This is a genomic window from Roseivirga sp. (assembly GCF_965216855.1).
Taxonomy (GTDB): domain Bacteria; phylum Bacteroidota; class Bacteroidia; order Cytophagales; family Cyclobacteriaceae; genus Roseivirga.
Genome location: NZ_OZ244204.1, coordinates 3,272,033 through 3,329,703, shown reverse-complemented (window position 1 = coordinate 3,329,703; position 57,671 = coordinate 3,272,033). Strand labels below are relative to the sequence as shown.

Annotated in this window: 45 protein-coding genes and 1 pseudogene (2 of these 46 running past the window's edge); 19 read left to right on the top strand and 27 right to left on the bottom strand. The window is 42.4% G+C overall.

Going from position 1 to position 57,671, the window contains the following annotated elements; all coding sequences use genetic code 11:
- The 7 genes from ACOOEY_RS14775 to ACOOEY_RS14745 form a co-directional block, all read left to right on the top strand.
- Positions 1-1,545: the 3' portion of an efflux RND transporter periplasmic adaptor subunit gene (locus ACOOEY_RS14775; protein ID WP_420385495.1), read on the top strand. Its footprint begins 213 nt before the window's first position; only the last 1,545 of its 1,758 coding nucleotides appear in the window; its start codon lies off the left edge, out of view; its stop codon occupies positions 1,543-1,545.
- Positions 1,546-1,564: 19 nt separating this feature from the next.
- Entirely contained in the window at positions 1,565-2,026 is a 462-nt protein-coding gene (locus tag ACOOEY_RS14770; protein ID WP_420385494.1) for a DUF3347 domain-containing protein, read from the top strand.
- An 87-nt stretch (positions 2,027-2,113) separates the two neighbouring features.
- Complete coding sequence (locus ACOOEY_RS14765) at positions 2,114-2,635, top strand: helix-turn-helix domain-containing protein (protein WP_420385493.1); 522 nt, start codon at positions 2,114-2,116, stop codon at positions 2,633-2,635.
- Positions 2,636-2,723: 88 nt separating this feature from the next.
- Complete coding sequence (locus ACOOEY_RS14760; RefSeq protein ID WP_420385492.1) at positions 2,724-3,446, top strand: heavy-metal-associated domain-containing protein; 723 nt, start codon at positions 2,724-2,726, stop codon at positions 3,444-3,446.
- Between the two features lie 18 nt (positions 3,447-3,464).
- A complete protein-coding gene (locus tag ACOOEY_RS14755) occupies positions 3,465-5,480 on the top strand; it encodes a copper-translocating P-type ATPase (RefSeq protein WP_420385491.1) in 2,016 nt (671 codons plus the stop codon).
- 310 nt (positions 5,481-5,790) lie between these two features.
- Entirely contained in the window at positions 5,791-6,561 is a 771-nt protein-coding gene (locus ACOOEY_RS14750; protein WP_420385490.1) for a DUF6503 family protein, read from the top strand.
- 1 nt (position 6,562) lies between these two features.
- Positions 6,563-7,498 (top strand): carbon-nitrogen hydrolase family protein, encoded by a 936-nt coding sequence (locus ACOOEY_RS14745; protein WP_420385489.1) that lies wholly within the window; start codon positions 6,563-6,565, stop codon positions 7,496-7,498.
- Between the two features lie 54 nt (positions 7,499-7,552).
- Here ACOOEY_RS14745 and ACOOEY_RS14740 read toward each other — a convergent pair whose 3' ends face one another.
- From ACOOEY_RS14740 to ACOOEY_RS14720, 5 genes are all read right to left on the bottom strand, one after another.
- A complete protein-coding gene (locus ACOOEY_RS14740) occupies positions 7,553-8,170 on the bottom strand; it encodes a LolA family protein (RefSeq protein ID WP_420385488.1) in 618 nt (205 codons plus the stop codon).
- Positions 8,171-8,303: 133 nt separating this feature from the next.
- Positions 8,304-9,317 carry a hypothetical protein gene (locus ACOOEY_RS14735; RefSeq protein WP_420385487.1) on the bottom strand — a complete coding sequence of 338 codons (1,014 nt, stop codon included), beginning with the start codon at positions 9,315-9,317 and terminating at the stop codon, positions 8,304-8,306.
- Positions 9,318-9,343: 26 nt separating this feature from the next.
- Positions 9,344-10,138, bottom strand: coding sequence for a HEAT repeat domain-containing protein (locus ACOOEY_RS14730; RefSeq protein ID WP_420385486.1), 795 nt, complete (start codon positions 10,136-10,138; stop codon positions 9,344-9,346).
- A 2-nt stretch (positions 10,139-10,140) separates the two neighbouring features.
- Complete coding sequence (locus ACOOEY_RS14725; RefSeq protein WP_420385485.1) at positions 10,141-11,016, bottom strand: DUF4097 family beta strand repeat-containing protein; 876 nt, start codon at positions 11,014-11,016, stop codon at positions 10,141-10,143.
- Between the two features lie 3 nt (positions 11,017-11,019).
- Positions 11,020-11,559 carry an RNA polymerase sigma factor gene (locus ACOOEY_RS14720; protein WP_420385484.1) on the bottom strand — a complete coding sequence of 180 codons (540 nt, stop codon included), beginning with the start codon at positions 11,557-11,559 and terminating at the stop codon, positions 11,020-11,022.
- A gap of 330 nt (positions 11,560-11,889) precedes the next feature.
- Between ACOOEY_RS14720 and ACOOEY_RS14715 the strand changes: the two genes are divergently transcribed.
- From ACOOEY_RS14715 to ACOOEY_RS14705, 3 genes are all read left to right on the top strand, one after another.
- On the top strand, positions 11,890-12,063 hold the full coding sequence (locus ACOOEY_RS14715; protein WP_420385483.1) for a hypothetical protein: 174 nt from the start codon (positions 11,890-11,892) through the stop codon (positions 12,061-12,063).
- Positions 12,064-12,103: 40 nt separating this feature from the next.
- Positions 12,104-13,033 (top strand): MBL fold metallo-hydrolase, encoded by a 930-nt coding sequence (locus tag ACOOEY_RS14710; RefSeq protein WP_420385482.1) that lies wholly within the window; start codon positions 12,104-12,106, stop codon positions 13,031-13,033.
- Positions 13,034-13,107: 74 nt separating this feature from the next.
- A complete protein-coding gene (locus tag ACOOEY_RS14705) occupies positions 13,108-14,178 on the top strand; it encodes a hypothetical protein (protein ID WP_420385481.1) in 1,071 nt (356 codons plus the stop codon).
- 99 nt (positions 14,179-14,277) lie between these two features.
- Here the strand turns inward: ACOOEY_RS14705 and tsf are convergent, their stop codons facing one another.
- The 9 genes from tsf to ACOOEY_RS14660 form a co-directional block, all read right to left on the bottom strand.
- A complete protein-coding gene (gene tsf / locus ACOOEY_RS14700; protein WP_420385480.1) occupies positions 14,278-15,108 on the bottom strand; it encodes a translation elongation factor Ts in 831 nt (276 codons plus the stop codon).
- A 94-nt stretch (positions 15,109-15,202) separates the two neighbouring features.
- Complete coding sequence (gene rpsB / locus ACOOEY_RS14695; protein ID WP_420385479.1) at positions 15,203-15,973, bottom strand: 30S ribosomal protein S2; 771 nt, start codon at positions 15,971-15,973, stop codon at positions 15,203-15,205.
- Between the two features lie 24 nt (positions 15,974-15,997).
- Positions 15,998-16,384, bottom strand: coding sequence for a 30S ribosomal protein S9 (gene rpsI / locus ACOOEY_RS14690; protein WP_420385478.1), 387 nt, complete (start codon positions 16,382-16,384; stop codon positions 15,998-16,000).
- Positions 16,385-16,394: 10 nt separating this feature from the next.
- Positions 16,395-16,838 carry a 50S ribosomal protein L13 gene (gene rplM / locus ACOOEY_RS14685; RefSeq protein ID WP_420385477.1) on the bottom strand — a complete coding sequence of 148 codons (444 nt, stop codon included), beginning with the start codon at positions 16,836-16,838 and terminating at the stop codon, positions 16,395-16,397.
- 134 nt (positions 16,839-16,972) lie between these two features.
- Positions 16,973-17,683, bottom strand: coding sequence for an RluA family pseudouridine synthase (locus tag ACOOEY_RS14680; RefSeq protein WP_420385476.1), 711 nt, complete (start codon positions 17,681-17,683; stop codon positions 16,973-16,975).
- Positions 17,683-18,789 carry a sensor histidine kinase gene (locus ACOOEY_RS14675; protein WP_420385475.1) on the bottom strand — a complete coding sequence of 369 codons (1,107 nt, stop codon included), beginning with the start codon at positions 18,787-18,789 and terminating at the stop codon, positions 17,683-17,685. Before ACOOEY_RS14675 ends, ACOOEY_RS14680 begins: the two co-directional genes overlap by 1 nt.
- Before the next feature lies 1 nt (position 18,790).
- Complete coding sequence (locus tag ACOOEY_RS14670; RefSeq protein ID WP_420385474.1) at positions 18,791-19,477, bottom strand: response regulator transcription factor; 687 nt, start codon at positions 19,475-19,477, stop codon at positions 18,791-18,793.
- A gap of 67 nt (positions 19,478-19,544) precedes the next feature.
- Positions 19,545-20,348, bottom strand: coding sequence for a DUF3108 domain-containing protein (locus tag ACOOEY_RS14665; RefSeq protein WP_420385473.1), 804 nt, complete (start codon positions 20,346-20,348; stop codon positions 19,545-19,547).
- Between the two features lie 44 nt (positions 20,349-20,392).
- Positions 20,393-21,433 (bottom strand): aminopeptidase, encoded by a 1,041-nt coding sequence (locus tag ACOOEY_RS14660; protein ID WP_420385472.1) that lies wholly within the window; start codon positions 21,431-21,433, stop codon positions 20,393-20,395.
- Between the two features lie 92 nt (positions 21,434-21,525).
- On the opposite strand from ACOOEY_RS14660, the gene recA reads away from it, so the two are divergent.
- On the top strand, positions 21,526-22,539 hold the full coding sequence (recA, locus tag ACOOEY_RS14655; protein ID WP_420385471.1) for a recombinase RecA: 1,014 nt from the start codon (positions 21,526-21,528) through the stop codon (positions 22,537-22,539).
- Positions 22,540-22,614: 75 nt separating this feature from the next.
- On the opposite strand, the gene ACOOEY_RS14650 is transcribed toward recA, so the two are convergent.
- Positions 22,615-23,874: an ABC transporter permease gene (locus ACOOEY_RS14650; RefSeq protein WP_420385470.1), complete on the bottom strand. Its 1,260-nt coding sequence runs from the start codon at positions 23,872-23,874 to the stop codon at positions 22,615-22,617.
- Between the two features lie 252 nt (positions 23,875-24,126).
- Here ACOOEY_RS14650 and queA point away from each other — a divergent pair, with 252 nt between their 5' ends.
- On the top strand, positions 24,127-25,173 hold the full coding sequence (gene queA / locus ACOOEY_RS14645; protein ID WP_420385469.1) for a tRNA preQ1(34) S-adenosylmethionine ribosyltransferase-isomerase QueA: 1,047 nt from the start codon (positions 24,127-24,129) through the stop codon (positions 25,171-25,173).
- A gap of 89 nt (positions 25,174-25,262) precedes the next feature.
- On the opposite strand, the gene ACOOEY_RS14640 is transcribed toward queA, so the two are convergent.
- Complete coding sequence (locus ACOOEY_RS14640; RefSeq protein WP_420385468.1) at positions 25,263-26,135, bottom strand: hypothetical protein; 873 nt, start codon at positions 26,133-26,135, stop codon at positions 25,263-25,265.
- Positions 26,136-26,379: 244 nt separating this feature from the next.
- Here ACOOEY_RS14640 and ACOOEY_RS14635 point away from each other — a divergent pair, with 244 nt between their 5' ends.
- From ACOOEY_RS14635 to ACOOEY_RS14610, 6 genes and pseudogenes are all read left to right on the top strand, one after another.
- Positions 26,380-27,042 (top strand): 2-C-methyl-D-erythritol 4-phosphate cytidylyltransferase, encoded by a 663-nt coding sequence (locus tag ACOOEY_RS14635; RefSeq protein WP_420385467.1) that lies wholly within the window; start codon positions 26,380-26,382, stop codon positions 27,040-27,042.
- 54 nt (positions 27,043-27,096) lie between these two features.
- Positions 27,097-27,882, top strand: coding sequence for a 3-keto-disaccharide hydrolase (locus tag ACOOEY_RS14630; RefSeq protein ID WP_420385466.1), 786 nt, complete (start codon positions 27,097-27,099; stop codon positions 27,880-27,882).
- A 34-nt stretch (positions 27,883-27,916) separates the two neighbouring features.
- On the top strand, positions 27,917-29,149 hold the full coding sequence (locus ACOOEY_RS14625) for a nucleoside permease (RefSeq protein WP_420385465.1): 1,233 nt from the start codon (positions 27,917-27,919) through the stop codon (positions 29,147-29,149).
- Between the two features lie 7 nt (positions 29,150-29,156).
- The gene (locus ACOOEY_RS14620; protein ID WP_420385464.1) at positions 29,157-30,299 is read left to right on the top strand and encodes a Gfo/Idh/MocA family protein; all 1,143 of its coding nucleotides are present in this window, start codon (positions 29,157-29,159) and stop codon (positions 30,297-30,299) included.
- A gap of 2 nt (positions 30,300-30,301) precedes the next feature.
- Positions 30,302-31,350, top strand: a pseudogene (locus tag ACOOEY_RS14615) (sugar phosphate isomerase/epimerase family protein).
- Positions 31,351-31,430: 80 nt separating this feature from the next.
- Positions 31,431-32,162: a 3-keto-disaccharide hydrolase gene (locus ACOOEY_RS14610; protein ID WP_420385463.1), complete on the top strand. Its 732-nt coding sequence runs from the start codon at positions 31,431-31,433 to the stop codon at positions 32,160-32,162.
- Between the two features lie 137 nt (positions 32,163-32,299).
- On the opposite strand, the gene ACOOEY_RS14605 is transcribed toward ACOOEY_RS14610, so the two are convergent.
- The 11 genes from ACOOEY_RS14605 to ACOOEY_RS14555 all read right to left on the bottom strand — a co-directional run bounded on the left by ACOOEY_RS14605 (position 32,300) and on the right by ACOOEY_RS14555 (position 57,251).
- The gene (locus ACOOEY_RS14605; protein WP_420385462.1) at positions 32,300-33,916 is read right to left on the bottom strand and encodes a 7TM diverse intracellular signaling domain-containing protein; all 1,617 of its coding nucleotides are present in this window, start codon (positions 33,914-33,916) and stop codon (positions 32,300-32,302) included.
- Between the two features lie 148 nt (positions 33,917-34,064).
- Positions 34,065-34,505, bottom strand: coding sequence for a hypothetical protein (locus ACOOEY_RS14600; protein WP_420385461.1), 441 nt, complete (start codon positions 34,503-34,505; stop codon positions 34,065-34,067).
- A gap of 65 nt (positions 34,506-34,570) precedes the next feature.
- Entirely contained in the window at positions 34,571-46,726 is a 12,156-nt protein-coding gene (locus ACOOEY_RS14595; RefSeq protein WP_420385460.1) for an MBG domain-containing protein, read from the bottom strand.
- 304 nt (positions 46,727-47,030) lie between these two features.
- Complete coding sequence (locus tag ACOOEY_RS14590; RefSeq protein ID WP_420385459.1) at positions 47,031-47,915, bottom strand: hypothetical protein; 885 nt, start codon at positions 47,913-47,915, stop codon at positions 47,031-47,033.
- Between the two features lie 280 nt (positions 47,916-48,195).
- Complete coding sequence (locus ACOOEY_RS14585; RefSeq protein WP_420385458.1) at positions 48,196-48,930, bottom strand: LytR/AlgR family response regulator transcription factor; 735 nt, start codon at positions 48,928-48,930, stop codon at positions 48,196-48,198.
- Positions 48,931-48,999: 69 nt separating this feature from the next.
- A complete protein-coding gene (locus tag ACOOEY_RS14580; RefSeq protein WP_420385457.1) occupies positions 49,000-51,015 on the bottom strand; it encodes a tetratricopeptide repeat protein in 2,016 nt (671 codons plus the stop codon).
- 65 nt (positions 51,016-51,080) lie between these two features.
- Positions 51,081-53,009, bottom strand: a complete 1,929-nt coding sequence (locus ACOOEY_RS14575; RefSeq protein ID WP_420385456.1) for a sensor histidine kinase — start codon at positions 53,007-53,009, stop codon at positions 51,081-51,083.
- A gap of 135 nt (positions 53,010-53,144) precedes the next feature.
- Positions 53,145-53,768, bottom strand: coding sequence for a gluconate 2-dehydrogenase subunit 3 family protein (locus tag ACOOEY_RS14570; RefSeq protein WP_420385455.1), 624 nt, complete (start codon positions 53,766-53,768; stop codon positions 53,145-53,147).
- Between the two features lie 3 nt (positions 53,769-53,771).
- Positions 53,772-55,523 (bottom strand): GMC oxidoreductase, encoded by a 1,752-nt coding sequence (locus ACOOEY_RS14565; RefSeq protein WP_420385454.1) that lies wholly within the window; start codon positions 55,521-55,523, stop codon positions 53,772-53,774.
- Positions 55,524-55,698: 175 nt separating this feature from the next.
- Positions 55,699-55,920 (bottom strand): DUF2795 domain-containing protein, encoded by a 222-nt coding sequence (locus ACOOEY_RS14560; RefSeq protein WP_090257868.1) that lies wholly within the window; start codon positions 55,918-55,920, stop codon positions 55,699-55,701.
- Positions 55,921-56,024: 104 nt separating this feature from the next.
- Positions 56,025-57,251, bottom strand: a complete 1,227-nt coding sequence (locus ACOOEY_RS14555; RefSeq protein ID WP_420385453.1) for a DUF349 domain-containing protein — start codon at positions 57,249-57,251, stop codon at positions 56,025-56,027.
- Positions 57,252-57,356: 105 nt separating this feature from the next.
- On the opposite strand from ACOOEY_RS14555, the gene ettA reads away from it, so the two are divergent.
- Positions 57,357-57,671, top strand: the start of a protein-coding gene (ettA, locus tag ACOOEY_RS14550) for an energy-dependent translational throttle protein EttA (RefSeq protein ID WP_420385452.1). The gene runs 1,365 nt beyond the window's last position; 315 of the gene's 1,680 nt are visible here — the first part of the coding sequence; the start codon lies at positions 57,357-57,359; its stop codon lies beyond the right edge, outside the window.

The following is a 57,671-nucleotide window of genomic DNA, read 5'->3' as shown; positions in this document are numbered from 1 at the left end:
GACCTGATTCCACTAGACAGTGAAGGACAGGATGACAGCCCACGGGTTTTAAAAATGTCAAATGCAGCTATGGCATTAGCCGATATTCAAACGGCTGTAGTGAGTAGCACTGCTGAGAAATCAATGCTAACGCTCAATGGCAGAATTAAAGCAGATGAAAGACTGGTTCAAACACAGACTACCCATTTCCCCGGCAGAATAGAAGAACTATATAAGGACTTCGAAGGCCAGTATGTGAGGAAAGGAGAAAAAGTGGCATCTATCTACTCCCCTGAATTAGTGGCCGCCCAGAATGAATTACTGGAAGCTTTGAAACTGGCAGACACCAACCCTACCCTGGTAGAGGCCGCCAGAAGGAAACTCAAATACTGGAAGGTTACCGATGAGCAAATACAAAGCATCGAAGAGTCGGGTCAGATGATGGAAAACTTCGATCTGCTCTCTAATTATGACGGCTATATCACCAAGAAGATGGTGAATAACGGAGCACATTTAATGCAAGGACAGGCACTGTATGAAGTGGCCGACTTATCTAATATCTGGGCCATTTTCGAAGTATATGAAAAAGACCTGGCTCTGGTCAGTTTGGGCGATATAGTTCAATTCACAGTAAATGGATCTTCAAAGGTTTATGAATCTACCGTGAGCTTTATTTCTCCATCGGTTGAATCAAACAGCCGAATTATTGAAGTAAGAGCCAATGTGAGGAATAGTCAGGCCGCTTTGAAACCTGACATGTTCATTAAAGCAGAAATCAGCAGCACAGGAAATACTGGCTTGAGTGTACCTCGTTCGGCAGTGCTCTGGACAGGCAAAAGATCGGTAGTCTATGTAAAGGCTGGGGATGAGCAAAGTTTTGAGCTGCGCGAGATAGAGCTCGGAGAGTCCTACGAAAACTCTTACGAGGTAATTTCAGGACTAACAGCCGGAGAGGAAGTCGTTACCAATGGTGCGTTTACGCTTGATGCTGAAGCTCAGCTAAAAGGGAAAATCAGCATGATGAGTCCTGAGAGCCAAATGATGGAACATCAACACGGAGGTTTTTCAGAAGTCGAACTTCCGGAGGTAACAGATTATAAATCGGCTGCGACCCCTGCCTTTTCACAACAAATCCGGCAACTGGTTGAAAGTTACCTACCCCTTAAAGACGCTATGGTAGAAGGAAATGCCGCACCAATCAAAACAGAGGCAGCCAGGGTGTTGGAAAGCTTGAAAAAAGTAGATATGACCGAGTTGAAAGGTGATGCCCATATGCACTGGATGGCCTTGCTAAACCCGATGGAAACCAGTCTGGAAAACATGAATAACTCTGATGACCGAGATGTTCAACGCCTTGAGTTCATCAATCTGTCTAAGGCACTTATCAATACACTCGATTCTTATGGTAACCCGGCCGATCAGATGCTCTACGTGCAGTTCTGCCCGATGGCCAACAATGACAAAGGAGCTACCTGGGTATCGATGGAAGAAGAAATTATCAATCCCTATTTCGGAGACATGATGCTCCATTGTGGGAATGTAGAATACACTATTGAAAACAATTAATTACTCAAATACTTTAAACATGAAAAATCTAATCGCATTATTCGTACTTGTCTTATTGACCAGCGCCTGTGGTTCTGGCAATTCTACCACTACCAGCACAGAAACTTCTTCTGGAAACAACATTGAAGCCTATTTGGCGATCAAAGATGCCTTAGTAGAAACTAATGCTGAAAAGGCCAGCGAAGCTGCTAAATCATTTATGAAAGCCAATACCAATGACCAATTGACTGCCTCTCTCGAAACTATTGCTAATACAACAGATGTAAAAGCACAAAGAGCAGCTTTTGAAACGCTTTCAATGAACATGTATGATATTGTAAAAGCCAACAAGGGTGAAACCGTATTGTACAAGCAGTACTGTCCAATGGCCTTCAATAATAAAGGAGCTTACTGGCTGGCAGCTGAACAAGAAGTTAACAACCCGTACTTTGGAGATATGATGTTGCACTGTGGCAGTGTAGAAGAAACCATCAACCAATAATTAAATTAAGGCGTTCTGAAATGTAAATTTTCAGAACGCCAACTTATGCTTCTGCACGTTAAACATATGGTCTGCAATCGCTGTATCATGGCGATTGAAACGCTGCTTAGGAGTCAATTTCCTAAACACCAATTCCTTGTTACCCTTGGCCGCATCGAGGTCCAACCTGACCTGGATTCTATAGACCTGAATGATTTGACGCTTTCCCTGCAAAAACTTGGCTTTGAGCTAGTCGATGATGAAAAGGGAAGAAAGGTTGAACAAATCAAGCAGTTGATCATTACTGAGATCCATCATCAAGGAGACAGGAAAAAGCAAAGCGAGACTTTCTCAGCATTCATTGGTCAGGAGCTTGGCCATGATTACTCCTACCTGAACAACCTTTTTTCAAGTATTGAAGGTAAAACCATAGGCCAATACATAACCCTTCAGAAAATAGAGAAAGCCAAAGAGCTACTCGTTTATGAAGAGTTGAGTCTGGAAGAAATTGCAGATCAGCTGGAGTACAACAGTGCTCAGTATTTGTCGGCTCAATTCAAAAAGGTAACAGGACTCACTCCCTCCAAATTCAGAAGTTTTGGTCATAGGAGGCCCATAGACTCTATCTGAGTCACGAAAAAGTGTAAGTCGCCACTTAAATACTGTAAAGTACGGAGCGGTAAGATCCGGGATATTTGTAGTCTAATTATTTCAGACTATGAAAAAGCAATTAACAATTCAGGGAATGACCTGCGAAGGCTGTAAGGCCAAAGTAAGCCGAAACCTTAGAAAGCTCGAAGGTGTCAAAGAAGTCAGTATTGACCTGAGCAATGGCGAAACTATATTGGAGACAGAGTTGGTCTACAGCGATGATGAGCTACAACAGGCCATAGGTGCTGACTCCAAATACCAGATCAGGAAAGAGGCGATTCTTCAGGAACCTGCTCAAAGCAGCAACCAAGGTTTTTTCAGTACCTATAAACCTCTTCTACTCATTGTTGGCTTTATTGCCCTTGTCAGTTGGCTGGCACAATGGCAGACCTTTGAGGTGAGCTTCAATGGTCAACTATGGATGAGATATTTCATGGCCGGTTTCTTTTTGGTATTCTCCTTTTTCAAACTCCTTAACCTGCAGGGCTTTTCAGACAGCTACCGCATGTACGACATTGTCGCAGCCGGTTGGAAACCCTGGGGAAAGATTTATCCATTTGTTGAATTGGCTCTGGGCATTGCATATCTCATCAATTTTTCCCCAACAATTACCAACCTTACTACTGTTGTAATACTAGGAGTAAGCTCGATTGGAGTAATCAAAAGCAATCTGGATAAGCGGAAAATCAAGTGTGCCTGCTTAGGAGATGTTTTCAACCTACCCATGAGTCAGGTGACTATTATTGAGGACCTTTCTATGGTGCTTATGGCTGCTATTATGCTCTATTGACGATAAATCAACAACAAGATGAAACACAATCAAGAAGACCAGCATTCCCATCATCATGATCACCACGACCATGATCACTCCCATCATAACCACGATGACATGATCAGGGACTTTAAGCAAAGATTCTACATCACATTGGTCACTGGTCTTCCTGTGATTGTACTTTCTCCAATGATTCAAGGACTACTGGGTTATAATTTGCAGTTCGTGGGTGCAGATTATATCTCAGCCTCCTTATCCAGTTTTATTTTCTTCTATGGAGGCTGGCCCTTCTTAAAAGGCCTAGTATCTGAGCTCAGGGAACGACAGCCCGGCATGATGACACTGATTGCCATTGCCATCACCACTGCATGGTTGTATAGCACAGCTGTTGTGTTTGGTTTGAGCGGAAAAGTGTTCTACTGGGAGTTGGTTTCCCTAATAGCCATTATGCTACTTGGCCATTGGCTTGAAATGAAATCTGTTGCCGGAGCTTCACAGGCATTGAAAAAACTGGCCGAATTACTCCCTTCAGAAGCACATAAAATCACAAAGGAAGGTACGGAAGAGGTAAAAGTCAGTTCCCTTCAAAAAGGGGATAGTATTCTGATCAAACCGGGTGAGAAAGTCCCTGCCGATGGTGAGATAACTGAAGGAGAAAGTGAATTAGATGAAAGCACACTTACCGGTGAAAGCAGTCCGATAGCCAAGAGTAAGGGAGATGCAGTCAAAGGAGGTTCGGTTAACCTCGATGGTTCTCTCAAGGTTAAAATCAATGCTTCAGGTGAAGACAGTTACCTCAACAAGGTAGTTCGCCTGGTCAGCGATGCACAAAAAGAAAAGTCAAAAACACAAACATTAGCCAATAAGGCCGCAGGTATACTAGCTTATGTAGCCATCATTGCCGGTTTAGTCACCTTTATCAGCTGGTGGCAGTTCTCTGATCAAGACCTGAATTTTGCTCTGGAAAGAATGGTGACAGTAATGATTATTACCTGTCCTCATGCCTTAGGCCTGGCGGTCCCCCTTGTCTCTTCCATCTCCACTACTATTTCTGCCACCAATGGATTATTAATCCGCAGTAAGTCTGCCTTTGAAGCCTCCAGAAAAATTGACACCGTGATCTTCGACAAAACCGGCACTTTAACGACAGGAGCATTCGGTGTGCAAGAAATCTATATTCACGATAACTCTTTTAGTGAAGAGGAGCTTTTGAGTCTTGCCGCTTCATTGGAACAAGAATCAGAACACCCTATTGCAAAAGGAATACTCCAAGAAGCCAGAAAGAGAGAAGTACAGTTGAGGGATATTCAGAATTTCAATTCCATGAAGGGAAAAGGCATCGAGGCAGATATTGATCAGGACACCTATTCCGTGGTAAGTCCCGGGTATTTGAAAGATAAGCAAATAGAAATTCCAGATACTGCTACTGAAGATGATGGCACAGTAGTCTTTCTTTTAAAAGAGCATAAACTCCTTGGATTCATATCGCTAGCCGACACTGTAAGGGAGCAAAGTTATAATGCCGTTAACTCTCTCCAAAATAGAGGCATTCAGGTCATTATGGCCACTGGAGATAATGAGAAAACTGCAGAAAAAGTGTCAAAAAAACTATCGCTGGATCAATACTACAGTGGTGTATTACCACATGAGAAGTCTGAGATCATCGAGGAGTGGCAATCAAAAGGGAAGTTCGTTGCCATGACGGGAGATGGGGTAAATGACGCCCCTGCCCTGGCTAAGGCCAATGTAGGCATTGCCATTGGGTCGGGAACCGATGTTGCTGCCGAGACTGCCGATATTATCCTTACGGAAAGTAGACCTAGTGATATTGTCAGACTGATAGACTTTGGAAAGGCAACCTACAGAAAAATGATTCAAAACCTGGTCTGGGCTACAGGCTATAATGTGTTTGCTATTCCTTTAGCTGCGGGAATACTTTATAATCAAGGAATTATGATTTCACCAGCTCTCGGAGCAGCACTTATGAGTATATCCACAGTGGTCTGTGCGGTGAATGCACAGGCACTAAAATGGTCTATGAAACCAGCGTAAGCGATGAATCTACCAGAGAATAGAACTTTTTTTAGATGAATTGAAACCAAAACACTTAGTTTGCAGTTTTAACCTTATAACGCTTGCAGGTAACATTTTTTTAATATTACTTTGAAGTGTCTAAGAAATTAAAAGAGACCTGGAGGTTCCAATCCTCTGGTATTGTGTGTGTTTATTGGCCATCCCGAGAGATCGGGATGGTTTTTTTATGCCCTTTTCTATTTGTCGGCCACTGACCATTAACATGGAAAAGACTCCCCTCTTTTTGAACTTATCGCTAATTTGAGACGTACTTCTACAAAACTGAATTATGAGAACTCAACTTGGATTATTTCTAGCAGCCAGCATTTTGATGGCCTGTTCTAATCAGCAAAAAACACAGCAGGAAGAACCTGTTAAATCACAAGCTCAACAAGTCATTGACGAAGCCATTTCTTTTCATGGAATGGAGGGCCTTTCCAATGCTGACTTCTCTCTCAAATTCAGAGATATGGATTACACCTATAGCCTCCACAATGGCATGTATGAGTATACCAGAACCCAAACTGATTCCTTAGGCAGAGAGGTTATTGACAGACTTACTAATGAAGGACTTATCAGGTACATTGAAGGAGATACTGTAAGTGTGGAAGATGAGAAAAGAGCCGCATATGCGCGATCTGTGAACTCAGTGATCTACTTTTTCAGACTACCCTTCGGATTAAATGACCCCGCTGTTGTTAAAAAATACCAGGGCACAACAACCATCAAAGGTAAGGATTACCATGAAGTCAGAATCACCTTTCAACAGTCCGGAGGTGGAGAAGACTTTGACGATGTATTTCTTTATTGGTTTGACACTGACGACTATAGCATGGATTACATGGCCTACCTTTATCATACAGATGGTGGTGGCATGAGATTCAGAGAAGCTATCAACCCAAGGCGCAATGAAGGTATTCTTATTCAAGACTATATCAACTTTAAGCCGGTAGATGAGAAAATGGATATTAATAATATCAGTGAACTCTACGAGGCCGGTGAGTTAGAAGAGCTCTCGAGGATTATTAACGAAAACGTATCCATATCTACAGGCCACTAATATGAATAAAAAAGTGAGAATTGCGGTTGTTCAAGCCGCACCTGCTTACCTGAATGTCGCTGACTCAATGCTAAAAGTTGAGCAATTATTGAGAGAAGCTGCAAGTCAGGGAGCACAGCTGGCCACATTCGGTGAAACTTGGTTCACCGGTTACCCCGCCTGGATAGATTACTGCGATGAATATGCCCGCTGGGACTTTAAACCAACCAAAGAGGTATTTGCTAAAACCTATGAAAACAGCCTTGATGCAAAAGGTCCTGAAGTAGCGCAAATTGGTAAATGGGCAAAAGAACTCGGTATTTCGGTCGTAATGGGTATTAATGAAAAAGTACTGAGTGGCCCTGGTAACGGAACCATTTACAATAGCCTGCTTACCTGGAACCATGAGGGGGAATTAGCTAACCATCATCGCAAACTCATGCCAACTCACACCGAGAGATTAATCTATGGACAAGGAGACGGGCATGGGCTTCAGGCAGTTGAAACCAGTGCCGGACGCGTGGGTGGTTTAATCTGCTGGGAACACTGGATGCCTCTCACTCGCCAAACCATGCACAACTCGGGTGAACATATACATGTAGCTGTCTGGCCTAAGGTTCATGAGATGCTACAAATCGCTACAAGATCCTATGCATTTGAAGGCCGTTGCTTTGCCATTGGTGTAGGACAAATTATGAGGGTAAAGGACATTCCAGGAGAGTTTACTCTCCCCGATGAACTAAAGGGCAAACCTGAGCACCTGCTATTAAACGGTGGAAGCTGTATAGTGGGGCCTGATGGTCATTATGTAATGGAGCCGGTTTGGAATCAGGAAGGCGTTTTTGTTCATGAGATAGATCTTAACCGATGCTATGAAGAACGCATGGCCCTGGATGTTACCGGACATTACCAAAGAAATGATGTCTTTAACCTGGAGGTTAATCAAAGGAGAAAATAAAAGGCCGAAACCTCAGAAAGGTTCCGGCCATCAGTTTAGTTGTTTGGTGTAGTCTTATTGACAGCCACTTCGCTCATCTATCTTCTCATAGTATTCTGCAGGGTTTATGGTAAAACTTGTACCTGCTGTATTAGTAGAGAAGCCCGAAAAGGTATATTTATGGGCTGTTCCGAAATCATCTACCGCGTTGATAGACTTAATCTCATTTCCATCGAATTCAATATCCAATTGCACATATGGCATTTCGGCTGTTGGTTTTAATTTTAATACAGAGCCTTCTACCGTACCTGAATGACCTTGTGCATAAAAGGTCATAATTGTTCCAAAATCAATGATGGCCTCAGTGTTTTCTCCTGAGCAGAAGTACAAAATCTGGGAATGATCTTCCTCCTTAGTACCGACATACTCAGTTTTACCATCGTCAAGCCAGGTTTCGTTGGGCCCATACTTAAGAATATACTTCTCACCATCAACCACTAATACGCCTTCCTGAACATTCTTGAACCCCATATTATCATTGGCTGCTTCATACACTACACTCACCTTATACTTTGGAATGTTACTGTACTTGCTGTAAAGCTCCTGTATTTTCTCTGATGCATTCTGAGCACTTGCCGATAGATTAAGTGCCAACATCAAAACCATTAAATAAGATATCTTAATTGCTCTCATAGCGGGAAAAATTCGTTAAATGAAAAAATCGGATAGGTCAGTTCGATGGAACCTATAGGGAGTTGAGGAATTCAAAAATAAAAAAATCCTGTGAATTGCCATTCACAGGATTAAAAATGTCGTTAATCACAGTTTATTTTTTACGGATATAGATATCTCCATTGGTGGTTTTCATCATTACCTCGGCACCTCCACCATTCAGGTCTGCTTCAACCCAATTCTCATATTTAATATTAAATCTGCCTTTATCACTCTTGCTGGTAACCGGCTTACTCTGCTTAATAGAGAAAGATTCAAAGTCAGTGTAGATTTCACGATTGGTCTTCATCTTAGTGGTAAACTTGGTTCCATCAGGCACGCTAAGGTCCACATTGCCATTGTAGGTTGAAAAAGCCATAGGTGCATCAGGGGTTACCTTCGTGAAAGTGACTTCAATAGATCCATTATAAGTAGAAGCGCTGGCCGATCCGCTGATATTAGTCAGGGTAATAGGTCCATTATAACTCTCAACGTTCAGCTCTCCGGTCACTCCATCAATTTCAATTTTACCGTTGTTATAGGCGTCCGCTTTAATGTCGAAGTTTTTAGGAACCTGTATCTCAAAATCTACACGGTCGTTCCAACCATCATTTTCAACCTTTACTACATTGTTGTATTCAGTAGCCTCAAAGCTCAGCCCTCCGCTACTCACTAACCGCATACCGCCTTCTTTCTTGCTATCAGAAACCTTCTTCTGATACTTGATCACTTTTACCTTAACCGTAGGGCCATCATAACCTGTGATTTTCACCATTCCATTATGAGAGCCAACATCCAAGGTACCTCTTTCACCTGGCTTTGTCAGAGGTATTTCTACTTCCTGAGAAGTTTCCTGATACTCCACTGCGCCTCCTTCACCATCGACCTCAAGGCCCATACTGCTTAATAAATTTCTGGCAGTCCTTTCGCCAAAGGCCTCTACATTAGCCTCAAACTCACGTATGTCGATATCAAAGTCAGGGTCAATGTCCACATCAATTTGTTGATCTGCTTTCACCTTCACCTTCTTCTCTACTTTTACTTTAGGGTCAACTTTCACTCTTGTACCCTGAGACCAACCCGGAACTGTTAATGTCAGTGCCAGAAGTCCAATCCAAAACCTTTTCATATTTTTCATTTCTCTTACCTTTTCTTTTACATGATTTTATCCAAATTCTGACGAAGCGCTGATTTCACATCATCGGGTGTATTTTCAGCATTTAGAATTGGTTCAAATTCTTTAATTGCCTGTGATTCCTGTAAATCGACCATCAATTCGGCCATAGCCACCATTACCAAAGGCGATTTCTGTTGTGTAATACTCTTGATTAAACCCTCGCGGATAGCTGGATCTTTAGCGTACTCAGAGAGAGTTGCCAAAGCCGCCAAACGTACATTGGTATTCTCATCATTATTCAGGGTGAGGAAAAGGGCATCGGTAACCTCTTGATTTTTAGTCACCATACCATTACTCATCTGCACCCCTTTCAACCTCTGGGCAACTGATTCTTCTTCCAGCATAGCCATCATCATCACTTCCTTCATATCTGCCACCTGCGAACTCAGATCTTCTAGCTGACTGTTATATGCAGTGCTGGTGAGCATACGACCCGCAAACAGGCCTACAATCAGCACTGAGAAACCAAAAGCCAGTCTACCTCGGTTGCTGGCAAAGAGCATTTGTATGAATTGCCCTGCATAACCTCCGGATTTTTTTCTCTCTACCTTTCGGTTCTCTTCGGCCAGCATCTGATAAAAATTACTTCTCATGTTGGCTGATGGTTCCGGCTGAGGAGACTCCTGCATCTTACCTTGCAGCGCAGTCATTGCTTCCACCTCAACCATATCAATAAACCCCTCCTGCACGTAGCTGTCAAACTCCTTTTTGCGTTCCCCGGAGAGGGTTCCATCAATATATTCTGTTATTAAAGACATGTACTTATCGTCCATCTCTATCTCTTTTGTTTTCTCAAATAAACATCCCCATTAAGGGTTTCGAAGTCAAAGCTAGCTCCACCTGAGGTACCATACTGATAACTGTTCGAGTTGGCCACCTTAAACTTCGTAGTCTTTCCTTCGGCACTCTTTGTCACCTTTGGAGCCAGTTTCTTACTGAAGTCCAGATCACTGTAAACTTCACCCCATCGGCTCTCAAAGTTGAATATGCCACTCCCGTCACCAGGCAGAAATATCTCTATATCTCCATTTACAGTCTTAAAGCTGGCAAACTCAGTTGGCATCTTTACATAAGAAACCTCCACCTTACCATTCACCGTGTTCACTTTAGTGTCTCCCTGAATATCTTCCAGTGTAATATCTCCATTGACATTTGACGCATATACATTACCAGTTACCCCTTTGGCAAACACCTCTCCTTTATTCACTGTAGAGAGCTTTACGCTAATGCCCTTTGGCACCTTAATCTTATAGTCCATGGTATACCAATAGTCTCTGCGTTCACTCTCTCCATTCCAGTCCCAGCCACATCTTAATGGGTCCTGCTTTTCAGTAATTCTCTGGTTAGGAGACTCTACCGACAGTCTGATGAAATCATCATTTTCAGAAACTCTCAGTTGCAATTCCTCCATACCAAGATCAATATCATCCCCACTTCTGGCATTCACTCTTTTCTCAAGTGTCACCTCTACCGTGTTACCATCATAAGCCTCTACCTCTACGCTGCCGTTAATATTGCAGACGCAGAACCAAAATTCAATATTCTTATTTTTGACCTCCAGGCTCTTTGTAATGGTCTCAGACCTACCTTGTGCCCAAATTGTGGTAGCTACCAGGCATCCCACTATAGTTAACCAATAATTCCTTTTCATTTCTTAGGGTTTTACCACCTCAAATTCTAATTGCTCATAGCAGCTTTTCAGTTCTTTGAGTGCTCTAAAAATCCTCACTTTTACAGCGCTCTCCGTTATCTCTAGCAAATCTGCTATGTCTTTGTATTTCATACCCTGGTACTTACTCAATACCAGAATCTCCTTCTTGTCTTCAGGCAACCTGTCGAGCGCCACTTGTAACAAGCCAAGCTCTTCACTGGCAATCTTCAGTTTCTCTGCATGATCATCATTGCTATGATACCTGTCTGCCACATCGAGGTCTTCTTTGTAACCTCTTCTTTTCTCTTTGCGATAATGATCTGCAAAGAGATTTCTGGCCATATGGTACATCCAGGTAGAAAACTTACCGTCACCTTTATATGTGTGACGGTATTTGATGATCCTCACAAACACATTCTGCACCAGGTCTTCACTCACCTCCTGATCAGAAGTAAGCCGATAAAAGAACCCATACAAAGGCCTGTTGTAACGTTCAAATAACAGCCCCAGCTGATCAAGCTGGCCTGCTTTAACCTTGAGCATTAATGTGTTGTCTGAGATTGAATCCAATGCTTCGTCTTAAGAATTCAGTGTGGGAAACCCTCCCAATCAGAAATGGTTACAGACAATTTAATATTTTCTTGTGTTAATTTTTCAGGCTTCCAAAAGCGCTACTAAAGGCCTTATTATAAGGGCGCCCCACCGCACAATGCCTTGCGCCAAGGCCTGCTCTGGCGGGCCTGGCGCTGCCTCATCACTCACCCCTTTTACAGAAAACAAGACAAACTTTAAGCACTGATTTTGAACCATTGATATTTGATTTACGGTTGAGATACTTTAAATTCATTGCTTAACGCCTAACAAACACCCCCCATGGAACAAACAAAAGAAGAACTACAAAAGCAGATTGATGATCTCAATTCACAGCTAACTGGTGACATGTTTACCGACATGGACATCAAAGACCAAATCCACAACCTCAAAATGAAACTCAACGGAGTAAAGCCTATGGATTCTCATTTTGATTGTGTAGGTTGTGGTAGCTAACATGAAAGCACTATCTTCAACCATAAAATCAGAGCCTCTCATGGCTCTTTTTTTGTTTCTATGCCTTTGTAGTTGTACTGCAGGGAATCAGTCTATAGAAAGCACACCCGAAAGACCTTACCTGATGGTACTTGGTGTTGCGCAAGACGCAGGATATCCTCAGGCGGGTTATCAGGACGAATGGGAAGCTATTAAGCTTGGACAAAGACAAATTCAATACACAGTATCTCTCGGACTGGTTGATCCACAAAATCATAAGCGCTACCTCTTTGAAGCCACTCCCGACTTCAAAGAGCAATTACAAATGATGGATAAAGTCTCAGAATCCCAACAATACCCATTTGATGGCATCTTTCTAACTCATGCGCACATTGGCCATTATACAGGCCTGATACATTTAGGCAGAGAGGTTATGGGAACAAAAGACATCCCTGTCTATACCATGCCTAAAATGAAAAGCTTTCTGGAACAAAGTGGCCCGTGGAGTCAACTGGTTAGCCTGGGAAATATCGACTTGCAGACCATGCAAGACTCCACTCAGGTTCAGCTTTCCCCCTCTATATCTGTCATGCCATTCACGGTACCTCATCGCGATGAATACAGCGAAACAGTAGGTTTTAAAATTCAGATTGCTGAAAAGTCGATTGTCTTTATTCCAGACATTGACAAATGGAATAAGTGGGATGTCGATATCAGGGAAGTTGTGAAAACTAATGACCTGATTCTTATTGATGCCAGCTTCTATCAGGATGGAGAGCTGAAAGGGCGCGACATGAGTCTTATTCCGCATCCGTTTACCAGAGAAAGCATGGAGCTTTTTAAAGACCTTTCAGCTACGGATAAAGACAAAGTATATTTTATCCATGCCAACCATACCAACCCTTTATTGGATATCAATAGCCCGGAGCATGAAGAAGTATTGAAGGCTGGTTTTCATATCGCCAGACAAGAGCAGATATTCAGATTCTAACTCAAAAAACAATACAATATTCGACATAAACGCATCTCTAAAAATAACCACACTTAACCTTCAATAAACCAATTATGAAAAAGAAACTTTACACTCTACTCATGCTTTTCGTAAGCACATTTGCTTTTGCCCAATGGTCTGGAACTAACCCTATTTATTACAACGGAGGAAAAGTTGGAATCGGTACAGACTCTCCTTCATATAAGCTTCATACCGTAGGCGATATATATTCATTATGGGGATATAAGGTTGGAGAAACTAATCAGGTTACTTCAGATGCCATGTTTGATGGATACAAATCGTCCAGTAGTACTGGGGCAGTCTTTGGGATTAAAATCTTGAGATATTTATCTGGATCAACAGTAAACATTGGAGGCATCTACGGGCTAAAAGTCGAGTCAGGGCCGAGCTTTTCGAGTAGTGCCACCAACGTCTATGGCATTTATACCAAAGCGCTGGCCTTTGGAGAAAACAGCACAGCTACTAATGCCTATTCTCTCTATTCTGATTCTCCCACAGGCTCAATTACCAATTCCTTTAATATTTATGCTGCGGGAAGTACAAAAAGTTATTTTGGGGGGAATGTAGGAATAGGTACAACTTCTCCCAACGCAAAGTTGGAAGTTACCGGAGCTACTCGAATTAACTCTACCACACCAGTTTTGCATTTCCTTGAAAATGACATCACAGATAGCAATTTCCAAATAGATGTCAGTGGAGGAAATTTAAATTTCAGAACTAATAATGATTCCTTTACAAATGCTTCAACAAAAATGAGCATTCTTAATAATGGAAATGTCGGGATGGGCACTACAACCCCCGGAGAAAAACTCGAAGTCAATGGCACCATCCGCTCTAAAAAAGTAAAGGTTGAGGCAAGCGGGTGGCCCGATTATGTATTTGCTGACAATTATCAACTTCCTTCTTTGACAGATATAGAAAACTTCATCAAGACCAATGGTCACCTACCAGAAGTCCCTTCAGCTAAGGAAGTAACCGAAAATGGCCTTGACCTTGGAGATATGGAAGCGACTCTTTTAAAGAAAGTAGAAGAAATGACTCTTTATATGATTGAAATGAAAAAGGAGGTAGAAGCTCTGAAGGAAGAAAATAAGACGCTCAAGGCGCGAATTGAAAACAAATAGTAAGAAGGTTTTTCAATCACATCACAAGTTTCTCATCAGGAGAAAAAAAAAGCGACCTCTTTCGAAGTCGCTTTTTTTGTTTTATGTTCTAAGGATAAATTATCCGATAGATACTCTTTTGAATGCAGTAACAGTCATTCCTTTGTTAACTGAGTCAAGGTACTGCTGAACAGATTGCTTAGAGTCTTTCACAAAAGCCTGGCTCAACAAAGTATTCTCCTGGAAGAACTTGTTCAGTTTACCCATTGCAATTTTCTCAATGATGTTCTCTGGCTTACCTTCCTGACGAGCCTGATCCTTACCAATTTCGATTTCTTTCTCGATGGTTGCCTGATCAACACCGTCCTTGTCAACAGCTACAGGGTTCATTGCAGCAATTTGCATTCCTACGTCTTTACCTGCTTCGCTCACATCGTTACCACCAGTTCCGTTCAATGCTACCAACACACCTAATTTACCGTTAGAGTGGATGTAAGAAGCTACTTGCTCACCAGAGATAGTCTCATAGTTAGAAACCTCAAGCTTCTCACCAATCTTACCAACATACTCAGTCACTTTCTCCTGAACTGTCAATTCTCCAAGGCTAATGTTATTCAATGCAGCAAGGTCAGTTGGTTGATTGGCCATAGCAGCATCAGCGATCTCATTACCCAGTGACTGGAAGTCTTCGTTCTTAGCCACGAAGTCAGTTTCACAAGTGAATGAGATGATGATGGCAGAAGATTTGTCATCACTAGTTCTCACAAATACGCTACCTTCTTTAGTTTCTCTGTCAGCTCTCTTCTCAGAAAGTTTCTGACCTTTTTTACGAAGGATTTCAATGGCTTTATCGAAATCGCCATCTGCTTCTACCAATGCCTTTTTACAATCCATCATACCGGCACCGGTCATTTGTCTTAGTTTGTTAACATCTGTTGCTGTAATAGCCATTTTATGAATATTTAGATTCTTAATTCGGTTAAAACAAAAATTGAACATCGAAGCGAATTCAATGTTCAATTTGTATCAAGTTTTTGTCAATTAATTATGCGTCTTGATTTTCTGGTTGAGCATCAACTTCTTTCTTCTCTTGCTCGGCCTTCTCTCTTTCTCTCTCCTCTTTATCTACCTTTCTTTGAGCAAGTCCTTCTTCAATCGCTTTTCCGAAGGCTTTAGTGATGATTTCAACAGATTTGAAAGCATCATCGTTACCTGGGATAGGGAAGTCAACTGAATTAGGATTAGAGTTTGTGTCGCAAAGGGCAAAAACAGGAATACCCAGTTTTTTAGCCTCAGCTACAGCAATGTGCTCTCTTTTAACATCGATGATGAAAAGTGCAGCAGGAAGTCTCGTCAAATCAGAGATACCACCCAAAACCTTTTCTAATTTGGCCTTTTCACGGGTTTTCATCAATCTCTCTTTCTTAGCAAGGGCTTTATAAGACTCGTCTTTCATCAACTTGTCAATACCTTGCAATTTTTTCAATGACTTTCTGATTGTTGCGAAGTTGGTTAACATACCACCCAACCATCTTTCTGTCACGAAAGGCATGTTCAGTCTTTTTGCTTCATCAGAAACCAAAGCTCTCGCTTGTTTCTTAGTAGCAACGAACATTACTTTTCTTCCTGATCTTACGATGTTCTTAACAGCATTTGATGCTTCTTCGAGGCTGTCAAGGGTTTGATTAAGATCGATGATATGGATTCCGTTCTTCTCCATGAAGATATACGGAGCCATTCTTGGATCCCACTTTCTCGTTAAGTGTCCGAAATGAACACCAGCATCAAGTAAGTCTTTGTGAGTTAATTTAGACATTATATAGTTTGTAATTAATTCGGATTAACGTTTAGAGAACTGGAACGATCTTCTCGCTTTTCTCTTACCGTATTTCTTACGCTCAACCATTCTAGGATCACGTGTTAAGAAACCTTCGCTTTTCAAGGCAGGTCTGAATTCTGCATCAGCTTCGCAAAGGGCTCTTGAAATTGCCATTCTGATTGCCTCAGCCTGACCTTTCAATCCACCACCGTCTACATTCACTTTGATGTCGAAGTTAGACTCCTGGTTCACTTTAGCCAATGGTTGCTTTACAACAATCTGCATCACATCAGATCCAAAATAGTCTTCAACCGATCTGCCATTAATAGTGATCTCTCCTTTACCTGACTCCATGTATAGTCTGGCAACTGATGTTTTTCTTCTTCCTATAGTATTGATTACTTCCATTGAAAGCTTCTTATAATTCTACAACTTTTGGTTTTTGGGCTTCATGCGGATGCTCAGCACCTTCATAAACATGCAGGTTGTGGAAGATACTTCTCCCCAATCTGTTCTTAGGTAGCATACCCCTAACAGCTCTTTCTACTAAAAGCGTAGAAGACTTAGCCTTCAATTCTCTAGGAGTAGTTTTCCTTTGTCCTCCAGGATAACCAGTGTATGAAAGGTATACCCTGTCAGTCCACTTCTTACCTGTCAGTCTTACTTTATCGGCATTGATAACAATGACATTGTCACCACAATCAACATGCGGAGTAAAGCTAGGCTTGTTCTTACCTCTGATAATCTTAGCCACTTCGCTGGCTAATCTTCCCAATGTTTTAGACTCGGCATCGACCAACACCCACTGCTTGTCCACTGTCGCTTTATTTGCCGAAACTGTCTTATAACTTAGTGTATCCACTTCAGTATAATTTATTGACTTTAAATACTTTATTCAGACCTTCCCGTAAAAAGGGACACAAAGATAGAAGTTTGATTTTTCAATTCCAACATAGCCCTGCAAATTAATTGGAGGATATTGGAGTGATTCTCTCATTAGTACTTATTGGCTTGCAGCTGTTTATGCAAAACCTTTAAGTCTTTAGGATAGGGCGCCTCCACAGAAACCCGCTCTCCATTCATTAAATTGAAACCTAAAGAGTAAGCGTGTAAGGCAAATCTTTTAATCAGAGGCTGTTCCTCCTCATACTTACCAATATTATAACGCTTCTTGATCTGGGATAAATAAAGTGCTTCTCCCTGATAAAGAGGGTCATTAATGATAGGCGCACCTTTTTTACTCAGGTGTATTCTAATCTGGTGCATCCTACCCGTTTCTGGTCTGCACTCCACCAGAGAATGTTTCTTATATACCTCAATAGTATTGAATACCGTAGTCGCTGGCTTACCGTTGAAGTCAATCACCACACTTCCCTTATTGAGAGATAGAATAGGTAGCTCTACTTTCAGATCTTTGAAATCCTGAAGGCCATTAACAAAGGCATGATATACCTTGTCGACTGTTCTCTTCTCAAATTGTATGGAAGCATGACGATATGCCTCGGCTGTTTTGGCAAACAAAAGACAACCTGAAGTTTCCTTATCTAATCGGTGACAGGCCGAAAGCTCCTCATTATACTGTTTAGCCAGCAGCTGAAGGTTTACATTGCTATTCCTGTCTTCGAGGGAAGCAATAAAGGGCGGCTTATTGGCCACCAAAAAGTCTTCGTTTTCGAATAAAATAAGGGATTTAAAATCGATCTTCATCAAAGTGTCTCTTCCTCCAGAGATTCCAGCCCTAGTCTTTCCTCCTCAAGTTCTTCCTCCATCTCTTCTGCGCTTTGTCCAATAGGTAACTTAAAGCTAAAAGTAGATCCTTTTCCTACAGTACTGATTACACTCACCTTGGTATTATGAGCTTCCAGTATATGTTTCACAATAGCCAGGCCCAGTCCGGTACCGCCCATTTCTTTAGATCTGGATTTTTCAACCCTAAAGAACCTCTCGAATATTCTATTCAGGTGTTCAGGGGGAATACCTACACCCGTATCTTTTACATAGACCTGCACTTTCTCACTTTTCACCTCAAAGCCAATGTGAATACTCCCTTCCATGGTATACTTAATGGAATTAGACACCAGGTTGGTAATCACACGATAGATTCTATCTGCATCGGCATGAACAAAGATTGGATTAGAATAATCAGCATCAAACTTGAGTTTCAGGTTCTTCTTTTCAGCCTTCACTTCCAACTGGTCAATCACTTCTTCAGCTATAGTGACAATATTAAAGTGCTCAAAGTGCATTTTAATCTCACCTGTTTCAATCTGTGAAAGGGTAAGCAGATCCTGAATGAGCGCATCCAGGTTATCCAGGCTTCGGGCCGCCCTCTTAAGAAATTTCTTCCTGATTTTCTTGTCATCCGCGGCACCATCAAGTAGTGTATGTACGAAACCCTGTGCTGCAAAGACCGGTGTTTTTAATTCGTGGCTCACATCGGCCAGAAATTCTCTACGGAATGCTTCCAACTTTTTCAGGTCCTCAATTTCCTTATTCCGGTTGATACCGTATTTAAAGATTTCCTGATTGATCCTTTTGAGTGGGTTATTGGAGTTATGGTTCTCGTAGTCTTCAATAAAGGAAAAGTCCTTCTTGCGCATCTTATTGAGTACATTATATATCTCACTGATTTCGCGCATTACCAGAAACTCAAAAGCCACATAAACCAGCAAATAAGTAGAGGCAAAGGAAAGTAAGGCGGCAACGGTCATTACCGTAGCCGTTGAATCTGGCAATAAAGAAAGGAATGCAACCGTAACGATGGCCACGAGAGCCGCCAAAACAAGCGCAACTACACGTGACCTGAAGTACATCTTAGTTAACCTCGAACTTGTAACCTACCCCTTTAACGGTAGAGATGTAGCCATCTCCGATCTTTTCACGCACTTTTCTGATGTGAACATCAACAGTTCTGGCCAGTACGTAAACATCTGTTCCCCAAATATTCTGAAGTAACTCATCGCGGCTGTACACCTTATTAGGATTCTGCGCCAGGAAGTAGAGCAATTCGAATTCTTTCTTAGGTAAAGTAAACTGATCACCATTGGCTGTAACGGTATAACTCGACCTATCGATGGTCAAATCTCCTGCCACTACCTGAGGTTTCGATTTGTTTTTACTCTCCTTTCTGAAAAGAGCACTGATTCGGCTCATCAGAGCACGCGGCTTAATGGGCTTGGTAATGTAGTCGTCAGCGCCTGCCTCAAAGGCAGCTACTTCCGAATACTCTTCAGCACGGGCCGTCAGGAATATGATGTGACTATCTGCCATTTCAGGGATTTCCCTGATTTGTCGACAAGTCTCCACCCCATCTTGCTGAGGCATCATGATATCCAGAAGAATCAGTTCGGGAGAAAATCTTTTGGCAATTGAAACTGCTTTCATTCCATCTTCTGCCGTTTCAACATCGTAGCCTTCTTTCTTGAGGTTGTATTTCAGAAGCTCCAGGATATCCGGATCATCATCTACTACCAAAACCTTGGGGCTTTGTTTATTTGCCATTGGTCATCGAATTAATTGTTCAAAGATATAGTTTTTGAATCCTTCTTGGCAAGATGTATTTGAGAGTTTACTCGATTATAGATAGCGGATGTCGCAAGTTCTCGACATTTTTGAGCTCTACATTGAGATAACCAACATAAATTTTGGCTTGAAACTTAAGAGGTATCTTATTCAGGTCATCCGACAACCATACCTTCAATGTATTATCTTCCTCAAATAAGCTATCCTTTTTCATCATTGGCACCAGCACCAAGGCTTTCACATCTCCGTATTTGGTTTTGATCACTTCCCTTCCCACGAACTTTACTTTGAAGGGCTTCTCTTTGTCATCAAAAAAAGTGTTGATGGTAATCACTTCACCTACCTCAATCTTATTGAAATCAATTGCCCGGAGGTAGTAATAACCACTAACCATATCCTGCACATTATTAGGAATGGCATGATCTACCTGTCTTTCCAGCTTTAACGTCTCTTTGTGAAGCTTGGCTACCGTAACAGAATCCTTGTCATGATCAAAGTAGAGGATCTCGTTTTTGCGGAAGCGTCCCTCTTTTATATATCGATAAAACTGTTGAGGGATTAACTGAGTGGTATCATAATAAGTACCCCAATTGTCTCGTACAGAAGAAAAGAAGTCAAAAATGCCCACGGTCTTCGCATTGATGTCAATTTTCCAGGTAGGTCTTTGATTGGTAGTATAAATAATATCGCTTACTGAAAAAGTAGCCTCAGCCGCACGAATAAATCCAACAGTGGCCTTAAGTTCAATTTTCTCTCCAGGCTGAAACGGGCGTTCTTTGGAAAGTTCATACTCCTGAGCCTGAATACTGAAGGCTGTAAGTAATAATATGGCAAGTAGTGTCCGTTTCATTTACTGTTTATCGAGCTTATTTGGCAAAGGCCGTACCAAAAACGCTAAAGCGAAGGAAAGCGTTTTTTCAAATAATTCAAATATGCCAACAGATCACCTTCAAAATCCTCTTGCAACTGCCTCTCGAGCTCCTGTTGCTGACCATTATAACGTAGCATGGACATAAAGTATGTATTCTTAGGTTGGCGCTTCTCAAAATAGCCTTTATATAAAGTAGAGGCAAAATCTACCGTGTCATAATTATTGACGATTTGCTTCATTGCCTCCGATTTCAACCGTTCTTTTTCAGAAAGTGGTAAATCAACCATTGCCCTATATACGGAATCAAGGTACTGTGCCGATCCAAGCATAAAGTCTTTAAACTTGATTTCGTCTTTCAACCCATTCTTAAAAGAGATTACTTCTTCGCTACCTATTCCATATTTATCCTCGAGAAAAAGAATAGCTCCTTTGTCTCCGATAAAAGAAGCCAGGTTTTCATTGAAAGTGACAGAATCCTTAACGAACAAGGTGCCATGAGTCAACTCATGGATGATCAGGCTGGCCAGGTCTCCCTCAGATCGATTCAACATATTGGATAATACCGGATCTTTGAACCACCCCAGTGTAGACCAACCACCTGCTGTTCTGATATCCACTTCCAGCTCTTCCTGCTCTTGAATTTGTTTCGCTTCTTCTCTGGCTTTCTCCAAATCGAAAAACCCTTTATAAGGTACGCTACCCACTATAGGGAAACTCCACATCCTGGCTCTGAAGAAATAAGGATCACATGCGGTAACTACATACATAGAGGGCTTCCCCTCCTGGTCATATATGGTTGAATAGTTATCCGATTCATTGATACCCAGTTTTTCAAAAGCGAAAGTCTTAGCCTCTAATATGATCTGTATTTTCTCCTTTTGCTCCTCTGTAGTACCTGGTAATTCAAGAAACTCTTCCAGTGGAATGGCATTATTGACCACTCTCAATTGACCCTTAAGCTGAAGCCAGCCATAGGCTACCAATTCCCTCTGCCAAACCCCTAATAGGATGAGAATCAGCAAGAGACTTAGACCTGTCCATTTGAGGAATTTTCTGACCTTCATAGATTAGCGAAATTACAAAGATTATATGGTTGTGTATTGCAGGCTTTACTGCTATCTTCACAAACTATTCTTAAAGATATATCCCAATTAGCATGAGCGACAATACAGAAAAATTAAAAGCACTGCAGCTCACCATCGACAAGTTGGAAAAAACCTATGGCAAAGGTGCAGTGATGAAGCTGAGTGATGAAAAAGTTGTAGACCTTCCTTCTATATCAACAGGTTCTTTGGGCCTTGATGTGGCCTTAGGTATTGGAGGAATTCCTCGCGGAAGAATCATAGAGATTTATGGACCTGAATCCTCAGGTAAAACCACATTAACCATGCACTGTATTGCGGAAGCTCAACGCAAGGGTGGTTTGGCTGCCTTCATTGATGCAGAACATGCTTTTGACAAGTCTTATGCTGAAAAGCTGGGGATAGACACTGAGAATTTATTAATCTCTCAGCCTGACAATGGTGAGCAAGCACTTGAAATTGCCGAACACCTGATTCGTTCTGGCGCCCTTGATATTATCGTTATTGACTCTGTTGCGGCTCTGGTTCCTAAAGGTGAACTGGAAGGTGAAATGGGTGAAAGTAAAATGGGATTGCAGGCAAGACTCATGTCTCAGGCATTAAGAAAGCTTACAGGAACCATTAACAAAACGGGTTGTGCCTGTATCTTTATTAACCAGCTCAGAGAGAAAATTGGTGTCATGTTCGGGAATCCAGAAACGACAACCGGTGGTAATGCCCTGAAATTCTATGCTTCGGTCCGACTTGACATCAGAAGAATTGGCCAGATTAAAGAAAGTGCTGACAATGTGATGGGTAACCGCACAAGAGTAAAAGTGGTGAAGAACAAAGTGGCCCCTCCTTTCAAAGTGGTTGAATTCGACATCATGTATGGCCAGGGTATTTCCAAATCAGGTGAAATATTAGATATAGGTGTAGAGCTAGGCATTATTAAGAAAGCCGGGTCTTGGTTCTCTTATGGCAATGAAAAATTAGGTCAGGGTAGAGATGCTGTCAAAACCTTAATCGAAGATAATCCTGAATTGGCAGAAGAATTAGAATCAAAAATCAAAGCTCACATTAACGGTGAGGTTGCTGAAGAAGCATAGATATCAAAAACATCCTAATAATAAGAAAGGCTACCGATCGGTAGCCTTTCTTATTCCTTATGGTTGAAAAGCAGTTTATCCTGCTCTCATAGCCTCCACAGGATCTAGTCTTGCTGCTTTAGCTGATGGAATGATACCAGATACAATTCCAATAACCGAAGCAATGACAACTCCCTTCAATATATTTTTAACCGTAAGGACAACCTCGAGGCTACCAAACGGAATAAATGTCAATGCATAAACAAGCAGAATCCCTATAGCTCCTCCCAGCAAACAAAGGAAGACTGATTCAAAAAGGAATTGGAAGAGAATGAAGTAGTTCTTCGCACCCAATGACTTTTGAATACCTATCAGTTTAGTCCTCTCTTGAACAGACACGAACATAATGTTCATAATACCGAAACCACCTACGAGAATTGAAAAGCCTCCAATGATCCAACCTGCAGCGCCTAGTATATCGAATATTCCTCCCAGCGCATCTGCAATGGCCTCTGGTCTGTTCAAAGCAAAGTTTGACTCTTCCTTAGGACGAAGCCCTCTTACTTTACGCAGTAGCCCTTCCATTTCATTCTGTAGCTCCACCATTCCTATATCCTCCTCAAAGCCTTTCACCGCTACAGATGGATTGATACCCCAACGTCTGCCGATGTAGTACATCTTAGTGAACATCTTATAAGGAATGTAAATTCGGTCATCACTGCTTGGTGTACCGATGAAGCTCTCTCCCTCCTTTTCCATCACACCAATCACACGGACATTGAACCCTCTTACCTTGATATCTTTTCCAATGGCCGTTTCAAATGGAAATAAGGTTTTAGCCACTTCATCACCAATGATGGCTACGTTTCTACCTCCTTCAATTTCTTGTTGAGTAAAATACCTTCCCTGCCCAATTTCAACTTCATAGACATCTTTATACTGGTAGGTCATACCCCAGATATCTGTTCCGCTGATACTGCTACTCTTATAGCGTGCTGTAGTCGAAGAACGACCAACAATCGTAATAGCCGCTGCGTTTTTCAGGTTGGCCTGTAGGAACTCATATTCCGAAAAGCTGTTATTCGGTCTTCTGAAATATTTCCACCAGGGGAAATTAGGATCATCGAATTCAAAAGGGAATTTATCTACTGTTACCACATTAGAGCCAAGGAAGTCGAGACTGTCTTTGATATTCTTCTCCAATGAATCCACCATGGTGAACACTGAAATAATCAGCATAATACCAATGGTCACTCCTAGCAGGGAAAGTGTTGTTCTGAGCAGGTTCGTGGTTAATACTTGTACCGCAAAGCGAATACTTTCACCCAATAATTTCAAAAAGATACCAAAGCGCATAAATTGACCTAGCTTTTAGTGGTTACTATTGCAACGTAAAGAATCAGAAAAAGTAAACACGCTCAAACCTATTATGGTTAAAAAACTGAATTCTTCCAGCGAAAGGAAGTTAAAGTGGTTGAGTGGAGGAGCCTCATTCTTTAATTTCTTTGCTTGAATTTCTGATTAAGTCGGCTTACCTTATGAAGCACAACCATTTATTTTTATCTTTGCCAGCTATTTCAAAAGACAGGAGAATTGAGTATCGAGAAAATGAAATTATCGGCATTCAAGTTTGAGTTACCTCAAGACCGAATCGCCAAATATCCGGCAGAAAACAGAGACGAATCCAGATTGCTGGTGTTACACAAAGACACTGGTGAAATCGAACACAAGGTTTTCAAAGACATTGTAGACTATTTCGATGAAGGTGATGTCATGGTGAATAACGACACCAAGGTTTTCCCAGCCAGACTTTACGGACAAAAAGAAAAAACCGGTGCCCAGATAGAAGTATTCCTGCTGAGAGAACTCAACCAGGAAATGCACCTTTGGGATGTTTTGGTAGATCCTGCCAGAAAAATCCGCGTGGGCAACAAATTATACTTTGGCGATGGCGAACTCGTGGCTGAAGTAATCGACAATACTACTTCAAGAGGTAGAACTATCAGATTCTTGTTCGATGGTACTGACGAAGAGTTCTATAAAACCATTGACACCCTGGGCGAAACACCACTCCCAAGGGTGATCCCAAGGGACACAGAACCGGAAGACAGAGATAGATTCCAAACTATTTATGCTAAGCATGTTGGAGCAGTTGCTGCACCGGTAGCAGGTCTACACTTTACCATGCAGGTATTGAAGAGATTGGAAATTAAGGGTATTGACGTAACGCCTATTACCCTGCATATTGGTTTGGGTACTTTCCGTCCGGTTGACGTGGAAGACCTTACTAAGCATAAAATGGACTCCGAGAACTATGTTATCGGTGAGCCAACGGCAGAACTGGTCAACAGAGCACTCGATGCCAAGAAAAGAGTAGTATCAATTGGTACTACGTCCATGAGAGCTTTGGAATCATCAGTATCTGCCGGAGGTAGATTAAAGGCCAATTCAGCCTGGACTGATAAGTTCATCTTCCCTCCTTACGAGTTCAAAATCTGTAATGCATTGGTGACTAACTTCCACTTACCGGAATCTACTCTATTGATGCAAGCAGCAGCTTTCGGAGGTTATGAAAATGTAATGAATGCCTACAAAGTAGCCATTAAAGAGAAATACAGATTCTTCAGCTATGGCGATGCTATGTTGATTATCTAATGACTTCCCAAATTGTAAAAAAGGCGTCACTAGAATTCTAGTGACGCCTTTTTTCTGTAGAAAGCATAGGTAACTTCTAAAACTAGTCGTCAATTCTTGGCAAAGCTATAGTCTATTATTCCTATCAAATAATCGACCTCCTTTGTATCTAAAGAGGATTGCTCCAGATACTTTCTCACGAAGGGATCAAAGTAAAATCTAAATCTCCCCTCAATAATCCCCTCACTTTCTGAGAACACAAACTTCCCAATCCCCTGATGGAATTCTCTTTGTGGATTAACCATTAAAGGTATCGACCAAAAAAAATAGCGTGAACCTTTTTCGATATGATCTAGAAAAAATGCACCAGCCTTTTCAAACGCAGCAGCTCTAAATGCATAATCATTCAAATCATTTTCATAGTCACTTTGCGCATACTCTCTGGAGGAGATATTTATAACTCCATAATCATTTCCTAACTCAAAGGGTGAAATTGAACTCTCAATTTTATAAAACTCTAACAAAACCGGACTTTTCACTTTGTAAATTAAGTCATCAGTCTCCTCATAAATAACGAAATCATCAGATTTCAAATAATGTTTAGAGTATTCCCAATCTATCGGCCGGTGTCCTGTCTTTAGCAACTCATGCGTCTTTTGAAACCTTAAACTCCATTCATCAGTCAAATCTTCCAACCCCAGCGTTTTATCCTCTATAGCAGAGACCAACTCATATTTTATTTCTCCATTATCTAAAGCAGGCAACAATGTTATGGTGATTAAACCTCTTTCTCCTTCAAGCTCAAAGAAAATATTATAAAGCAGAATTTTCTTAGGAAGTCCCAACATGCCATTACTGAAAAGTTCCGACTTTTCAACGCTTGCCTCACTCTCATTAAGTTCACGCAAAGAGATTACCTTTCTATCTTGGCATATAGAGTTTAATGAAAGACAAATCAAGATTATACCATACACAATCTTCATATTGCTAATATCTATTTTACGAACCCAATAAACCATCTCATATTACGTCAACCTAATCACTCTCAATACCAAACAGCTCAGTAAATTTCAAAGCCGTGGATAAGAAGGATCCCTGAACATAGCCTTTCCATTTCCCTTTTGAATAAACAAGTAAGATACTACTTTTCGATACTTTACTTTACTGTCTAAAATGAATGGTCAAACTATTGAGAGGCCGTCTGTCCTATTTTTTTACTTTTGCTACATGCAAAGGTATGCCATTATTGTCGCAGGAGGTAGCGGAACCCGCATGCAAAGCGAAATCCCAAAGCAGTTCCTATTATTAAAAGGTAAGCCCATTCTCATGCACAGCCTTGAGGCATTCCATTTTAATCATACTCAATTAATATTAGTCCTACCTACCAATCAGATTGAATATTGGAAAGAGCTGGTTAGCCAATATCGTTTTGACATACCCCATCAAATCGTTGAAGGAGGCGAAACACGCTTCCACTCCGTCAGGAATGGCCTGGCGGCCATCGAAGCAAATGATGGTCTGGTAGCTATACATGATGGTGTCAGGCCTTTGGTCGACCGGGATATTATTGACAACTCCTATCAGACAGCAGAGCATAATGGATGTGCTATCGTTTCAGTAGCATTAAAAGACTCCATTCGTTCAGTTTCTACTGAAGGCAACAGGCAAGAAGACAGAACTGCCTTCAGACTGATTCAAACACCTCAGACCTTCCGTCTGGATCTGATACTTAAGGCTTTTAAGCAAGCATACGACCCACTGTTTACTGATGATGCTTCTGTCTTTGAAAAGGCAGGTCATAAGGTGCATCTCATAGAAGGAAGTTATAGAAACCTAAAAATCACTACCCCTGAAGACTTACTCACAGCGGAATCATTCCTCAAAGCATAAAGTAGGCTTGCTAAGCAAGAGATTTTAGCTAACTTATTGCTCTTAATTTTAATTATGAGACGCGCTGTATCAACCACACTTTTTGGGGTGGCCTTGCTCTTACTCACCCTGGGCTGCACAGATAAAAAAGAAGAAGAGTGGATTAACCTCTTCAATGGTAAAGACCTGGAGGGCTGGGTTCCTAAAATCACGGGCTATCCTACCGGAGAAAATTATGGCAATACCTTCAGAGTCGAAGATGGTCTATTGACTGTTTCTTATGACAAGTACTATCGCTTTGATAATCGTTTTGGACACTTATTCTACGAAAAGCCATTTTCCAATTACCTACTGAGAATTGAATATCGATTTATTGGAGAACAGGTTGAAGGGGGAGCTCAATGGGCACTTAAAAATAGTGGCGTAATGCTTCATTCTCAGGACCCATATACCATGGGTGAGCAGCAAGACTTTCCTATTTCCCTTGAAGCTCAATTTCTGGGCGGACTAGGTGATGGACCAAGACCTACCGGCAACTTATGTACTCCAGGTACTCACGTTGAAATCAATGGTGAGTTGATCGAAACTCATTGCATTGATGCCGTAGCCCCTACCTACAATGGTGAAGAATGGGTAACAATGGATATCTTAGTAAGAGGTGATCAGGAAATTGCCCATATTATTGACGGAGATACACTAATCAAATATCAGCACCCTGTTGTTGGGGGCGATGTAGTAAACAACATTCTTCCTGAAGCCAAAAAGGATGGGCAGGCACTTAAAAGCGGGTATATAGCCCTTCAAAGTGAGAGTCATCCTATACAATTCCGAAAGGTGATGATAAAAGAACTTAACAACTAATTCAACTTTAGACAATTACATAAACTCAATAACTATGAACCAAACGGGAATCACTATCAGACTGAGCGTTATGATGTTCCTCCAATTCTTTATTTGGGGTGGCTGGTTTGTAACACTGGGCTCTTACCTGGGCAATAACCTGAATACAACCGATGCGCAGTCAAGTATGGCATTTTCGACCCAATCCTGGGGAGCGATTATTGCACCATTCATTATCGGACTCATTGCAGACCGATACTTTAATGCGGAACGAATTCTTGGAGTACTTCACCTCATTGGAGCAGGGTTGATGTACATGATGTTTAAGGCGACTGACTTCTCGAACTTCTATCCTTATGTACTCGCCTACATGATTTTATACATGCCTACGCTGGCATTAGTTAATTCAGTTTCATTCCGACAATTAACTGACCCTTCTAAGCAATTCTCTAAAATCAGAGTGTTTGGCACCATCGGTTGGATCGTTGCCGGTTTTGTAATCAGTTTTGCCGCCTGGGATTCACAGCAAGGTGCTCAGGAAGGAATGCTGAAATATACTTTCCTGATGGTAGGTATCTGTTCATTGATTCTTGGTATTTATAGCTTTACACTTCCTAAAACACCTCCTCAGGTTGACAAAGGAGAGAAAATCAAAGTATCTGATATACTCGGACTCGATGCCTTGAAGCTATTAGCCAATAAGAACTTTGCCGTCTTCTTCTTTTCTTCGGTACTCATCTGTATTCCTTTGGCTTTCTATTACCAAATGACCAACCCATTCCTTTTGGAAATAGGGATGAGTAACGCAACAGGTAAACAGGCAATAGGCCAGATTTCAGAAGTAGCCTTTATGCTACTGCTACCTGTCTTCCTGACTCGTTACGGAATTAAGAAAACCCTACTCTTCGGTATGTTGGCTTGGGCCATTAGATACGTGCTTTTTGCCTATGGAAATGCTGATTCAGGCACATGGATGTTACTGATTGGTATTGCCCTACACGGAATTTGTTATGACTTCTTCTTTGTGTCAGGACAAATTTACACTGACTCTAAAGCTGGTGCTAAATTCCAAAGTGCGGCACAAGGACTAATCACCCTGGCTACTTACGGTGTAGGGATGCTTATTGGCTTCTGGGCTGCAGGCCAGATCTCAGGCATGTATACCAATGCTGACGGAACGCATATGTGGGAAAACATTTGGCTATTGCCAGCAGGGTTCTCGGCACTCGTCTTTATCCTGTTTGCGGTAGCCTTCAAAAACGAAAAAGTAGAATACAAACAAGACTAAGAACCTTATGTCAAAAAGAAAGATTAGAATGGGCATGATGGGTGGAGGAATGAACTCCTTCATCGGGATTGTCCATAGAATAGCATCCTATGTTGGCGAAGAATACAACCTTGTTGGAGGTGTGTTCGATGTCGACTATGAAAACGGTAAAGCCTTTGCCGAAAAGCTGGAGTTGGACACTGATAGAACCTATCCGGACATCGACACATTTGTTGAGAAGGAGCTGGCCTTACCAAAGGAAGAAAGAATTGAAGTGGTAGTGGTTGTAACGCCAAACTTCCTCCATTATCCAATGGCTAAGCAACTGATTCAGGCAGGTTTTAATGTAATCTGTGAAAAGCCGATTACCAACACCGCTGCTGAAGCCATCGAATTAGAAGAGCTTACCAAAAAACATGGGGTGGCCTTCGCTTTGACTCATACCTACACTGGCTACCCGATGGTCCGCCAGATGAAAACAATGATTGCGGAAGGAGCCATTGGTAAAATTCAAAAGGTAGATGCTCAATACTATCAGGGCTGGATTAACCCTGTTATCCATGACAAAGAGAAAAGAGCCGGAGTATGGCGTCTTGATCCTGCCAAAGCAGGACAAAGCTGTTGTATGGGAGACATAGGGGTGCATGCCTTCAATATGATCGAGTACACTACAGGCCTTAAAACAACTAAGGTCCTTGCTGACCTGAACACCTTATATGAAGACAATCCATTAGACATTGACGGTACGGCCATGTGTCAGTTCGACAATGGCTCAAGAGGGCTTGTCAGGGCAAGTCAAATTGCCACCAGTGAGGAAAACGATCTAAGGATTGCCGTATATGGAACCAAGGGTGCACTCAAATGGCAACAAGAGAACCCTAACTACCTCTATTATATGGAAGAGGGGAAACCCGTTCAGGTATTAAAACCAGGACATGCCTACAATGGCGACCTGGCTACTGTAAGTACCAAAATGGCACCAGGTCACCCGGAAGGCATCTTCGACTCGATGGGCAATATCTATTCAGGTGCTGCCAAAGCTATTCGAGGTGAAGAGTATCTGGAAGGAGCCTTCCCTACTGTACATGAAGGTGTTCGTGGAATGAAATTCATTGAAGCTGTTCTGGAATCTTCCAGAAATGGTAATGTGTGGACTGAAATTGAAGATTAAACATGAAAACAATAAAAGGACCAGCCATATTCCTGGCTCAATTTGCTGATGACCAGCCTCCATTCAACAACCTGCCCAACATCGCTAAATGGGCCAGTGAACTTGGATATAAGGCCGTTCAAATCCCTACCTGGGATAGTCGACTGATTGACCTGGACAAGGCTGCAGAAAGTAAAACCTACTGTGACGAATTGAAAGGCACATTGGCTGAGTATGGTCTGGAAGTAAGTGAACTTTCAACCCACCTTCAGGGGCAACTGGTAGCAGTACACCCTGCCTATGAAGAACTATTTAAAGGCTTCGCTCCTAAAGGAATGAATGCCAAGCAGAGAAATGTATGGGCCATTGATCAGGTGAAAAAAGCGGCAGTAGCTTCTAAAAACCTGGGACTAAATGTTCATGCTACATTCTCTGGAGCGTTGGTATGGCCATACTTTTACAACTGGCCTCAACGTCCTGCCGGACTTATTGAAAAAGGCTTTGCTGAATTAGCTGACAGATGGAACCTATACTCAATCACTTTGATGAGCAGGGTGTTGATGTATGCTATGAAGTACATGCCGGTGAAGATCTTCACGATGGAACAACCTTCGAGATGTTCTATGAAGCTACCGGTAAACATAACCGTGTGAAACTTCTCTATGATCCATCACACTTCATTCTTCAGCAACTGGACTATCTGGCTTATATCGATCATTACCATGAATTTTTCGGCATGTTCCACGTCAAAGATGCTGAGTACAACATGAACGGTAAGTCTGGAGTTTATGGCGGATATCAGGACTGGATTGATCGTCCAGGTCGTTTCAGGTCCATTGGAGACGGACAAGTTGATTTCCAGGCCATTTTCTCAAAAATGACTCAATATGGCTATGACGGATGGGCCGTACTGGAATGGGAGTGCTGTATCAAGTCTCCTGAGCAAGGTGCCAGAGAAGGTGCTGAATATATTAGCCAGTTTATCATTGAGGCCACTCAGAAAAACTTCGATGATTTCGCTGATGCTGGTATCAGTGATGAAGAATTCAAAAAACTACTAGGAATAGAATAATTGTTTGGGATTTGACAGCCTTGAATTTTTTCTCAAGGCTGTTGGATTCCTGCACTTGACATTACATAATTGATCTACAGATGAAAAAGCTTACTTTAACTCTTACCCTACTATTTTTCTGTGCCGGACTCATGGCTCAGATAACCGACCCTAAAGCCACAGAGGTTTGGGATCCGGTCCCAAGAAAAGTGACTCCAGGCAAAAATGGAGCTCCCCCATCAGACGCAGTAGTGCTTTTTGATGGCACTAATCTCAATGAATGGAAGTCTAAGGGCGATGGATCAGCTGCTGCCTGGAAAGTTGAAAACGGTTACATGGAAGTAACCCGGGGTAAGGGCGACATCATGACCCACAAAAAATTTGGCGACATCCAATTGCATATTGAATGGAGTGCCCCTACAGAAATTGTAGGTGAAGGTCAGGGAAGAGGTAACTCTGGTGTTTTCCTTCAAGAGAAGTATGAAGTTCAGGTCTTAGATAGCTATGAATCCAGAACTTACTCTAATGGGCAGGCAGCCTCTTTATACAAGCAATCTATCCCTTTGGTGAATGCTACTGTGGCTCCCGGTGAGTGGAATGTTTACGACATTATTTACAGAGCTCCCAGGTTCAACGAAGATGGCATTAAGGTGTCTGATGGCACAGTCACTGTTATTCACAATGGCATTGTGGTCCAGAATAATGTGGCGCTAAGAGGAACTACTGAATATATCGGACTTCCTAAAAACCCAGCTCATGGCGATGGTAGCATTGTGTTACAAGACCATGGAAACCCAGTTCGATTCAGAAACATCTGGGTCAGAGAACTGTAAGGAAAAAGGCTGTTTCAAAAGCTGTCAAAACTTCGTCATTCTGAATTTATTTCAGAATCCATTTGATCTATTAATAATCACAAAGGGACCCTGAAACAAGTTCAGGGTGACGGTGGCCAGGCTTTTGAAACAGCCTTTTATTTCTTATCTCCCAAAGCTTCCCTTAACTGGTCTTTATATGTTCTTGAAACCACCAGTTTCTGCCCCGTATTCAACAATACTGAAGTAGCCTTGACCTGGCGCACATGCCTGAGGTTAACAATAGTACTTCTATGAATTCTTACAAACACCTCGGGCAGCTCATCCTCCAGAGAAGTTAAAGACCTCCGGTCAATTTCAGGGTGTTCCCTTTCTCTCAGGAAGAACTCGCAATAGGCAGCATCGGAATTGATGAAAAGGATATCATTCAGCTTAAGTACGGCTTTACTCTTTAGAGTAATGAACTCCTGACTTTGATCATGGCCATTTAATCCATTCCCCGCTTCACCAAGACTTGCCTTCAATTGGTCATTATCTCTTTTCAACGCTTCTCTCTCATTGAAAATATTCATCATGGCAATCACCATAGCGATGGACAGACCAAGCACCTGAACAAGGTTTCCCACCAGGATGGGATCTACAACAAAATTGTATTCTGCTATCAGTCCATATTCATCAAGTATCTTTCCAATGATACTAACAAAGAAAAGTGCATACGATATGGCGAAAATCAATGATCGATGAGCACCTCTCCTTCTGTATGCAACAGCTGCTGTAACGGAGAACACTAATATCATTCCAACCAAAATATACCGAACAGCAAAAAGCTTAGGGGCAAGTTGGATATAGGTATCGGGGATAATGACCCAAACGACAGTACCCAGGATAAAAAGGCCAAGCACTCCATTCATAATGCGATGAAAGCGGGGTATCAGACTTTTGGTTTCAAAGAAACTCTGTACAAAAACCAAAAGAGACATGACCGCTATTTGGGAACAGAAAGCCAAAAAGTGACGATTGAATACCGGGAAATCAGCCGTGAGGTATTTATAAGAAAAACCCTGCCAGGTAAACAGCCATAGGGCATAACAAAACACACTTACCCCGTACCATACAAACACCCTATTCCTTAATCCAATACCTATGAGAAATGCTGCTAGAGTAAGGATGATGAGAAAAATATAGTAAACAGTAAGGTAGACTTGCTCCTTACCAGACTTGGTAACAAACTTCTCTTCGGCATAGAGGCGCAATGGAAACCTAACTGCTGAATTCCTCTTGTCCGCATTGAGTAAAAATGTCTTTTGCGATCCGTAAGGTATTCGGATAGGGAATACAAAATCATGATTAGAGATTGGTCGCTGGTCAAAAGGAAAACTATCTCCCGTAATGAACAGTGTAGTAGCGGAATTTCCCATCACTTCAGACAAGCTGGTATAGTCCAACTGTGGATAAGATAAGACCAGCCTGAATTCTGACTCTCCTGCATAGTCATTCACTATGGTGAACAATAACCAATAAGCAGCATCAGAATTAGTCATACCCGGATTACCCTGATAAGGCACTTGCTCCAACTTTCCATTCAGGATTCCTGAAAGGGCCTCCTGACTGGATATTGTATCCGGTGTACGAAAGACTTTTACAAAGTCATTCACCTTATAAACCTCATTTGGATCGGTAAAATAAATAGGGTCAGTATCAACCTGAAAAGCCAGTGCTTTCAAGGACAACATAAAAAGCACCAGGAGAACTATGCTGTTTTTCCTTTTTGTCAACGTTGAAGATTCTTAGCTCTACTAATTAAATCAATCTCGAATTAATTCAAATACCTTCGAATGAAAGAATATTTTATCATGGCAATAACAAAAAAAAAGCCTGCAGTTATTATAACCACAGGCTGCAATCAAAATTTAAGAGTATATGTCACTTCTCAACTGTAATGATATAGTTACCTTCCACTCCTGCCCTTAAAGGTCTACTAGAATAGTTGAAGCTAAAAATAAACTTAGAGGTTGAAAGCGAGTTAATGGTAACCAGTTTACCATCATCTAATTGCACCTGGGTGGCATCCGTGTCTACCCATTCCCAAGTTCCGCTGGAACTGAGTAGATCACCTGCATTGGTTGTGGTATAGGTACCCTCTTCAAATGACAGGGCAAAGCCCGAGTAATTGGCACTCACATCTGCTCCATCTAGTTTAATACTGCTGAACTGACCCAATGTCCACTCTCCAGCAAGATTCTCAAAAGTAAGTTCCTGTAAAGAGGGCTCTACAGGCCCATCATCAGGGGAGCAGGATAACATACTGAGTATTGCCATGGCTAAAATGAATGTGTAGGTATATATGCTTCTGATTTTCATCATTTCTTATTTACGATTGTTGAATTACGATCTCTAAAGTCTGAAGTCTAGTGTCTATTATCGACCCTCTATTTTCTGATCAAGATTTTTTTCCTCACCAGCGATCTCTCATTGCTGAACTGAATAATATAAAGGCCACTTTCATAATTGGTGACATCAATTCTGAGTTGAAGCTGGTTATAGCCATCCTTCTCTAGCCTACTCACCCCAGCGGGGTTGATCAGCCTGATGTCTAATGGCATCCCTCTCAGTTCGCTCAGGTCTATAGTAATATAACTGGAGGCAGGATTTGGGAACACTGATATCTGATCTTCCTTGATCTGTCCTTCATCCAAACCGGTTACAATTACTCCTTCACCCGTAAGAGAAACCGTTACATTACCTTCAGTCTCGCTTGTGACATTGTAATTGAAGGTAGCTGTACCGTTATAGGTCTCTGCGGCCTGTGGGGTAAATACTGCGGTTACTGTTTCAGACTCTCCCGCACCTATAATTACCGAACCCGGGGTTATGCTAAAGGCTGTTGAAGTACTGGTCACTCTTATTTCTGTAGCTGCATCACCATTGTTGGTCAAAGTCCAGCTTTGCATACTGCTCAGGCCAAGTCCGGTTTGATCGAAGTTGCCATTGCCGCTTACTTCAATTTGGGCTTCTGTTTCATTGGTGACGGTAATGGTTAAGACTTTCTCAAAGGTTCCACCAAAGCCATCATCCGTTTTAACGCGAATACTGTAACTGTCTTTGGTTTCAAAATCGAAAGCGGCCGCGGCTTGTAACATATCTCCACTGATCATGAAGCTTGCATTATCCGTATCCGTATCACCGGCTCCTGATACCAGACTGTAGGTGAAGCTGTCGTCAGCATCGGCATCTGTTGTACTAATGACACCGATGTCATCTCCCACTGAATTATTCTCCTGAATGCTTGAGGCTGACAGTCCGATGTCTGTCGGAGCAAAATTGGTCGCGTACACTTCTCCGGTAAATGCATCTTTCAGTGCATTACCAGCTTTATCAACTATGCCGCTATTGGCTTTGGTATTCAACCCAATGGTTCCTTCTCCGGATATTCCATTGACTTCTATAGTATAGGTCTTGGCATCGATGACCGTCACAGTGTTCAGGCTAGCCGTTGCTGCTCCTGTGGTTACCACTTCGAAATCGGTCACATCTACACCTGCTACCTCTTCACTGAAGGTTACGGTAAAGTCCCTGCTAGTCGTTCCTGTTGGAATTTGGTCGGCTTCGGCCCTCACAATGCTACTCACTTGAGGTGCAGTTCCATCAAATACAGTACTGATGGTATTCCCGGCTTCACTCTTATTGCCTGCAATATCTGTTGCTGCTCCAGAATTCAGGGTCACAGTAGTGGTACCATCGGTAGAAGGAGTGATAGTAGCACTCCAGACCATTCCGGCAGTTATTGTAGCAAAGTCACTGGCGGTTCCGTTGGTTAACGTGATATCATTGATATCCAGACCATTCACTGCTTCGTCATAAGTAAAAGTGGCTGTAAAGGCAGCATTAGTCAAAGCCCCTGCATCGCTGGTAATGGTCGGGCTTGGTCTTACTCCGTCTATCAACACCCCACTTAGGTCAGCAACCTGATTCAATTCTAGGATTGCGTCTGTATCCAAATCATCCTTAATACTACCTGAAACACTCAGGGCTGATCCCAGGGTCAGGCCGTCTGTATCCAGGTCTCCTTCTGCCACAGTATAACTGAACTTCAATTCTGTTTCGCTGGTGACATCAGCAACAAGACTAGCGGTTTTGCTGTCAGTTCCAAGCGTGAAAGGCAAGCTTATCGTACCACTCGTGCTTACTGCCAGACTAAAGTTGATTGTGAATTCCAATTCATCTCCAATGCCATAGGTATCATCGGCAGGACCTGTGACTGAGCTAATGAAAGCCGCATCAAGAATGGTTAGCGTTCCATCGACCAGGTCGAAGGAGTAATTATCATCAATTCCTCCACTCAAACTAATAGCCGCTGTACCAGCTCCCGTAGTTTCATCGGCCGTGCTCGTAGCTGTAGGAGTTCTGTCTATGTCTTCCTCATTGTCACCATTTACAAACCCTGAATATACAATAGTGAACTCAGGATTAGTCTGTCCCTTAACCTTGGTTTTGTCTTCTGCAGTTGCTGTCAACGTAGCCTTACCGATGGTTAGTGATCCGTTATTAGCTATCAGTGAATAGTTATCAGCAGTTCCACCTGTCAGAGCTATGGCATAAACGCCTACTCCTGTTGTTGCATCTGCAGTTGTTGAAGCCGTTGGCTCAGTGATCTCACTGATGTCATCGCCATTCACAAAACCGGAGTAAGTGATGGTGAATGAAGGATTTTCTTCTCCGTAAGTTTTGCTCTTGTCTTCTGCAGTGGCCGTTAAAGTGGCTTTGCCTATGGTCAGAGAACCGTTATTGGTGATCAGTGAGTAGTTGTCAGCGGTTCCACCTGTCAAAGTTATGTCATAGACTCCTGCATCGCTTGTGGCATCTGATGTAGTAGAAGCTGTTGGTTTGGTGGTGATAGCTGTCTCATTTTCTCCGTTCACGAAGCCTGAGTAACTGACGGTGAAGGAAGGATTCTCTTCTCCATAAGTTTTACTCTTGTCATCGGCCGTGGCTGTCAGAATAGCCTTGCCTATGGTTAATGACCCGTTATTGGTAATCAGTGAATAGTTATCGGCTGTTCCACCACTCAAAATAATATCATAAGTTCCCACACCTGTTGAGGCATCTGCAGTTGTCGAAGCTGTTGGCGCTGTGCTGATGGCTGTTACATTATCTCCATTAACAAAACCAGAGTAACTGACGGTGAAGGAAGGATTCTCTTCTCCGTAAGTTTTGCTCTTGTCTTCAGCAGCAGCAGTTAATGTTGCTTTTCCGATGGTCAATGAACCGTTATTGGTGCTCAGTGAATAGTTATCAGCTTCTCCACCTGTCAGAGCTATGGCATAAACGCCTACTCCTGTCGTTGCATCTGCAGTTGTTGAAGCCGTTGGCACTGTAGTGATGGCTGTTTCATCATCTCCATTGACAAAGCCGGAGTAGCTGATGGTGAAGCCTGGATTTTCATCTCCATAAGTTTTGCTCTTGTCTTCCGCAGTGGCCGTTAATGTGGCTTTGCTTATGGTCAACGATCCGTTATTGGTGATCAGTGAATAGTTATAGGCTGTTCCTCCACTCAAGGCGATATCATATGTTCCAACACCGGTTGTGGCATCTGCTGTAGTAGAAGTCGTTGGTTCGGTGGTGATAGCCGTTTCATCTTCGCCATTCACAAAACCTGTATAGCTAATAGTGAAGACTGGGTTGTCTTCACCATAGGTTTTGCTCTTATCTTCTGCAGTTGCAATGAGTTCAGCTTTATTCACGGTTAGTGTTTGAACAGCATCCGTTGCAGCAGCATAGCTTGCATCTCCAGCCTGTGAGGCTGTAATAGTAGCGGTTCCTGCTCCCACAATGGTCACAGTACTTCCACTCACGGTAGCTACATTAGCATTGGAGCTGGCGTAACTAAGTCCCAGGTTGGATGAAGCTGTGGCTCCCAGGTTAAAGCTGGCATCGCCATAAGTCTTGTCGGTCAGAGCATTGAAAGTAATGGCCTGGCTAATTTTGTTTACCCCGCCCTGAAGACCACTTTCTACCGTGGTACCGGCATTTTTGCCATCATTCGGAGTGACTTCAAAGCTGATGTAATGATCAACATCATCACTAGTGAGCTCATAAGTCTGATCTGCAGCCCCTAAGATTGCTGTTTTGTTGGTTCCGTTGGCATCATCCGATCTGTACCACTTGAAGGCGGTACCATCTTCGGCATCATTGTCTAAATCTGCATAAGTATATGCTCCTGTGAGCGTCTCCCCAACGGTTAGGATTCCTGAGAAATCTACCTGGGATACAGTAGGTATCGCATTTAATGAAATCACTACCCCACTTCTTGTTGAACCCAATGTATTGCCAGCCAAATCGGTCACCACGCCATTATTGTTGCTGTAAGTAATTTCAAGCTTTAATTCAGCAGCACTCAAATCGTTAAATGTTAAAATCAGTTCATCATCACCCGCTGTTCCATCAGAAATGGATTGAACCGTAAAGTTTGTGCTGTTGCCATCCCTAACTGTGAAATCAGTTGGGTGAATACCCATAGTTTTCACGGCTTCATTGAATGTAAGGGTCAACCCGGTATTGCTACTTTTTACTGCATTAACCAAGGTTGGTGCAGTTTCATCGTTGGTTATACTCAATTGGGTGGAAGCCGTATTGTTGTTTCCAGCAGCATCTTTTGCCAAATCTGCGCCTATACTTACCGTAACTGCCCCCTCAGCTACCGGAGTAATCTTTGCAGTATAAATACTGGTACTGCTGGTGTTGAAGTTACTGGCCGTTCCGTTGCTAGCGGTGATGTCACTCAGGTCAAAACCAGTCACTTCTTCAGAGAAAGTGAAAGTAACGGTAAAAGCCCCACTGGTTGGATCGGCATTGCTGGTAATTGTCACCATTGGAGAGGTCTCATCATTGGTAAGACTCAACTGTGTGGCTGCTACATTTCCATTGCCCACTACATCTGAAGCTTTATCTGAAGCCACATCTAAGGTAACTTCTCCATCAGCCGCTGGTGTAATGGTGGCTGTATAGATTTTAGCACTTACTGTATTGAAGTTAGTGGCGACTCCATTACCAACGGTAATGTCATTTCCGCTGAAGCCGGATACATTTTCTGAGAAAGTAAAGGTGGCTGTGAATGCCCCACTTTGTGGATCATTGGCATTACTCGTAATCGTTACATTTGGTACAACTCCATCAATTACCAGATTTTTCTCAGTTAATGCTCCTCCGTCTGATCCTTGTTTAACTGTCAAGTTAGCATCAAGGCCAACGACATCTACAATTGTTCCACCGTTTAGCGTTAAGGCTGAAGAACTGGTTACATCCAGATCCGAACTTTCATCACCAGCCTTAACCTCGTAGACAAATCTAAGAGTAGAAGCACTTCTGTCGACATAATCTATTGTTCTGTCTGTAGTTCCTGTTTCCAGTTCCAGTTGAGGTGTTCCTGTAACAAAAACCTCCTCACTGTATTGCACATAAATATTGATCTCATCTCCCAATTTGAAAGTTGAGTTGTTTACATCTGAAGTCACTTCCAATACCGTTGGTGCCGTTTCATCATTAGTTATGCTGAATTGAGTGGCTGCGGTATTGTTATTCCCGGCCAAATCCTGAGCCTTAGCGGTATTCACATCTACGGTTACTGTTCCATCAGCAGATGGTGTTATCGTAGCAGTGTAAACACTTGCACTGGTGGTGTTGAAGTTGCTGGCAACTCCGTTAGTCACAGAGATGTCATTGACATCAAAGCCTGTAACATCTTCCGAGAAAGTGAATGTTGCGGTAAAGGCTCCGTTATGAGGATCATTAGCATTACTTGTTATGGTAACTGTTGGAGCAGTTTCATCATTGGTCACACTGAGTTGTGTGGCCACAGTATTTCCATTTCCTCCTGCATCCTGAGCTTTGTTGGCAGCCACATCGACCGTCACCTCTCCATCTGCGTTTGGAGTGATGGTAGCGGTGTATACTTTCGCACTGGTTGTGTTGAAGTTGCCGGCTGTTCCATTTTTGACTGAAATATCGTCTATTGCAAAACCACTTACATCTTCCGAAAAGGTGAAAGTTGCGGTAAAGGCTCCACTGGTTCGATTGGAAGAACTGGTGATATTCAGACTTGGAATGGTGGTATCTACGCGAACATCGCTGTCTCCTGTATGAGTGCCAGTGAGTTCTGCATTATTTCTAGCCCCATCTGTTATAAGTCCTCCGTTCAACTGGATGCTACTCAAACTTACACCGTTACCATCAAAATCACCGGATACCGTAGTATACCTGAAAGTTAATGATGTAGTCCCGGAACCACTCAAATAGGCTGCCTCTCTGGTTTGTCCTCCCATAGAAATATTAATAGCAGGAGTACCACCTGTTGTTTCAACCAAAACCACCTCATTATACTCCACAACAATGTCCATATTTTGGTCGAGGCCATAGGTTTTGCCGACAATAGAACCGGTGATTCGACCAGGGGCAGTTTCATCGTTGGTAATGCTCAGTTGTGAGGCAGGCAGGTTGTCGTTTCCTGCAGCATCCTGAGCTATGCCCGCGTTAACATCTACCGTTACCGTACCATCTGCCGATGGAGTAACGATGGCGGTATATTGGGGTGCATTGGTATTATCGAAATGGTTAACCACGGCATTCGATACAGTGATATCACCAGAAGTGAACCCACTCACAACTTCTGAGAAGGTGAAAGTAGTTGTAAAAGCTCCGCTCTGTGGGTCACCAGCATCACTTGTGATGGTTACTGTCGGTGAAGTTTCATCATTGTTAATACTCAGTTGGCTCGCCTTGGTGTTATTATTGCCTGCTGCATCACTGACTTTGTCAGCAGCTACGTCTACTGTTACTTCTCCATCTGAAGTAGGAGTAATAGTGGCTGTGTAAACTAAAGAGCTTGCAGTGTTGAAATTACTTGCTTCTCCATTTCCTACAGAAATATCTTCCTGTGCAAACCCTGTTACATCTTCCGAGAAAGTAAAGGTGGCTGTGAATACCCCGCTTTGAGGGTTGTTGGCATTGCTGGTAATCACAACGGAGGGACTTATATTGTCGAGAGTATAACTTTCCATTGTATTTCCAGAAGTAGCTACTTCATATGTCGACCCGGAAGTTATATAAGTAGTAAATGCCCAGTCGAAGTTTGGTGCTTCAAAAGCTCCATACATCCGGCCATTCGCATAAGGGTTGGTGTTTGATCCTTCTGGCACAAAATCACCAGCATTAGGATGATCAAAATGGAAGGTATAAGACTGACCGCCTGTTACATCTACCGGGTTATCCAGGTTAATGGTCATGTATTCAGCAGCAATACCTGATAGGGCCGAAAAGTCCTGAGTAGTGAGCACGTTACCACCAACACCGTCTCCCTCACGAATCTTTAAGGTCATATTTCCGGTATACGTACTCGTTTCATTGAGTTTTATTCTGATTGCCACAAGTTCACCATCCTGTGTTGGCTGGAAAGATTGTGCGGCCGGGGTACCCGAATTGATTTGTTCGGCATTTACGGTTTGATCAACATCGGCTATCACATTATCATTAAGAATATTGTTCGAACCTGACAGGCCGTTAGTTCCTTTTACACCCAGTGAGACTGTTCCGTTGGAGGCACCCAGCCCTGTAACCTGTACATCATAATACCTGGAATCTTCTATTCCTACAGTGACAGCCTGCACATTGGCAATGGTGCCATCCCCTGCCGCTGTGCCGTCCAGGACAAAATCAGTGACATCTACATTTCTTACTTCTTCACCAAAATCTATCCTGAAGGTCAGCACATCTTCATTGGTGTCCTCATCACCCGGTGTTAACCTTTCCACTGCATAGGTAATGGCAGCAAGGATAATTTCTACACCGGTATTATCTGTGGCGAGGTTATTACCTCCGAAATCACTAATATCCCCGCTTGAGGGGTCATATGTAATGGTAATTTTTCCAGTTGCAGAGCTTAGGTCTGCCAAGCCAAGCACCAACTGATTGTCTTCGGCCGTACCATCGGTAAGTGAAAGCACACAGAAGCCGTTGCTATCTCCATCTTGTACCGTGAAGTTGCTGGCATCAGCTCCGTTAATCTGCACTTTCTCACTGAGGGTGAGAGTGATTTGTGTATCTGAGTCTTTGGCGGCACTGACTAAGGTTGGTGCGGTATTATCAAGGTCTATAGTTATGCCGGTGGCATCTGTTGCCAGAGCATTGCAGCCATAATCGACCACTTCATTGTTATTGTTGGTGTAAGTTACTATCAGGTCGCCAAGCGCTCCGCTTAAATCAGCTACAGTCAGTGTTATTTCTGCATCACCTAAAGTTCTGTTGGCTATAGCATTTACAGCATACGCGTTTCCATTTCCATCTGTCACAGTAAAGTCTGTGGGGTTTGTGCCCAGAACATCTACATTCTCACTGAAAGTGATAGTGACTTCAGTATTGCTGTCTTTAGTAGCACTACTCATTGTCGGAGCAATTGCATCGACTGATGCACTGATAACTACCCCAGTATCATCTGTTTTCTGCTCAATATCATTTTCATCCGTTATCTCTGCGTTGTTATTGGCATAAGTAATGGTAATATCTCCCACTGCCAATTCAAGGCTGGCCACTGTCAATACAATATCTGTATCTCCTGCTGTGCCATCGGTCTGCGCAGTTACCTCATAGGTATTGCCTCGACAGTCTGTTACAGTAAAATCGGTTGGATTACCACCGTTGGTCTGTACATTTTCACTATAAGTAATGGTAATGGTAGTATTATCCGTTTTCACCGCACTGACCATCGTAGGGTCATTGCGAACACCAGAGAACCAGCCTAAATCACCATCGAGGTTACTCACAATAAAATCGAGCACTCCGTCTCCATTGAGGTCTGCCAAACGACCAAGGCTGTGCTGGCCTGCATCGAAACTCTTCAACACTTCAGGTAAGTAGCTGCTACTTCTGTTGGTATTGAGGAATTCGGGGGCAGTGGCCGTACCTGAGTTCAGAATTACCTGAAATACTCCATCCGTAGTTCCTGAGATTAAATCCAGGTCGCCATCAATATCTATATCGGCAAAACTAGGTTCAGAAAGGGTACTTCCGGCATTATTGGTAACAGGGCTAAAGTCTTCAAAGGGGCTATTTTCGCGGTATTTTCTTAGGAACTGAGGAACTTCATTTGTTCCAACATTCTCCGCATAGCTAATGGTATCATTCCCCATCACGATCATATCGAAATCATCATCTCCATCCAAATCAGCGAAACCTGGTGAGGCAAAGCTACCGTAGTTTGTATGGAACCACTCAGTACCATTGTCAGGGTCTGCGAAGAGCCCTTCTATTTGTTGAAACTCAAATACAGGATTCCCGATATCTCCAATATTGCGGAAGAAAACGACATCATTCATGGCTGCTGCACTAACGCTAAGTTGAGCCGCTTCATCAGCATCCCACCCTGTTTGATTTCCAATAAACAAGTCGAGGTCACCATCATTATCGATGTCTACCAAAACAGGTCGTGCTAATTCATTGCTATTGCCTGCCTTTGTATCTAACGAATCTAAAGTTGGAATCCAGTCAGTGACAAACTCCCAATTGGGAGCTGTGGAAGTACCCATATTTCTCATAGGGAATACTTTCCCTGAGAAAGTACCGACAAGAAAATCCATGTCCCCATCCGCATCGAGATCGCCAGCAGCAAAGCCAGCAAGTCTCTTATCGTTGTTGTCCGGAATATCTACATTCAGGCCCGCCTGGTTAGCACCATTAAAAGGGCCGCCACCGCCCTGAAGTACAAAGGCCCCTGGCCAATCACCATAAGGTGGACGAATATACTCTTCCTTGGTATAGCTTTCTGAGGTATTCGGTGCAGTTGCAGACAGATTATCTATGGTGGTAACAGCCGACTCATATATCTGAAATGCCAAATCAAGGTCTGTGAGGTGTGAAGAGTTGTTCATCCCCGTAAAAATCACATGACCATTGGCGAACCCAGCATTGGTACTGGCCACTAAAGCATGACTTCCAGATCCGGAAAAATTTGAAAAAAGAAAAGAATAAGTATTTCCTTGCGTCAGTTGAGGCAAGCCAGGAATAGCAAAGCTTTGACCACCAGCATCCGTACTATTCGTAATATTTACGGTTTGGGTCAATATGAGCGTTCCGCTCTGAGTTTGGTCTCCATCATAAATAGACAAAGTTGCAGTACCTGAAAAAGTGTGATTACCCGACTTAGGAAAAATAGTGACTTTTGAAAGTAGACCTGAAGTAGCTGCAGTGAAAGTCTGCCCGATACTGGCTTGATTAAGGTAATCACCTGAACCATTATAGTCGGTTTCCAGGCTCTCACTTGCGGAGAAACTCGCGATATCATTACTTCCGGCTTCACCATCTACTCCTTTAATACCTAAACCTAACGTACCAACAGCATTATCCATACCGGATACAGTAACATCATAAACACCAGAGCTTACAAAATCGACAGAGGTGACTGAACCATTAACAGTACTATTCAATACAAAGTCAGTGACGTCTACATTGGTTACTTCTTTACTAAATGTTACCCTGAAAACAACGGTTGTTGAACCGGTGGTCTCAGTTGAAGGCGCCTGACGAGTAATGTTTAGAACTCCTGGAGGATAACTTGGCAATGGCCCTTGAAGTGTACTTTCTACTACCGTTCCGACATCTTCACCATCATTGGGTGTCACCTCAAAGCTGATAAACTTTGTTGCTTCAGCCAATGTGAGCGTGTAGGTTTTGGAGGTTGCTCCGATGATTGCAGTCTTATTGGTTCCGCTGGCATCGTCAGACCTGTACCATTTGAATGTTGTACCGCTTTCGGCATCATTTTCATGATCAGCATAGTCGTAGGAGCCCGTCAGCATCTCCCCTGCTTCCAATGTTCCGGTGAAGGTAACATTCGATGCTGTTGGAGCTACATTAGTGGCATCGATGATGTAGGTTTCGTTGGTTGAAGGTGCGGTAGCGATCAATGGCGACCCCATTGTTCCTTCAAATACATCAAAAACAAGGTCGAAAGCTGAATGACCGGAATTGTTTCCAGTGAATATCACTCTGCCATTGGCATAATTTCCACTGGTACTGGAGGATAGTGCATGACTACCGCTACCCGTAAAATTCTGCAAAAGGAAACTATAGGTTTCACCAGAGGTCAAGGCAGGAGGATTGTCAATTGAAATAGTCTGCCCTCCTGCATCGGTACTGCTGTTTATATTAACAGTCTGGCTTGTCAGCAGTGCCGCATCATTATCTTCATCTATGTTTTTACTGTAAATAGTCAGATCGGCCGTACCGGAAAATGAGTGCTGTCCTGCTTTCGGGTAAATAGTAAAGGCCGTAAAATAATTGTCAGTAGTTGCCTGGAACGACTGTCCGATCTTGACCTGATTCAAGTAATCGTTGTCGCTGGTTTGCGAAATGGTAGCGTTCCCGTTTACGGATTCCCTGGTGATATTATTGGTTCCTGAAACACCATCAACCCCCTTAATCTTAAGCTCCAGGCTCCCTCCCGCGGCATTAAGGCTATTCACCGTAATATCATAAACGGAAGCACTGATCTGGGAAACTGAAGACACTGTTCCTCCGGTCGTAGAGTTTAGCGAAAAGTCATCGGTGGATACATTGATAACATCGTCATTGAAAGTGACTCTGAATGTTACACTTGAGGCTTCTACCTGTGCCGCTATCGGGTTTTGACGTTGTATACTCTGAACAGCTAGCGGCTCTTTTACAGGTCCGGAAATTGAGCTTTCGGAGGCATCTCCTGTTTCAGTTCCGTCTGAAGGGGTTACCTCAAAGCTGATATACTTGTTCACATCATCGTTTGTAAGGGTGTAAGTTGTAGTGGTGGCGCCTGAAATGGCTGTCCTGTTACTTCCTGAATTGTCATCTGATCTATACCACTGATAGGTTGAACCATTTTCTCCATCGCCAAGATCAGCATACGAATAACTCCCAGTCAGTTCAGTACCTACTACCAAACCTCCTGAAAAAGAAACATTTGAAGCCGTGGGGCCGGTAATAGGATCTACTAACACCACCTCAATGATTATATCAGAAGTGCTAAAATTCGCAAATCCAGACTGCACCCCTTCAAAAGTTCCAGAGTAGACACCTGTATTGAAGTCAGCAAAGGTGGCTGTACCAGAAATATCGAATGTCGCATTTCCTGAAAGGGTATATGAAGTATTTGACGCCATGGGAATCTGTGAGTTCACATCGAGGGCAAAATCATCATAGTCTGAGCCAGTATCGTCATCTATAACAATAGCACTAAAATTGACAGGAGTAACACCATCTGAAAGCTGTAAGCCTCCGGTCAGATCAAAGGTTTTGAAGTTGATACTGGAGTTTACAATATTGAAAGAAGAACTTCCGAAAATTTGATTAAACCCGTTGCTGGTAACCCACTGATTACCTTTGGTATTTGTGGTTGCCGAACCAGAACCTGTAACTGTTAAGGTAGTGGCCGATGTACTAGTAGCACTAATGGTGAATTTTATCTGTGAAAACCCTACCATTTGAAAAAAGAGCACGAAAAATATTGACAATAGGAGGGTTCTCCTTTTAAGGGTTAATTCAAGGTAATTGATTAACAAGGCACGCATTTGAATCGATTTTAATTCAATATGAAAGTGCGACTGATTATTGTGATGAATTAAAAAATGTGCGTGAACTACAGATTTTTGGGCGTGAATGTTGAGATTTCGCTGACAGTAAAAGTTGCTCCCAACCGGTAACACGACTAATTTCTGATATGAGTATTTGAGGTTTTTGAATACGAATCCCCCTCAGAGTCTCCTGAAAGGGACTATGAGAAAGGTGTAAGGCAATCATCCTCTGCGAGAGCCTCTGGCGGTGTCGTCTAAATCTCATATACAGGCGCTTGAAAGAAGCCATTTCAGCTCAACCTTATCCTTCTATCCGGGTATGGTGAGGGAAATAACCGACCAACTTGACATCCGGAGATTCTGCCAACTGCCTTGGTGTCACCACTGTTTCTACTACACCAATTCTCGGGATTTGAGGATTACTCGGCAGATCGAATGCCTGAAGATGGTCTGCTTTAAAGCTGAGTTCACTGGGGAGATGAATCTCCTGATCCCTTTTCAAAGCATCTATATGAACAGGAAAACCCGCATTCTTATAGATCATTGCCACGAGCGTAGAGCAGGCAACCATTTTCTTCTGATGCTTATCATTATAGTGGTTGATTAAAGACCTGATCAACATTACCATCAGGTCTGTTCCGGTTTTGCCAAGCCTGTCCTCCAGCATTTTATGTAATGTACCGTCTGAATACCTCAAAGAGCATATCACAGCGAGTAACCAGGCTGTTTCAAAAGAGTAGGGAGTTTTCTCATCATTGTAAAAAGCCCGTGTCGCCTCATTCACTTTTTCTTCAAAGCCAGCTGGCCTGGCTGTTTTTCGATACACATAAACATTCTTTACGGTAGACTCCCCCAGTGTTCTGGGTAAAATATCAGAGACTATCCCCCCTCTTCCGATCTGAACAATTCTATTTTCAAATTCAGGCTCACCTTTTCCTCTATTCAAATCTATATTGGCCCAAATGGCGGTATGATAGATGTTTTTGTAGTTTTCTCCTTCATCACCAGGATCGAACCAAGGTATAAGGTAAAGGAGCAGGTAAAATGCGGTGTGCATTTTGTCGTCATATTCCTTCTCGTTGTAGTCTCTCATTAAGTTGGTGAGAAGGTCTACAGCACTGAAGTCATTATTCTCAAAAATGAGAATATCACCAGCTTGTAAATCTTCTGGTTCGAGTCTTTCCATTTTGTTTTGGGCAAAAAGGTCTATCCAACTATTATTCATGAATCTAATAATCTTAAATAAGCCGTGCCAAAACCGAGACGGACAATGGCACGGCCCTCAAGCTTCTCCACAGAGAAGCACACGTAGTCAATTCAGGTATTATGTGTGTCAATTATGATTTATTGAATTTTGTAAAATAGAATAGCACCAATTTTCATTTGTGCGCAAACAAAGGGGTTTTGTGCGCAAACAGACTTATTAATGGCGCAATTCTAATATCAAATCACTGGAAAATAGAAGGTTACAGCATTTGCAGCCTGTAGATGAGATTGTCTTTATACGATTTACCCAATGGTACTTCCCGATTATTGATAGATATGGTGAATTGGCTCAAATCAATATCGTCTACTTTTTTGATGTTAACGATATGTGAGCGGTGTGTCTGAACAAATACCTGAGGGTTGAGTCTGTCTGCCAGCTCCTTTAAAGAAAGACGAATAACGAACTTCTTTTCTGCAGTATTCAGAATACAGTATTTGTCTTCTACCGATACCCAAAGAATGTCTTCTATTGTAAGCTTAACCAGCTTATTCCTCTCTTTTATAAAGAAAAATTCCTTCGCCAGAATAACGTGCCGGTCCTTTTCGAAAACATCATCTTCATGTGTAGAGCCAAAGGCTCTCAGCATAGCCAATTCCATGCTTCTTTCCAGTTGTTGTGGATCGAATGGCTTGATCAAATAAGCATGGGGTGCGGTTTCCTTCGCCCTTTCGAAGGTTTCCTTGTCATCATAAGAAGTAATGAAAATAACAGGGGTAGGTCTTTCTGCCTGGAACAAACGGGCCAGGTCTATTCCGGAAAGCTCACCTTCAATATTGATGTCCAACAATACAATATCCGGTGGATTTTCTCTGAAAAGCCTAAGGGCTTTCTGGCCTTCCTGAGCCAAACCTGTTAGCTTATACCCCAATTCGTCTATGAACATTTCGAGGGTATCGGCATAGTTTGGCTCGTCCTCCACAATGAGCACATTCATTCCGTTGACAGTTATAGGTGAGATTTAAATGTAAGAGAATTTGACAGGGAGGCAAGTCCTTTTTCTCTTTTAAGCCGGTTTCCTTAGTATGGTCGGAGCTCGCCTGGGAAAGCTCAAAATTACTTTTGTACCCATTCCCTTTTCACTTTCAATATTTAAAGAACCGTGGTTTCGCTGCATAAATTCGGCACATAGCCTGAGCCCCAAACCAAATCCTTTTTCTCCACCTGTCCCCAATTGGCCCTTTACAGACTGGGTGAATATTCCTTTTATCCGTTCCTGACTCATACCGGTACCATTATCTGTAATGGTTAGATCGATGCAGTCTTCCGTTTCAGTAGTGGCCAACATTATTATCTCCCCCTCCGGACTGAATTTAATGGCGTTGCTGATGATGTTTCTGATCACAGTTGAGGCGGTATTCTGATCGGCATAAATACTACAGTTCTCTACCACATTTACCAATTGGATATTTTTACTGTCTGCCAGTGAATCGAACAATTGAATGTTTTCTTCTACCATACTTCTTAGACTGAGTTTCTCGGGGTGATGTGGCACTCCACCGCTTTGTGAGGTTGCCCAGTTTAAAAGGTTATTAAGCAGGGTATTGAGGTTGTGAATGGACTCGTCAATCTTACCTCCCATTTCCAGCAACTTGTCTTGTCTGTCTTTTCTAATGTAATATTCCAGTTTCTGCCCCACTCCCTGTAGGGCAATCATGGGGCTTCTCAGATCGTGGGCTATTATAGAGAAAAACTTGTCCTTTGTATTATTCAGCTCTTCCAGTTTGTCATTCTGACTACTGATTTTACTATTGTTTTTCCTGATTTGAAAAAACAGCAGAAGCAATACTCCCATCAACAAAATCACAGCAATAAGGCCAATAAGATAGGTTGTTTTTCTATCTCGTTCCAACGCCTCTCTCTCTACGAGGCTTTCTATTTCCTGTTCCTTTTGGGCTGTTTTATATTGAGTCTCAAGTTCAATTATCTGACGCCTCTGTTCTTCCTCAAAGAGTGTCTCCCGGAAATTGATATATTCTTTATAGAAAAATGTAGCTTCAGAGAACTTACCCAATTCCTGATAGCTATCGGCAATGATTTTGGTCGCATCTACTTTATAGGTAAGAATATTACTCTCCTCTGCCAACTGAAGTGCTTGTTTTGCTTGTGCTATAGCTTCATTGTATCGACCCAGCTTCCAATCGAGCCTGGAAATATTGTTGAGGGTATTTATTTTACCATCATTGTCTTGAGCATAGTCCAGGGCCTGCTCATAGAGGTTCAGACACTTCTCATATTCTTCGGTAGCAAAGTACAGCTCTCCCAAATCGTTGAAATTACTGGAAATAACCGATGTGACACTAGCAGCTATACTCACTTCGAGGGATCTCTGAAGTAGCTTTTCCGATATCTCATGTTCAGCCGTCTGATAATAGACTACACCTAACCGGTTGAGAGAAGCTGCAATTCCCACTGAATCCTGATTTTCTTCAGCTATCTCCAGTGCCGTCTGAAGGTATTCGAGAGCAGGGTCCAGGTTATCAGCTGCTCTATATACCTCACCCAAAACACGGAGGTATCTACCATGAAATTTCGGGTTATTGGTTAATGCAGGCTCATTCACGGTGCTGAGAAAAAGCTCTACGGCTGTCTGATATTCCCCCAGATAATAATGGGCCACCGCTTTGTAGAAGTTACGCTCGAGCAGCTCAAATGGAGCAGGGTGACTGGCATCACTGAATTTCCAGCCGTCCAGCACCACAATGGCCGAATCGTATTTTCCCTGATCGAACAGGTTAGCTCCCAATCTGGTAAGTGCCCTATTTGCCAATGATCCGTTACCCAGCTTCCTCGCCCTGGAAAGAATAGCCTCGTAAACTATTTGACCGTCACTCTGACTGGAACCTGAAACCTGATTGGCCTGTTGAATATAGTCTTCGAGTACTCCAATACTCTCTGCTGCTTCAATCCCGGAGATTATAGAGTGAGTGTCAATACTTTGAGCCTGACAGATCAATGGAAGAGCCAGCAAAAAGATTATAAACTGTTTTTTGGTTTTTCTGATGAAAGAAAAAAAATACATGAATGATAGAAAGCCTTAAGACTTGTTGATACAAAAATTAAGCTCGTGTGTACTTGAAACAGAAATTATGGCCTGGCAGGAAGCGTAACAATGAACCGTGTGCCCTTGCCTGGTTCACTTTCTACAGACAGAGTTCCCTGATTTAAAACTACAAATTCTTTGCAAAGCTTCAGGCCCAAACCAAAACCTTTCTCTCCTCTGGTGCCGGAAACACTCTGAGGTAAGTTATTCGATAGCACATCTTCCAGCATACCGGGAGTCATACCTCTACCATAGTCTTTGATTGATAACTCAACATCTTTTTCATTGATGCTGATTTCTAGAATGACCCTCTCTCCCTGAGGGCTAAATTTAATTGCATTACTCAACAGGTTTCTGATGACAGTAGATATGGTATTGATGTCTGCATATACCTCCGCATCATCAGCATTATTAACAAGACGGACTCCTTTGGTTTTTGCAATAGCATGGTAAAGTTGAATATTCTCATCAATCAGTTCCTTCAGGTTAGTAATGCAGGGATTATGAGGAACCCCTCCGGCCTGAGAGGCAGCCCAATTGAGTAAATTGTTCAGCAGGTGATTGAGCTGGTCTATGGAGTAGTCTATTTTTGTACCCAGCTCGAGCAGCTTATCATACTTATCTTTCCGAATAAAATATTCCAGTTTTTCTCCCACTCCCTGAAGGGAAATCATAGGACTTCGCAAATCATGCGCTATAATCGAGAAGAATTTATCCTTTGTTTCATTAGCGGTTTGAAGTTCTTTAGTGCGCTCCTCCACCGTTTTCTCAAGTAGGCTTTTCTGCTCACTTAATACCTGAGTCATGAACCTTTCCTTTTCAAGCTCTTTCTCAATCAGTTGTTTGCGCATACCCTTAATCCTTGCTGCAAGGGCCAATGATAGTAAAACGGCTTCCGATGCTCCGCCAATTTCAATACCGTAAGCTGTGATTATCATTTCGGGTACAAGCCCGGCTCCCCTAAGGGTTACCAGTACCAAACCGAGAATATAGGGTACCCATGCGAAGATGTAGTATATAGCAGTTTTATAACCTCTTAAATAATTTCTGATTCCAATAATGATATAGGATGGAAAGGCTATCAATACCAAAAGTCTGCCATACAAAAGAAGTTGCCTGGCATCGTAAAAAATACTGAGTATGACCATCAACAAACTAGCTCCCGCCACCACCCACAGAAAGTTATTCATTCTGGGGTCATATTGCTTAAGGTTCAGGAACGTTGCAGCGAAACGGCTCGAACAAACCATACTCAAACCGGCAAAGGTGAGATATATATGGTTATCCAAACCAGGCATATCAGGCCAGATAAACCGGTAACCATAACCGTTGAGGATAAAACTTGTAATGAGACCGAAAGTTGTGGCTCCTACATAAAGTAAATAGGCCTTGTCCCTCAGATAAGTATAAAGTAGAAGGTTGTAAATAGCCATTACCAGCATAAGGCCGAAGAATACTCCCAGAAACAAAGTTCTCTTCGTCTTATTCGAACTGTAGGTATCAAAGCTTGTTACCGAAATGGGCACGGCTACAGTACCGGAAGTATTGACCTCCAGGTAGAAAAAATCTTCCTGGGCTTCAGGGCTCAGCTCAAAGGCATAGTTAACATCACTGTACTTCTTGGTTCTTGGATCGAAATTATGCCCCAGAGTTTCAGAGTACCACTTGCCATTAATTTTCTGGTATAGGGTTATGCTATCTAGAGAGTTTTGTTCTACCTCAACAATGACTGATTCCTCCGAAGGATTCTCAATTTTTAGCTTAAACCAGTAGCTGCTATTATCAAATCCGAAGTTCGAATTCTCTAAAGGTTGCCTATTGAAAATACTCTGTATATTCTTATCCTGAATACGCTCAATGGAGAGCTCTTTAGTAGAATCCACAAAATAATGGACAGAAGAAAGGTCTTGGCCTTTTACCCCGGTAAAAACAAAAAGAATAGCCAGAAAGCCAAAAAACCTATTTTTTAACAAAACGGAAGTGTCTGGTTGGTACACCCAAAATATCCGAATTTATTAACGAGGTAAAGAATTGAGCCTTCAATTTATCTGACCGGAAACAAAAAACCCCGATGTTTCCACCGGGGTTTTCCGTTCGATTTATGATGATCACACATTTGCCCAGGACTTCTGTCCCGGCTCATATGGAAGACATCCTTCATATTTTACCGGAATCGGATCGTACGGCATCACCGTTTCACCCACCAGTTCACTGGTAAAGTAGCTTTGGAAGGTTGAGTCTACAACCTGAGTCACAAAGTAAGTTTCCAGGAATTCTTCCGATTTTTCACCGTCCTCTCCAAATTGACTTCTAAGATTTCTGAGGGTTTCAGGATTCTCATCGTACTTTTTGAAGTAGGCATTAATTGCTGCAGTCATTTGCTCGGTAGTAGCATCGTTGAACTTCACATCCTGATTGGCATTGAAGTTCTTTACAAAGATACCCATCCCTTTTCTGAAGTAATCAGATTCCTTATCGGTCTTAAGGACAGACAAGGCCTGATCCAGGTGATTGGCTACACCGGCTTCAGTAGCTCCCGGAGTACTTGTTTTAGGGCAAATACCCTCACAAATTTTCTCCAATTGAGCTGCCTCTTCAGAAGTTAGAAATACAGGAACCCAGTCCACAGTAGGTTGCGGAGAGCATCCTTGCAAAGCTCCAAACAACAGGCTTGAAGAAAATATGGCTGCTGAGCCAAATCCTAAATTTTTAAGTGCTTCTCTTCTTTCCATGGTTTATAGATTTCCTTTTTTCAATTGATCAGCTGCATAGTTTGCTGCACGTGCAGTAAACGCCATGTAAGTCAATGACGGGTTAACACATGAAGCAGAAGCCATAAAGGCACCGTCAGTCATGAACACATTCTTACAATTGTGTACCTGATTCCATTTATTCACTACTGACGTTTTCGGATCCCTACCCATTCGGGCAGTACCCATTTCGTGAATACCCAATCCCATGTTAGGACCGTTGTCATAAGTATAAACATTCTTGAATCCGGCAGCTTCGAGCATTTCTGCACCTGCAGCAGCCATATCTTTTCTCATTTCATACTCATTCTCATGGAAGTTCGCGGTATCGAACCTCATCTGTGGAAGACCCCACTGATCCAGGTTGTCATAGTCTAGGTACATGTAGTTCTTATGCTGAGGAAGAATTTCTCCAAAGCCCATGAAGCCCATAGTCCAACCTCCTGGTTCCATTAATGCATCTTTGATATTGCCGCCAACACGACCTACTCTCATTTCGGCAATGTTACGACCCCATCCTTGTCTGGATGCAGAACCCTGATATCCATAACCTCTGACGAAGTTCTTCATATTAGAACTACCACCAAGGTTTCTGAAACGTGGAATATATATACCGTTCGCTCTACGTCCTTTGTAATATTTATCTTCATATCCCTCTACAGTAGCACCAGCTCCAACTCCCAGGTGGTGGTCCATAATGTTGTGACCTAATTCGCCACTATCATTACCAAGACCATCAGGGAACCTACCTGATTTAGACTGAAGAAGAATACCAGCTGAAGCTATAGCTGAAGCACAAAGGAAGATTACCTTAGCGTAATACTCAGTTGATTCTTTAGTATTCTGATCGATAGCTCTTACGCCAACTGCCTTACCCGTACTCTCATCGTACATTACTTCGTGCACGATAGCATCGGTCTGGATAGTCACATTACCTGTCGCCACTGCGGCAGGAAGCGTAGAAGACAAACTAGAGAAGTATCCACCATAAGGACATCCTCTCATACATCTATCTCTGAATAAACACTGGCTTCTCTGTCCAGGATTCTTATGATCAGGGTCATTTACACTAAGTGGTTGAGTCAGGTGAGCGGTTCTACCTATGGTTACCCATCTGTTGTTCCACTTACTTTCTACTGCCTTTTGGAAGTCCTGCTCAACGCAGTTCATTTCCATCGGAGGCAAGAACTGACCATCAGGTAGTTGTTTGAACCCTCTGTTTTCACCACTTACACCAATGTACTTTTCTACATAGTCGTACCATGGTTTGATATCTTTGTAACGAACTGGCCAGTCTACACCAAATCCATCTTTCGAGTTGGCTTCGAAATCGATGTCACTCCAACGGTAACTCTGACGTCCCCAGGTAATCGATCTACCTCCCAGGTGATATCCTCTCATCCAGTCGAATCGGGAATCTTCCTGATATGGATTTTCATCGTCCTTCACAAAGAAGTGTCTGTGAGCTTCGGCTGTTGTATAGCCTGTTCTGTTTTGTTTAGGGTAGTGCTTCTCAATAACATCCGGGGGTGTTTTACCACGATTGGGCAAATCCCAGGTGTCCATAGTTGCAGTGTGATAGTCCTTGATATGCTCGATCTTGCGACCACGCTCAAGTACCAGTGTTTTTAGGCCGTTTTCACTCAGCTCCTTCGCTGCCCAGCCACCACTGATTCCTGAACCAACCACAATAGCATCGTAGGTTCTCTCCTGCTTAGCTTTAAGGTTTAAATTCATTTTGAATAACTCGTTTGAAATGTCAACAATTGTTTCATACAATCCAGCGCGAAAGTGGATAGAGGAGTAATATAAGGAGAAAGTTGAAAAAGCCGAAGGAGAATGTGGCGGGAAGGCGATAACCTTGGTGGAAAGTATAAAAGAAAAGCCCCGCGGTGCGGGGCTTCAGTTTTTCTTAATATTCGTCTTCATTAAAGAAGAAGTCTTCTTTTGTAGGATAATCTGGCCAAATCTCCTCAATGTTCTCGTACGGCTGACCGTCATCTTCCAACTCCTGCAAGTTTTCAACAACTTCTAAAGGAGCACCTGAACGGATCGAGAAATCGATCAATTCATCTTTTGTGGCCGGCCAGGGTGCATCTTCTAAATAGGATGCTAATTCTAGTGTCCAGTACATTTTTCTTCTTTTTTATTGGCGTGCAAAAGAATGGAATAAATATTTAAAATTCAAATGCTTAGCCTCAATTTTTTACTTCATTTTTAAGGCCGAAAAACCTGCCTTTAATTGCTGTTTTGGAGCCCCTTTAGTTGATTGAGAATTTCCTTCTTCACTTCAACTTTTCTTTTTTGTTGAAAAAGCTTCTGATCCAGTAAATGGTCTAGTCCCTTAGCTGTATTAAACTTCTCAACATTTTCCTCAAAAGTCTTCAGTTCTGCAACATCCCTGTTTAGCAAATCATAAAGAAGTCTGATCCTCAGTTTCTCTAAATCCTGTTCAGACATATCCTTTCTGGCTTTCTTTTGCAATAACTGACCAAGGAATATCTTTTCGCTAATTAATGAAGTGAGCCTGTGAAAAGTTTCATTCATTTCATAATTCTTTTGCTTAGGCACAAAACCAGCCATTTTCCATTCCTTGCGCACCTGATTGAGGTTAATCTTCGGTTCAAGGGATTCACTCAACGCACTTAACTTATCCAGTATCTCCTGTCTCCTTTTAATGTTCTCCTCAACTGAAGCCTTTCCCTGACCTGCACTTTTTGATGACCTCATGGCCGACTTTAACAAGCGCTGAAATTCATCCCAAAAAGCAGCATGTTTTTCATGTTTTATTTTACCCAACTCTTTCCACTCAGACATCAGGTCAGCCTTCAACGTTTTAAAGTTTGAATTACCCTTGGAAATTTTCTCCCTGGCCTTTTTCAGAAACTCTTCATAATCAGCCTCCTTCTCCTGCATCATCTTTTCAATTTCTGCATAAAAGGCACTCTTTCTTTCAAAGAACTGATTAGTGAGTTGTTTATATTCTCCTTCAATCCTGTCTTTGTGTTCTGAGTCAACTGCTCCGGTTTTAATCCACTTCTGCTGAATTTCCTTAATTGCCTCAGTCGCTGACTTCCACTCGTGACTCGAAGCCACTGACTTTAATTCCTCAAGCAAGGCAGTTTTAATCTGCAGATTCTTATGTCGGTTCTGATCTATATAGGTATTCAGCTCACTTTCAATTTCTACAAGCTTGTTATGTACACTCTCAAAATCGCCCATGGCATCCATCGTTGGCAGGCTCTCTTTCAGGTTAATCACCTTCATCAGGAAGGACCCCTTATTAGACTGACTTTCGATCTTATGCTGTACTTCAGTAATTTCGTTTAAAAGGCCTTGAAAACGATCTGTGAAGTATTGCATGGTAGCTTCTTCACTATCTTTTACTGTACCTATCTCTTTCTCAGGAAAATCCAGAAAAGCGTTTCTGTAAACTTTGCCGTTTTTAATGTAACCGTAATCCACTTTGAATTCTATGTATCTGTACTAAGTGGCCGAAATTAAGTAAATCAATTTACAGCACTCAAATCGAGCCTATTTTTTAGCATATTTGGGTCAAAATTTTACAATATGAGCGATCATAAGATCATCTTTTCAATGGCGGGAGTCAGCAAAATATATCCGCCACAAAAACAAGTTCTTAAAAACATATACCTCTCTTTCTTCTATGGAGCCAAAATCGGTGTTCTTGGCCTCAATGGAGCAGGTAAATCTTCACTGCTTAGAATTATTGCAGGTGAAGACAAAAACTATCAGGGTGAAGTTGTCTTCTCTCCGGGCTATACTGTCGGTATGCTGGAGCAAGAACCGAAGCTTGACCCAAACAAGACCGTTAAGGAAGTTGTGGAAGAAGGTGCCGGAGAGGTGGTAGACCTGTTGAAGGAA

Coding starts and splice junctions, on each gene's coding strand:
- ACOOEY_RS14665 (WP_420385473.1), bottom strand. CDS start 20,348: ATGAAACGGACACTACTTGCCATATTATTACTTACAGCCTTCAGTATT.
- ACOOEY_RS14765 (WP_420385493.1), top strand. CDS start 2,114: ATGGCGATTGAAACGCTGCTTAGGAGTCAATTTCCTAAACACCAATTC.
- ACOOEY_RS14610 (WP_420385463.1), top strand. CDS start 31,431: ATGAAAAAGCTTACTTTAACTCTTACCCTACTATTTTTCTGTGCCGGA.
- rpsI (WP_420385478.1), bottom strand. CDS start 16,384: ATGGAAGTAATCAATACTATAGGAAGAAGAAAAACATCAGTTGCCAGA.
- ACOOEY_RS14730 (WP_420385486.1), bottom strand. CDS start 10,138: ATGGACGATAAGTACATGTCTTTAATAACAGAATATATTGATGGAACC.
- ACOOEY_RS14640 (WP_420385468.1), bottom strand. CDS start 26,135: ATGAAGATTGTGTATGGTATAATCTTGATTTGTCTTTCATTAAACTCT.
- ACOOEY_RS14720 (WP_420385484.1), bottom strand. CDS start 11,559: ATGCTCAAGGTTAAAGCAGGCCAGCTTGATCAGCTGGGGCTGTTATTT.
- ACOOEY_RS14770 (WP_420385494.1), top strand. CDS start 1,565: ATGAAAAATCTAATCGCATTATTCGTACTTGTCTTATTGACCAGCGCC.
- ACOOEY_RS14750 (WP_420385490.1), top strand. CDS start 5,791: ATGAGAACTCAACTTGGATTATTTCTAGCAGCCAGCATTTTGATGGCC.
- ACOOEY_RS14580 (WP_420385457.1), bottom strand. CDS start 51,015: ATGTATTTTTTTTCTTTCATCAGAAAAACCAAAAAACAGTTTATAATC.
- ACOOEY_RS14595 (WP_420385460.1), bottom strand. CDS start 46,726: ATGCGTGCCTTGTTAATCAATTACCTTGAATTAACCCTTAAAAGGAGA.
- ACOOEY_RS14635 (WP_420385467.1), top strand. CDS start 26,380: ATGCAAAGGTATGCCATTATTGTCGCAGGAGGTAGCGGAACCCGCATG.
- ACOOEY_RS14570 (WP_420385455.1), bottom strand. CDS start 53,768: ATGGAAAGAAGAGAAGCACTTAAAAATTTAGGATTTGGCTCAGCAGCC.
- ACOOEY_RS14565 (WP_420385454.1), bottom strand. CDS start 55,523: ATGAATTTAAACCTTAAAGCTAAGCAGGAGAGAACCTACGATGCTATT.
- tsf (WP_420385480.1), bottom strand. CDS start 15,108: ATGGCTATTACAGCAACAGATGTTAACAAACTAAGACAAATGACCGGT.
- ACOOEY_RS14725 (WP_420385485.1), bottom strand. CDS start 11,016: ATGAAAAGGAATTATTGGTTAACTATAGTGGGATGCCTGGTAGCTACC.
- ACOOEY_RS14560 (WP_090257868.1), bottom strand. CDS start 55,920: ATGTACTGGACACTAGAATTAGCATCCTATTTAGAAGATGCACCCTGG.
- ACOOEY_RS14705 (WP_420385481.1), top strand. CDS start 13,108: ATGAAAAAGAAACTTTACACTCTACTCATGCTTTTCGTAAGCACATTT.
- ACOOEY_RS14715 (WP_420385483.1), top strand. CDS start 11,890: ATGGAACAAACAAAAGAAGAACTACAAAAGCAGATTGATGATCTCAAT.
- rpsB (WP_420385479.1), bottom strand. CDS start 15,973: ATGTCTAAATTAACTCACAAAGACTTACTTGATGCTGGTGTTCATTTC.
- ACOOEY_RS14600 (WP_420385461.1), bottom strand. CDS start 34,505: ATGATGAAAATCAGAAGCATATATACCTACACATTCATTTTAGCCATG.
- ACOOEY_RS14675 (WP_420385475.1), bottom strand. CDS start 18,789: ATGTACTTCAGGTCACGTGTAGTTGCGCTTGTTTTGGCGGCTCTCGTG.
- recA (WP_420385471.1), top strand. CDS start 21,526: ATGAGCGACAATACAGAAAAATTAAAAGCACTGCAGCTCACCATCGAC.
- queA (WP_420385469.1), top strand. CDS start 24,127: ATGAAATTATCGGCATTCAAGTTTGAGTTACCTCAAGACCGAATCGCC.
- ACOOEY_RS14660 (WP_420385472.1), bottom strand. CDS start 21,433: ATGAAGGTCAGAAAATTCCTCAAATGGACAGGTCTAAGTCTCTTGCTG.
- ACOOEY_RS14670 (WP_420385474.1), bottom strand. CDS start 19,477: ATGGCAAATAAACAAAGCCCCAAGGTTTTGGTAGTAGATGATGATCCG.
- ACOOEY_RS14585 (WP_420385458.1), bottom strand. CDS start 48,930: ATGAATGTGCTCATTGTGGAGGACGAGCCAAACTATGCCGATACCCTC.
- ACOOEY_RS14710 (WP_420385482.1), top strand. CDS start 12,104: ATGGCTCTTTTTTTGTTTCTATGCCTTTGTAGTTGTACTGCAGGGAAT.
- ACOOEY_RS14735 (WP_420385487.1), bottom strand. CDS start 9,317: ATGAAAAGGTTTTGGATTGGACTTCTGGCACTGACATTAACAGTTCCG.
- ACOOEY_RS14740 (WP_420385488.1), bottom strand. CDS start 8,170: ATGAGAGCAATTAAGATATCTTATTTAATGGTTTTGATGTTGGCACTT.
- ACOOEY_RS14745 (WP_420385489.1), top strand. CDS start 6,563: ATGAATAAAAAAGTGAGAATTGCGGTTGTTCAAGCCGCACCTGCTTAC.
- ACOOEY_RS14630 (WP_420385466.1), top strand. CDS start 27,097: ATGAGACGCGCTGTATCAACCACACTTTTTGGGGTGGCCTTGCTCTTA.
- ACOOEY_RS14680 (WP_420385476.1), bottom strand. CDS start 17,683: ATGAAGATCGATTTTAAATCCCTTATTTTATTCGAAAACGAAGACTTT.
- ACOOEY_RS14590 (WP_420385459.1), bottom strand. CDS start 47,915: ATGGAAAGACTCGAACCAGAAGATTTACAAGCTGGTGATATTCTCATT.
- ACOOEY_RS14650 (WP_420385470.1), bottom strand. CDS start 23,874: ATGCGCTTTGGTATCTTTTTGAAATTATTGGGTGAAAGTATTCGCTTT.
- ACOOEY_RS14760 (WP_420385492.1), top strand. CDS start 2,724: ATGAAAAAGCAATTAACAATTCAGGGAATGACCTGCGAAGGCTGTAAG.
- ACOOEY_RS14625 (WP_420385465.1), top strand. CDS start 27,917: ATGAACCAAACGGGAATCACTATCAGACTGAGCGTTATGATGTTCCTC.
- ACOOEY_RS14755 (WP_420385491.1), top strand. CDS start 3,465: ATGAAACACAATCAAGAAGACCAGCATTCCCATCATCATGATCACCAC.
- ACOOEY_RS14620 (WP_420385464.1), top strand. CDS start 29,157: ATGTCAAAAAGAAAGATTAGAATGGGCATGATGGGTGGAGGAATGAAC.